Genomic DNA, 40908 nt, shown 5'->3' with positions numbered 1-40908 from the left:
AGACACAGTTGATTACTATAAATTCTCTCTGACAGGCACAAATAATATTACTTTGCTTTTGAATGGAGTCAGTCAATACTATGTGAATGCAGCCATCTATTACGATAGTAATAATAATGGATTGATTGAGAGTGGAGAACAACTTTACTCTGATTATGCTAGTAATAGTCGTAATGGTCAGATTACTACAACTTTGGGAGCCGGGAATTACTATGTTGGAATTTCTGCAAACACCAACGTCAACTCTAGCTATTCCCTACAGTTAGCCAACAATACCAACACGAGCAATCAGCGTCTCACTGGTAATGCACTCAATAACACTCTGATTGGCGGTGACGGAAATGACCAGCTGCAAGGGTTAGGAGGAAATGATACCCTCCAGGGAGGTAATGGTAATGATATTCTCACAGGTGGAACTGGTGATGACTTACTCTGGGGAGGACTCGGCGATGATATTCTCACAGGTGGAGCCGGGAAGGATAAATATCTGTTCCAAAGTAGTGGAGTTTTTAACACAAGCTTAGGTATTGATTACATCAGCGAGTTTGAAGCGGGACAAGACCAGATTGTACTGAGTAAAACCACCTTCAATGCTGTTACTAATACTGCGGGACAGGCTTTAACTGACTTTGCAGTTGTCACTGATGATAAATTCGTCAATGCTAATAATGCACATATTATCTTTAGTCAAAGTAGTGGCAGCCTATTCTATAACCAAGATGGCAATGTTTTGGGTATAGGAACAGTGTTTGAGTTTGCTAGTTTAGGGAATCCTGATATTACTCTGAATAGTAGCAATTTCGGTCTGATTGCCTAGTTTTTTAGGTATTAAGATGTAGAATAGAACATCTTAATACCTTTGTAAAAAAGAAAGATAGGTCTAACTTTTGTCGAACAATCTCTAAGACAAGAGCGTACTTAATTATTAGGCAAAACCTTTAACCACTGCCCAGACAGATAGGACAGTAATATCATCGTATCTGTTTAAAACAGCGCAGCGGGGCGGAGAGTGGGGGTAAAGAGGGGTTTTCGGTTTTTGTAGAGATGTAAGTAAGTCGGCGTAAATAATTAAAGGTTTGTAGTCAGAGCTTTAGCCCTACCTTGAGGGCTTCAGCCCTGACTAAGAAATAATTTCAATATTTTTTACATTAGTTAATATAGTTTGAGTTCTTCTCATCGGCTTACTTAGCGATCGTAACTAATTAACCGGATATGATATAAAAATTCCTTACACAAAAACCATATAGGGTTTTATTGACTCAGTTTTTTGCCTGATATAGGAATCATATTTGATTTCTGAAAAATCTAAGTATTTGTAGCGTGTGTTAGGCGTAAGCCGTAACGCACCATTCTTAAGGCTTTGGTGCCGTACCCCGCGCTCACACCCTACGTATCTTTTCAAAAATCAAATAGTAGTCCTATAGCAAAAAAAGGTAAGCATCATCTCAGTTTGCTCTGTGCTAATCCTTGTAAATTGGCAAACGTACAGTGATAACTAACAATTAACCACTAACATCGAGCAACAATTATGAAGTGTATTAACTGCGGAACTGATAATAAACTAAAAGACCGGACAGCTAATCAAGGTCGGTGTGTAAAATGCAATCATCTATTTGCCTTTGAACCGACCAGTATGAATAATGTGAAGATTACAGATCCTTTTTTTGCAAAGGCGATCGCTGACATTTCTGCAAATAACACCTTATTTTTTACGCCCAAGCAACTGCTTTATTTTTTAGATAATCGTCTTCGGGCTAAATCCTTTTCAGGATTTGTCTGGTTAGTTCCATTCCTAATAGTTAGCTTTTTTACAGCCATTCCTAGTTATTTTATAGTCCCGTTTATTTTAAGTTTTATTCTTTTTATAATATTTTTACAATCTAGTAAGTCTAGTAAGCTCAATAACAAAGCTCGTCAGGCAAATGCCAAAGCTTTACAAATTCTAGGAGGAATCATTCTGGCTGGAGGAATTTTATTTAGCATCAGTGTAAATTCATTTACTCTATTTGTTATTTTCGTTAGTATTGGGATGCTATCTATATATTTAGGAACTCGACAGTTAGGTAGAATCGGATTGGTAACGCAAGAATTTTTATTTACTGAATCTCAAGTTAAAGATTGGTTAGATCGCTGGCAGCAAATAAATGGTTCAATTCTCAAAATTCTTCCTTCGCCAAAGCATGAAAATACACGAGCCACGGTTAATCCTGACGTAACAGCTTACAGTTTTGATAGATTAGTCGTTTGTGATAATGCTGCCATTGCTCAATTATTAATTGCTAATAATTTTCACTTTGAAAATAACTGTGCAATTCTCAGCATTACTGGATATCCCCAAAGCATTTTTGACACCACAATGCAAATGCTACGCCGTAATCCAGATTTGAAAGTCTATGCAGTACATGATTGCAATCCACGAGGAATTGGTTTAGTTCATAATTTGAGAACTAGTGCTAGTTGGTTTCTCAATAGCGAGATTGCAATTATTGATATTGGATTAACGCCAAGTCAAATTATCGCTAATAAACGCGGAATGTTCATTCAATCCTCTCCAGAGTCGGCGCAAGACGCTAAACAATTACCTCAAGAAGTTCGTCAAAGTTTATCTGCTGAAGAAATAGTATGGTTAGAATCTGGAAATTTTGTAGAATTAGAATCTTTCACTCCCCAAAGAATAATTAAAGTTCTGCAAAAGGGTATTGCTGCTAGTGGAAATCTAGAAAGTGATGACAGTAGCTTGCTTTTAGTTGGCGATACAGGAAATGATATGTATGTTGTTCAAAGTTTTGGTTGATATAAGCCCAAAACCCTCATTGTAGAGACGCGATTTATCGCGTCTTCAAAGACCAATAGAGACGCGATTTATCGCGTCTTCAAAGACCAATTATTTACACCAATTTCGATTTACCGAAATTATGTATAAATTGCAATTCAGATGTGGTGAGGTCGCGCCATTGACCTAATTGTAGGCCATCTAAAATTAGATGGCCTATGCTGACTCTGACCAGCCGCAAAGTCGGAAACCCCACAGCCGCAGTCATGCGCCGAACTTGGCGATTTTTTCCCTCTGTCAAAGTCATTTCTAGCCAAGCTGTCGGTACATTTTTGCGAAATCTAATTGGTGGGGTGCGTTCAGGTAGCTGTGGTTCTTGTGGTAAAAGCCTAACTTCTGCTGGTTGAGTGCGGTAATTTTGAATTTCCACACCTGTTTGCAACCTTTGTATGGCATCTGCATCTGGAATTCGCTCTACCTGTACCCAGTAAGTACGTTTATGACCAAAACGCGGATGAGCGAGACGATGTTGCAATTGCCCATCGTTCGTTAACAACAGCAATCCTTCACTATCCCAGTCTAAGCGTCCCACAGGATACACATCAGGTACATTAATATAATCTTTTAAGGTGATATGTGTGGGAGCATCTTTTGTAAATTGGCACAGAACGCCATAGGGTTTGTAAAAAATAATATATCTCATTGGGAATTGGGAATTGGGAATTGGGAATTGGCTATGAGATATTAGTTATTTCTCTATGCCCCCTGCTTTTATTTTCTAACGTGATGTAACAAGGCAAAAGAAAGAAAAAGCATTAAAAAATTTGTTACAAAACCAGATTTTTTGATGGAAACGACAAAAAACGATATCGTCAGAAATTGTGGGTTGAAATTTGCTTAAGATACACACCAATGCTCTATGAATAAATACTTTCGCTCCAACGTTGATGCAATGGCTAGCTATGTCCCAGGTGAGCAGCCTCAACGCGGTACACAGATTATCAAACTCAACAGTAATGAGAACCCCTATCCCCCTTCTCCTGCGGCATTAGCTGTCCTACAAAATATTGATGGCGAGTGGTTGCGGCGATATCCAGAACCTTTCGGTGGGGAGTTCCGGCAAGCTGCAAGTCAAGTTTTAAGAGTTCCTAGTGATTGGATAATTGTCGGAAATGGCAGTGACGAATTACTGAGTGTGATCATTCGAGCCTGTGTAGAACCTGGGAAGAAGGTAGTTTATCCAATACCAACTTATGTGCTATATCGCACATTAACAGAAATGCAAGCTGCGGAAATTATTGAGATTCCCTACAGCGAGAATTACAGTTTACCTGTAGAAGAACTGGTTGCTGTTGATGGTTCTGTGACATTGATTGCATCACCTAATAGTCCATCAGGGCATGTGGTAGCAACAAATGAATTACGAAAACTAGCCGGTAAGTTATCTGGAGTTTTAGTGATTGACGAAGCATACATAGATTTTACCGAAGAAAATGCGTTGGATTTGGTAAAGGAATACGAAAATGTCATCGTAATTCGTACTCTATCTAAAGGGTACTCCTTGGCTGGATTGCGGCTGGGATTTGGGGTGGCGAATCCCAAACTGTTGCAGGGATTGTTTAAGGTTAAGGATAGCTATAACATTGATGCGATCGCTTGTGCAATTGGCACGGCTGCTATTAGCGACCAAGCTTATAAAAATGCTTGTGTAGCAAAGATTAAGGCATCACGGACTCAGTTAGCAACAGATTTAAAACAATTAGGTTTTTATGTTTGGGATTCCCAAGCTAACTTTCTGCTGGTACAGCCTCCACAAAAGAATGCGGAATATCTCTATCAAAAACTAAAAGAACGGGGAATTTTAATCCGTTACTTCAAGCAGCCTGGACTAGATGATAAATTACGGATCACTGTTGGTACTGATGAACAAAATCAGGCTTTAGTAGAGGCGCTTATTTATTTGTTGAAGAATGAGGATTAGGAAGAGATGAAAAACTCCACCCACAAGGGCATGGGGCATGGGGCATGGGGAAGAGCCTCTAATATCATGTTCAATGCTCAGTAACGCACTATCATCACGGATTTGATGCGTTACGCTGTCGCTAACACATCCTACCTATATTTTCTCCAAATCAAACCGGATTCCTATATTAGGGTGCGCCTATACTTATTTTTCCTGAAATGTCCAGACTCCTTCATCCCAATCTGACTCTGTTGGAGGTGATTGTAACCAATGTTGACAACGTAGAAGATGCAACATAGCAGCTTTGTCCTGGTTGTCTGCTGCTAAAACTAGGGCAAATTCGGCTCTAGCACGGTTAAAATCGCGTTTGAGGTAATACTCGCGTCCTTTGTGATAATGCTCAATCACTTGCAATTTTTCGCTTTCAATCGGGTTGGAACGCAAACCTAGTAATTCATAGATGGCTACTGGTTCATTTCTGCCTTTGACACGAATGTAATCTAGTTCCCTAGCCCAAATATTATCTTGGCATGGTTTAAAAGTGTTATGGCTAATAATAATATCGCAACCATACTGTTTACTAACACTTTCTAATCGAGAGCCAAGATTAACACCATCGCCAATAGCAGTAAATTCCATCCGCTTACTAGAGCCAATATTCCCACTAATCACGGTATCAGAATTAATCCCAATGCCGATCTTGATTCCAAGCTTATTCTCTGCATAGCGCCGTTGATTAAATTCGTGCAGGCGATGGCGCATTTCTAAGGATGTTTGCACTGCCATCCAAGCGTGTTCTTCTAATGGTAGAGGAGAACCAAACACAGCCATAATCGCATCGCCGATGTATTTGTCCAGAGTGCCTTTATGTTTAAAGACTGCCTCTACCATTGATTCAAAATATTCATTGAGCATACTCACCACTTCTTCTGCTTCCAAGTTTTCTGTCAAAGTGGTGTAGCCGCGAATATCGGAAAATAAAATCGAAACTTCTTTGCGATCGCCTCCTAGTTTAGCATCATCTAATTTCAGCAATTCTTCGGCTAATTCTTGAGTCATGTAGCGGTACATGGTACTTTTGAGCCGCTTTTCATCGCTGATGTCTTCCATCACCACCAGCGCCCCCCGGACTTGCTCGTTGTCGCTGGCATCGGCAATTGTGTTGATGGATAAATTAATACTATGCTGCTCTGTACCAGTTGTTATGAGTGTGCGATCGGGGTAATACTGCTGGCGGCCTTTTAAATCAACTGCATGTAAAGCATCCTGATACCACTTGCTAAAGTCGCCTTCTTTGATGCCGATCGCATCAGTAACTAATTTCCCTTCTAAACGTTCATCTATTCCCAGTCCTAGCAAACGTTGGGCGCTTTCATTAGCGGCGATAATTAACCCGGTTTTATCAGTGGAAACCACGCCATTGGAAAGACTACGTAGAATATCCCGTTGCATTTGTTCTTGTTGCTTGACTGTGGCAAACAACTGAGCATTTTGCAGCGCTACTCCCGCTTGAATATTAAAAGCTTCCATGAATTCTTCATCGTTGCGGTCAAAGCTAGCTTGGAAGCAATCGGGAGCTTTGGGCCAATCAACTGGATTATAAAGTGGAAAATCACCAGTTTTCTTTTTATTTACGAGTTGAGTAACACCAATCAATTGTTGATCGGCGTTGAATACTGGCATACAAAGTAAGCTACAAGTGCGATAGCCATTTTGTTGGTCGAGTAGTTTGGCTGTATCAGAATCAGGATCGTCGTACAAATCAAAGGCAATATTCAGTTTTTTGCCAGAAGCCGCTACTATACCCGCAAAGCCTTTACCTACGGGGACTCGCAATTCTTTAGTTGAACCATCATCCTGAGTGATTTTCGTCCACAATTCATGGCGATCGCGGTCTATTAACCATAGTGTACTGCGATCGGCATTCATCAGTTCTTTTGCTTCATCCATCACCCGCTTTAGGGTGTCTTCTAAGTCGAGGCTGCTTTGAGAGAGAGATTTAATCGCCTTCATTAGCGCCGCCACTGCTCTTTGTTTTTGGGTGGCGACATAAAAAGAGCGCGATGACTCTAAAATCAAGCGAATCGAAGGGGCAAATTCTTGAAATAATTGTTCGTCACAGGAGAGAAAACCTTTGGTATCAATGCGCTCTGCAAGGGGATCGGCGTGATTACTTCCAGATTTTAATTTATTCAGTAATTGTACTACTGCAACTAATTGCCCATGTTCATTTAACAACGGCAAAGCCAACATGGTGTAGGTACGATAGCCAGTTCTTTTTTCTTGTTCTTGGGCAAAATGCGATCGCGGATCGTTATAAAAATCAAAAGGAATATTGATCACTTGTTTGAAAGTAGCGACTTCCCCAGCAATCCCTTTATCGGCGGGGATACGAATTTCTAAAGAGCGATCGCCTTCCCCCTCAGCTAAAATAGACCAAAGTTCTTGTTTTTCTTCATCCAATAAAAATATCGTTGTCCGGTCTGCCCCCAGTAATTCCCCAGTTTTCAAGGTAATCGAATGCAACATTTCTTGCAGAAGAGTTTCAAACCCCTGAGAATCCAGCATTGATAGGGTTTGATGGACAATCTGTAATTTTTGCTCGACATCTTGAACGACCTGCTTAAAAGTATCCTGAGTCAGGGGAGCAAGAAAGGTAGAAAAATTTCCTTTTCTTGTGGCAAGAGCGCCCACAGGAGCAGAATTTGTTTGTAATTCGAGGTTTTCTTGGTTGTGAACACCAATCATCAAATCGGTGGTCTCCCCATAACTTCCTTGATACACTGACATAACTGGTATTTTATATAGCAGGATGAGATTTTAAATTTAAGAATGAGATGAAATTTATGTAAGTTGTGCTAAAAGCAACAATAGTTCGATATTATCAATAGTTTAATCGCTTGTTTAGCTAGCGTCATCCTGCGAATAAGGGTGGAAATTGATTATTAACAACCATATTTTGGCTAAAACCCTTTCCCACCGACGGATACAGATGATTAATAGAGGGTCAGACCCCTCTGATTTAATCGATAAAACAATGTTATTTAAGGCTCGTAGCAAGCAGATTTAGCCCTCTCTCCGAGATCCTACGCAAATTAGACGTAATAGGGGAAACCTACGCTTTTTAAGCATGAGATTATAACAAGAACACTGAATTTAAGAGTATTGCGCGTCTAGAAAAACATCTTTTTTAAAATGTTCCCAATTCCCCATTCCCAATTCCCTACCCAAAGTGTTTTGTAAAACTAGAGTCGCTGACTACAAACTTTTAATTAACGATCCGATCGCCTTTACCAATTCTTCTGGATCTACAGGTTTGGAAATATGCTGTTGAAATCCAGCTGCGATCGCTTGCTGATAATCTATCTCACCAGCATAAGCAGTTAAAGCGATCGCAGGAATTGTCCCACCTGCTTCTGGTTTCAAACTCCTAATCTGTCGCATCAGCATATAGCCATCCATTTCTGGCATTCCAATATCGCTAATAATCAAATTTGGCTGAAATTGACTCAGTGTAGTTAAAGCTTCAATGGCTGAGGCTACAGCTGTCACAGTTGCCCCATATTGCTCTAGCATGAAAGGTAAAAATTCTCGCATATCTGCATCATCATCGACCACGAGAATATTTAAGCCAGACAAGGGTAAGGACTGATCTGGCAGAATTGAGGAGTTATTTATTCCATCTTTGATCTCTTTACTTTCATTCTGTAAACATGGAAGTCTAACAGTGAAAGTTGCTCCTTGTTCTTCGCCCAGGCTTTGGGCTTGAACAGTTCCGCCGTGAAGTTCTACAAGATGTCGAACGATCGCTAATCCTAAACCTAAACCACCGAATTGTCGGGTTGTGGCTCCATCTGCTTGACGGAAATAATCAAAGACATAAGGTAAGAACTCAGGTGCAATCCCTTTACCTGTATCAGTTACGCGGATTTGTACCTGTGAGCCAACCTGCTCTAATTTAATTTTTACCTGTCCCCTACTGGGAGTAAACTTAATGGCATTGGAAAGAATATTCCAAATAACTTGTTGCAATCGACTGGCATCACCTAAAACTTGCCCGACACCAGATTCAAAAATTGTCTGAATCTCGATGGATTTAGCCTGTGCTGATAAACGCACTGTTTCGATCGCAGCTTCAATGACTGATATCAAATTAATCGGGCCGAAATTGAGGTTAAGTTTACCCTGAAGGATACGGGAAACATCAAGCAAATCTTCAATTAATTGGGTTTGTAATTTGGCATTGCGCTCAATAGTTTCGAGGGCGCGATCGCTTGTTGCTTGGTCAAGTTTGCGACTCCGCATCAGTTTTGCCCAACCCAGAATCGGGTTAAGCGGTGTTCTCAATTCATGGGATAGCACAGCTAAAAATTCATCTTTGATGCGGTTTGCTGATTCAGCAGCATTTCGCGCTGTTAGTTCGGCTTCGTAAAGGTGGGCGCGAGCGATCGCTTGGGCGCATTGTTGAGCAACAGCCAAGAGAAACGCTTGATCTTCTCCACTAAGTAGTTGAAGTTCGGCAAATCCTAAAGTTATACCTCCCACTGCCGAACCTTCCACCACCAAGGGGATAGAAATCCAGGCATCAATGTCATATTGGGCGTAAGCTTCTGCTAGATGAGGGTAACGAGCTATTCTATTTTGTTTTGATTCAGCCCAAGCAGGTTGTCCAGTTCGCACAGCTTCGGCTAAGGGAGAAGGTGAATCAATAGGAAAATGCCGCCAAGTGTCTACCAAATCTTGTTTATAGCCTACCGTCTGCACAATTTCTAGTTCAGTCTTGTTTTCATTTAGTAAGGCGACGAGGGCAGAATTCGCTCCCAAGGCAGCCATACTCTGCTCTACAATCACTTCAGATACTTGGGCTGGTGTCAGCGATTCGGAAAGGGCAGCTGTGATCGATTGGAGACGGGCAATCCGCTCTAGGGCTATTTCTGCCGTTTTTTGGGCTTGCTGCGCTTCTTGGTAAAGGCGGGCATTATCGATAGCGATCGCTGCTCGATAAGCAACATCTTCAGCTAGTGACAAGTCAGATGTGCTGTAACGACGTTCTGATTCCGCTGTAAAAAAAGAAATTGCACCAACAATTTTTTCACGTGCCCTTAAGGGCAATATTATACAAGAATTTAAACCGATTTCACGTATAATCTTTAGATGTTCTGCATCTTGGATGCCTTTCGCTAATAGTGCATCTGAGATTTCAATTACCATTTCAGGAATTCCTGTACGTAGTACTTTAGGTACACCTCCCGGTTCATCCAACTTTCTCGGATAACGCTGATGAAGTTCCCAACCGAGTTTAACTTTCTCTGGATCTCGGTGGGCAACTGCTACGCGATTAATTAATTGGTTGTCTTGTAGAAGATCAACGCTACACCAATCCGCAAAATAGGGCACAGCTAGGTTTGCCACACTTGCTAGCGTGCTTTCGTAATCGAGAGAAGAAGCGAGTGTGGCACTGACTTGAGCCAAAAACGCCGATTGGCAACGATCGGCTTCTGCTTCTTGTCGGGCGGTTTGCTCTTGAATTAGCTGGATACGTTCGGCTTCTGCTTGTTTGCGATCGGTGATATCAAGCACAACACCACTCATGTGTGTGGCTTTACCTGCTTCGTTGAAAAAGGCTTTTCCCCGGCACGCTAGATAGCGAATACTACTATCATCTCGAATAATTCGATATTCTAAATCATGCTCTACGCCTTCGTTAATGGCTCGACTTAGTGATTGAGCAAGTAATGGGCTATCATCTGGATGCAGACAAGCTAAAATTGCTTCAACAGTGCCATCAAAAGTTTCAGGTGTTAACCCAAATAGTTGGTAAACCTGCTCATCCCAGTCAAATAGATTATTGGCGATATCCCAACTCCAAATGCCAATTTTGCCAGATTGCAATGCCAAATTGAGTTGTTCTTGACTGTTCTCTAAACCTTGATAAAGACGAGCATTTTCTAGAGAAATAGCAATTTGAACTGTCAAAATCTCTAGTACGGAAAGTTTTTCCTGTGTAAAAGCACTAGGGATGAGATTATTTTCTAAGTATAAAATACCAAGTAATTTCGATTGGCGTGCGATCGGTAAACAAAGTACAGATTTAGGTTGTTTTTTGATTACATAATCATCTCCCGAAAACAGATTTTGTTCGCTTGCATTCTGTAAAATCACTGTTTCTTGAGTTCGTTGCACATAATTCAGTATCGATTGCGGAATAAGTTGTGAAATTTCGCCTTCAAATACGGGTCGAGAAACATTGAGCTTTTCTGCTTGGGAATTAACTTTAGCTTCTACTTCAATTACCAAATTTTGTTCGTGTTCAAGCAATAAATAACCGATTTCTGCTCCTGCTTGCTCGATGACAATTTGTATTAATGTCTTCAATAACCGCGAAAATACAATTTCACTAGATATAGTTTGAGAGGCTTTAACCACCGACAGAAAATCTAGATGTTCACCTGTGCTGAAAAAAGTTCCGTTAGAGACAACATGCTGTTGTGGCAATAACTGAGGATAGGATTCTTCGAGATGTTGAACTTTAGCAGCTGCCTCCCAGCGCAGATATGCATTTTTAGCTTCTTGTAAGTAAGTTTTGGCAATTAATTCAAACTCTCGCTCAAAGTAAAACTTAGCGTTTAGCTCATTAGCCAAAGCTTCATATTGTACAAATCCCTGTTCACGGGCTGAAGCAATTGATTGATCGTACAAGCGCATTGCTTCCAAGTCTCGACCTTGGATTCGAGCTATTTCAGCACCTACTAATTGAGACTTGTGTAAGAAGTTTGCAGGGCAGTGGTTAGCCCAGTATTGCAATTGCTTTTGATGGGATTCTAGGGATTGTGAAAACTGTTCTTGCTCTTGACAAGATACTGTTGGATAAAGAGCCGTTAGAGTTAGTGAATAATATAAAATGTAATCTGTTTCAATTAGTGATGCTAGTGTTCTAACTGGAAAATTAGACAATTCTAAGGCATGATTAAATGCCTCTGTATATTTTTCATAAGTAAAAAATATAATTAATTTAATAATATGATAAAAAATAATTCCACTGACAAAATCTGCATCTACAATGATAGATAAAGCCGATGATTCATTAAATTTATCATTACTGAGAGTCAGATTGTGGTGAGTCAATCCGCGCAGATTCATCAGTAGCATTTGCTGTAGTTTGATTGTCTGATAGACAGTCTCATGTTTAGACTGACGGGCAAATGCCGCATATTTTTCTAAAGATTTGTATGTTTCTGCAAGTGGAAAACCTAACTGGATAATTTGCCATGAGCCTTGATAACCATTGTAGTTTGCCATCGTTACATCACCAGCTTCCACACAACCGATAAATCCCTGCTCTAAAAATGGAATATCGGTAGCAATATGGTTACGCCAAACGTTAATATGACTTCCATGAATGTGCAGAACAACTCCTCTAAGCTTCAAGTCATGCAACTTTTCATTTAATTGAATTGTCATCTTAGAAAATGCGTAACCTGTAAGAATATCATGGAAGATGGAAACCAACAACATGGCATACATGCTGTAGGCAAAACAGGAATCTTCTATGTTACCAAACTTGAGTGAGTAGTTAACTGCCTTAAGTACGACTAAGGGAAAGAGATCAGGTCTACTGAGATAAGTAGGTGCCCCCAAAGTTGTCAACAGACTAATCACTGTTTTAATATTTGGCTCTTGGATTAAGATAGCATTAATTAAATCAGAGACTTGTCTATTACCTAGATTAATTAATACTTGGTTTTTTTCAATTGCGATCGCAGCTTGCACTTCTTCATTTGTCTCAGGGAATGTCACCCCAAAAAGTTTTAGAGCTTCTAACCCCAATATCAGCGCCTCTTCATACCTCCCTACAACTTGGTATAGTCGAATTTGCAACATGTAAATATTAGATTTATCTACATGAGATTCTGCTTTAAAAAATAGTAATTCAAATAAATCTTCTGCTTGTTCTAAATTTCCTGTTAAAAATTCACACTCAGCTAGTTCTTTAAATAAATTAAATGTTTGTTCATATTGTTCAATCCAGGCATTCTCAGCTAACAGATTCGTAGCAACCCTAAAAAACCTTTTAGCAGGAGTGTAAGCTGTAGATGCTTTTGCCTTCTTACCAGCGATTAAATTCAATTGCACTAATTGATCTTTTTCTCTTTGCTCAATAATTAGATTCACCGCCAGATTGAGTTGATTGACTAAATCAAAAATTTGCTCGTTTACGTGTTCAGGACTAGTATTTTTCAATAAAAGCCTCCCAATTGTCAGGTGAACAGCAGACTTTAATTCATCGGCAATTAAGGCATAAGCAGCTTGCTGAACTCGATCATGATAAAAGCGATAATTTTTCTGAGTACTTTCATCTGACTCTATGGGGATAATTAATCCTCTTAAAATTGCTTCGACAAGGGCATTTGCTGTTTCTTCAATAGATTGTTCAGCAACTACTGCTAAAACTGTTAAATCAAACCGATTACCAATACATGAAGCTAATTTAAGCACCTCTTGAGTTGCAAATGGCAGTTTTTGTATCCGTCCAACTATCAAACTAACAATATTATCTGTAATACCTTGAGCTTCAATCTCAGCTATATCCCATTGCCAAATTCGATGTTGGAGGTTAAAAACTACCAGATTTTCTTGATGCAGTGTTTTCAAAAACTCATTGACAAAAAAAGGATTACCATCAGTTTTTTGGATAATCAATTTAGCCAGAGGCTCTACTCGCCCTTGTGAACTATGCAATGTATCAGCAACTAACTGATTGATATAAATAAGGTTTAAGGGAGTAAGAATGATTTCAGTTATTATTGTTCCATAATTACGAACCTTTTCTATCATCAAACTAAAGGACTGCACAACATTTACTTCATTATCTCGATAGGCTAAAATGAAGCAGAGGTACTGAATATTAGACCCGATAATTACAGTTTGAATTAAATTTAAAGTAGCACTGTCTGCCCACTGCATATCATCCAAAAAAACAGTGAGTGGATGCTCTTTTCGAGCAAACACGCTGATAAAATTTTGAAATACTAAATTAAATCTGTTTTGAGATTCAACAGGGCCCAATTCTGGTATAGGTGGCTGTTCTCCAATAATTAATTCAACTTCTGGAATTACATCTGTGATTAATTTACCATTGTTTCCTAATGCTGTTTGTATTCGCTTTTTCCAATTGGCAAGTTGTTCTTCAGGCTGCGTTAAAATTTGTCTAACAAGTGTTTTAAAAGCTTGAACAATAGTGGAGTAAGGAATATCTCGTTTGTTTTGGTCAAACTTACCACATATAAAAACGCCGCGTTCTTTGACAATCGGCTTGTGAATCTCTTTTACAAGGGTGGATTTACCAACTCCAGCATAGCCAGAGACGAGAATAATTTCGGGTTTTCCTTGGCTAACAACTCGCTCAAATGCTTGGAGAAGTTTGGTAATTTCTTGTTCCCGCCCATACAATTTTTGAGGAATTTGGAAGCGTTCTGAGATATCTTGCTTACCCAAAATAAAGGATTGAATTTCTCTGGTTGTCTCCAATTGTTTTAAACATTCTTCCAGATCAAATTGCAAACCTAAAGCGCTTTGATATCTCTGTTCTGCAACTTTAGACAGCAATTTTATGATGATGTCACAGAGCATTTGGGGAATTTCAGAGTTGAGCTTTTTTGGGGATGGTGGAGATTGGGCGATATGACAATGCACCCACTCTAAGGGGTCTTGGCCTTGAAATGGTAGCTGACCTGTGAGCATTTCATAAAAGGTGATTCCTAATGAATACAAATCGCTGCGATGGTCAATTCCTCGATTCATTCGCCCGGTTTGCTCAGGTGACAGATAAGGTAAACTACCTTCAATACGGCTAGAACTGCTAACCATTTGCTGTTGATAGGGAATAAAGGTAGCAATTCCAAAATCGGCAATTTTAACCTGACTGGTTTCGAGGTTAACTAAGATATTTTGTGGCTTAATATCTTTGTGGACAATTTGATGAGTGTGAATTTGTGCAAGTTTGCTGGTGATTTCAATGGCAATCTTGAGAAACGAAATAGGCTGTTGAAATTGGTCTAGCAACTGGTCGAGCGATCGCGCCTCAAAATCCTCCATAATTAAATAGGGGATTCCCTGGTGCATCTCTAAGGCGTAAACTTTGACTGCGGCGGTGGTGTTTAACCTTTGTGCGATCGCATACTCATGTTTGAGTTGTTCAATATTATTGGGTGTACACTGTTCTGGACGCAACCCTTTAATAATTACCGAACACTGTTCCTTAACCTTAATTCCACGGTATATGACTGCTTTTACCCCTGCTTTTAACAAAGTAACAATTTGAAATCCGGGTAATGCAATCATCATGCTAAATGCTCCAGCCGTGCTTCTTCCGAAATAATTCGAGCTTACTTGTATTTTAGATACATTTCATTGGACAGATGAAAAACTCCACCCACAAGGAGATGGAGTTTTTGATCATAGAGAATGGGCAATGGGGCATTGGTAACTTTTCCTAATGCCCCATACCCAATGCCCCATGCCCCATGCCCAATACCCAAAGTCGGCGGGCGCTATCCCTACCCAAAAGGGAATGGAGTTCCCCGCCGACTTCCAATGAAATTTAGATGATATCAGCTTTGGATAATCGCTTCTGCTAACTCTACAGACAAAAATAAGCTACAATTCAAGCAGAGTAAGCATTTCCTCCTCAAAAACTCCCCATGCTTGATAATCTGCAAACCCAACTTTACCAGTTAGAACAATTTGCCAACAGCCTCGTTTCTAACCAACTGACACATCTTAGTGTGGTCAGCGTTGGTATCATTTTTGCAGCTGGCTTGCTTACCAGTCTTACACCCTGTATGCTTTCTATGCTGCCAATTACTATTGGTTACATCGGCGGTTATGAAGCCAAAAACCGCTTGCAAGCAGCTGCCCAATCAACTTGGTTTGCTTTAGGATTAGCAACTACATTAGCCGGGATGGGAATTATAGCAGCTTTTGTGGGGAAAGTCTACGGTCAAGTGGGAATTGGTTTACCGATTATCGTCAGCATTATCGCCATTCTCATGGGGCTGAACTTACTAGAAGCATTACCTCTACAATTTCCATCCTTGGGCGAAACGAATTGGATTTCGCAAGATTTACCCGCAGGATTGCGTTCTTATTTGCTGGGGCTGACTTTTGGCTTAGTCGCATCCCCTTGTAGCACGCCTGTTTTAGCCAGCTTACTCGGTTGGATTGCCAATACACAAGACTTAATTTTAGGCGCTGTTTTGCTACTTTCTTATACAGCCGGTTATGTAGCACCATTAATTTTGGCAGGTACTTTTACAGCTTCAATTAAAAAGTTACTAGAATTGCGTCGCTGGTCTGGTTGGATTAACCCAGTTAGCGGGGCGCTGTTGGTAGGATTCGGTGTGTTTTCCTTAATTTCTCGAATTCCCCTCGGTAGTTTTTAATATCAATACCTTTGTTCGATTTTACACCTAATGACTATAGAAGATTCCGCTTCCAAAGAATTAAAGTGGTGGGCAATACCTGGGCAGTTCTTACGACAAGAGCTTTTGCCTGTATTGACAGACTTACGATTAGCGATCGCACTATTACTATTGATTGCAATCTTTAGCTCCACCGGGACTGTAATTGAGCAAGGTCAGTCACCCGCATTTTATCAAAGTAACTACCCAGAACATCCCGCTTTATTTGGCTTCCTAACTTGGAAGGTAATTCAGGTAGTTGGGTTAGACCATGTATATCGTACTTGGTGGTTTCTAGCATTACTGATTTTATTTGGTACTAGCTTAACTGCTTGTTCTTTTACCCGACAGTTACCAGCCTTAAAAGCAGCCCAGCGCTGGAAATACTACGAAGAACCACGGCAATTTCAAAAACTAGCTTTAAGTGCAGAACTAGATAATGGTTCCCTGAATTCTCTAAGCGAAATATTACAGAAACGCCGCTATAAAATTTTTCCAGATTCAGAGAAAGAAAATATCCTTTACGCCCGTAAGGGAATAGCCGGACGCATCGGCCCAATTATCGTCCATATTGGCATCGTCGCTATTTTGCTAGGAGGAATTTGGGGGGCGATGACTGGGTTTATGGCACAGGAAATGGTTGCTAGTGGCGATACATTTCAAGTGACAAATATTGTCGATGCTGGGCCTTTAGCTGCCCAAGTCTCGAAAGATTGGTCTGTGCGCGTCAATCGTTTTTGGATAGATTACACTCCATCTGGCGGCATCGATCAATTTTATTCCGATATGTCTGTCCTGAATCAGCAGGGAGAGGAAGTTGACCACAAGAAGATTTTTGTCAACGAGCCTCTGCGCTATCGCGGTATAACCTTCTACCAAACCGACTGGGGAATTGCAGGTGTTCGCGTCCAATTTAACAACAGCCCGATTTTTCAGCTACCAATGGCGCTATTGAACACCAACGGAAAAGGGCGCATTTGGGGAACCTGGGTTCCTACTAAGCCAGATTTGAGTGAGGGTGTCTCTTTGTTAGCCAAAGACTTGCAAGGGATGGTATTAATTTACGATCCTAAAGGTAAACTCGTTGATACTGTCCGCGCTGGGATGTCTACCCAAGTCAATGGCGTGAATCTAAAAATTTTGGATGTCATTGGCAGCACTGGCTTACAAATTAAAGCCGATCCAGGTATACCAATTGTTTACTCAGGGTTTGGCTTACTAATGCTGGGTGTCGTGATGAGTTATTTTTCTCATTCGCAAATCTGGGCATTGCAAAAAGGCGATCGCTTATATGTTGGTGGCAAAACTAACCGCGCCCAAGTTGCTTTTGAACAAGAGGTTTTAGATATTTTAGATCGGCTGAGTTCACAGCCAAAAGGTGAGGAAAAAGAGACGGCGATTGAAGTTTAAATCCATAGGCGCTTCCCCTTACTTACTACCACAGGGTAGGGCGCATGATAACTTTGAAATGCAAAGTTATTTTCCTCGTTTTACAAATGATTATACCCACACGGCTACTGATTGGAAAATTATTGACCATTGGAACTAAAGATTTATATCTCTGCTCAACTTCAATCTAAGCCACGGGTTTGCCTTCTACCTGCGATCGCTATCTTGTTGAGTATCGCTTCTTGCACTACCAGTAATAAAAACATCAAGCATGTTTCCCTCGTTGGTGCAGGAGCAAGTTTTCCCGCGCCTTTATACGAACGCTGGCTTTCAGATTACAATCAGCAAAATCCTGATGTAGAAATTAACTATCAAGCTATAGGAAGCAGCGCTGGGGTACAACAACTTATTGAAGGCACTGTGGACTTTGCAGCTAGTGATGTGGGAATTACAAATGAACAAGCAGCTAAGATAAAAAGGGGAGCGATCGCTTTACCCATGACTGCTGGTTCCATAGTACTAGCTTACAACCTTGCGCCTAACCACCAATCAACTCAAGTCAATCTACCAACAGGTTTAAAGCTTTCACGCCAAGTCTACGTAGATATCTTTCTCGGAAAAATTACTAATTGGAATCATCCTAGAATAGCTGTAGCTAATCCTGGAGTAAATTTACCCGATTTACCGATTCAAGTTGTATATCGTACTGATGGTAGTGGAACTACAAGTGTGTTGACGCAACATCTAAGTGCTATCAGCCCAGAATGGAAAAGCAAAGTCGCAGCCGGGAAATCCATAGCATGGCCAGTCGGAATTGGTGGAAAGGGTAATGAAGGTGTTACCGCCTTAATTCAACAGATTCCAGGAGCTATTGGTTATGTAGAATACGTCTACGCCAAACAAAATAAACTTCCTGTGGCTGCTTTAGAAAATAAATCTGGTAATTATATTACGCCGACACCACAATCTGTAGCTCAAACCTTGGAGTCAGTGAAATTACCCGCCGATAACTTGATTGCTTTTATCAGCGATCCTACAGGTTCCCAGTCTTATCCCATCGTTACTTATAGCTGGCTTTTAACTTATCAGCAATATCCAAACCGACCCAAAGGTGAAGCGCTGAAAAAATTTGTTAATTGGGCTTTGATTGAGGGGCAAAAATCCAGTTTGGAACTCGGCTATATTCCTTTGTCTAAAAAAGTTGTGCTTCAAGTGCAATCTGCTACAAATAAAATTGCAAATTAAAGGGTAAAGGGTAAAGGGTAAAGGGTAAAGGGTAAAGGGTAAAGGGTAAAGGTTAAAGGTTTTTTCTTTCCCTTTTCCCCTTCCCCCTTCCCCTTTAACCGACAAGTATTGGGGTGGGAGGTGTCGTTGTACAAAGCGCTCAATGTTTTGCCCACACTCCCTACCCTCTATTTTCCTTAAACAGTCGATAATGTAAATAAATGTAAAAAATTCTCAGGCAGGATAAAAGCATCTATGCGTGTAATTTTAATGACTGGTAAAGGTGGCGTAGGGAAAACTTCCGTTGCTGCTGCAACTGGACTGCGTTGTGCGGAACTAGGCTATCAAACATTGGTTTTAAGTACAGATCCGGCTCATTCCCTAGCAGATAGTTTTGACATCGAACTGGGACACGCACCCCAAAAAATTCGCCCAAATCTGTGGGGTGCAGAATTGGATGCGTTGCAAGAACTAGAGGGAAACTGGGGTGCTGTAAAACGTTACATTACCCAAGTTTTACAGGCCAGGGGTTTAGACGGCGTACAGGCGGAAGAATTGGCGATTTTACCAGGCATGGATGAGATTTTTGGCTTGGTAAGGATGAAACGCCATTACGATGAAGGCGAGTTTGATGTTTTAATTATCGACTCAGCCCCCACTGGTACTGCATTGCGCTTACTGAGTCTACCTGAAGTCGGTGGCTGGTATATGCGCCGTTTTTACAAACCATTTCAAAACATCTCAGTGGCACTTCGCCCTCTAGTTGAACCTTTGTTTAGACCAATTGCTGGTTTTTCGTTACCAGATAAAGAGGTGATGGATGCACCTTATGAATTTTATGAACAAATTGAGGCTCTGGAAAAAGTATTAACAGACAATACTCAAACCTCAGTCCGTCTAGTCACTAATCCTGAAAAGATGGTGATTAAAGAGTCTCTGCGGGCCCATGCTTATCTGAGTTTGTATAATGTTGCAACAGATTTAATTGTGGCTAATCGAATTATTCCCCGCGAAGTCGAAGACCCATTTTTCCAACGTTGGAAAGAAAGTCAGGAGCAATATCGCCAGGAAATTCACGAGAATTTCCACCCTTTACCTGTTAAGGAAGTTCCACTTTTTTCTGAAGAAATGTGTGGATTGGCTGCATTAGAACGTCTGAAAGAAACTCTCTACAAAGATGAAGATCCGACTCAGGTTTATTACAAAGAAACCACCATGAGAGTCGTTCAAGAGCAAAACCAATACAGCTTAGAACTTTATTTACCTGGTATTCCGAAAAGCCAAGTTCAACTAAGTAAGAATGGAGACGAATTAAACATTACAATCGGCAACCATCGTCGTAATTTAGTTTTACCACAAGCCTTAGCAGCACTACAACCAGGAGGGGCAAAGATGGAAGATGATTATCTAAAAATCCGCTTTACTGACAATATAAGAGTTTAAGTTTGTTGCTCCGGCAATGCTCGATGAAACTCAAAAGCTAAAAGCAAGAATCTTTTCTTTTGCTAGAACAGACGCAATTTTTTAGCGTCTGTTTTTGTGATGTATTGATAAACTTTTATAAAAGGGAAATAAAGATTTTTATTAATGCTTTACCCGTAGTTTTACTGAAGACAAATTGATTAAAATGAATTCAAGATGGCATTAGATTTAATTATGTCAGTTTGCAATTCATTTATTAATGAATTTTACTATAAGCAATGACCTCCAATCCCGAACAAGATTTATCTGTGTATCGCCATGAAGAAACTTTACTACGGCGGATTACAAACCATATCCGACGAAGCTTAGAGTTAGAAGAAATTATCACAGTGACAACGGCAGAAGTGCGATCGCTACTACAAACTGACCGAGTGATGATTTACAAATTTCATGGCGATGGCAGTGGTCAGGTCATTGCTGAGTCAATTTCCAACAATATGCCATCATTATTGGGGCTGAATTTCCCGGCTGACGATATTCCACTCAGCGCCCGTGAGCTATTTATTAAATCACGGGTACGTTCTATTGTGAATGTTGATACTCAAGAAATTGGTCAAATTCACCTGCGTGACTTGGATAATGGAGAAACTATATCAGAAGAGATCCGTTATCGCTCTGTAGACTCCTGCCATATTGAATATTTGACGGCAATGGGGGTAAAGTCTTCTGCGATCGCGCCGATTCTCTATCAAGACCAACTCTGGGGGCTGCTGGTATCTCATAATTCCCAAGGGCGTTTGATTTCAGAATATGAGCTAGAAGCATTACAAATGGTGGTAGATCAACTCTCAGTAGCGATCGCTCAAAGTACCCTACTCACTCAAGTCCGCAAAACAGCCGAACGGGAAACTATTATAAATCGCATTGCTAGCCTGCTACATTCACTACCGACAATTGTATTACAACCAGCCCTAGAAGCGGCTGTTGCTGCCTTTAATGGTGTTGGTGGCAGGCTTTGCATTAGAAATGAAGCTTTGGATTTCCACAGTGGCAACGTCACCAGCTTAACAGAATGCTTAATACCAGGAAATACTTGTATCAAGCTTTATATCTGTGGACAGCAACCTGTAATGCCAGAACAAACTATATATCCCCTAATAGAGCAGTATAGTATCTGGCAAGAACACTATAAGTCTAGTAATTACGATGTTTGGGCGATTTCAGATATATACAATACCCCTGACTTGCGAAGTTTACAAATTGCTTTTCAACCAACTAAAATTCGCAGCCTATTGATCATTCCACTCTTGTATCGTCAGCAGTTGCTAGGCTACTTAAGTATTTTTCGCAATGAAGTAGATACAGAGACTTTATGGGCGGGACAGTATGACAGCGATCGCAGACAACTATACCCCCGGCGCTCCTTTGAGGCTTGGCGCGAATCTAAAAAAGCACAAGCTCAAAAATGGACGGTTGAAGAGATTGAACTGGCTAGAAATCTCGGTAAACACTTTGCTTCAGCAGTTCAGCAATATGAACTACAGCAACAAGTGCAAGTCTTCAATGAAAATTTAGAAAAACAAGTTAAAAAACGCACAGTTGAGTTACAACGGACATCTGAACAAGAACAGGCTGTGTTTAAAGTTATTGCCGAGATTCGAGAATCTTTAGACACAGATACTATTTTTCAAACCACAACTAAAGAAGTTTGTCAATTAATTAAAGCCGATCGCGTTTCGGTTTATCGTTTCGATTCTAATTGGGGTGGTCAATTTGTTGGAGATTTTGAGGCTGCTAGTCCATACTGGTCGAATGAGTCTGAACTAGGCATTAATACGGTTTGGAATGACACTTACTTACAAGATACAGAAGGAGGACGTTATCGCAACAATGAAACATTTGCAGTCGATGACATCCACAAGATGGGATTTGCTAAGTGTCATATCGACAATTTAGAGCAGTTTCAAATTCATGCTTTTGTGCTTGCTCCGATCTTTGTTGGGCAAAAACTTTGGGGTTTGCTGGCAACTTATCAACACACTGGCCCTCGGCAATGGAAAGCCTCGGAAGTTAACTTTCTCAGTCAGATTGCAGGTCAAATGGGGGTAGCACTCCAGCAAGCAGAATTACTTACTCAAACACGACAACAGACGTTAAATTTGCAACAAGCAGCAGAACAACAACGGGTATTGTTTGAAGTTGTGGCGAAAGTTAGAGAATCTCTCGATCTAGATGCGATTTTTCAGACAACCACCCAAGAAATCTGTAAATCACTACAAGCCGATCGAGTTGCAGTCTTCCAATTCCAGGCTGATTGGAGTGGTGAATATATCGCCGAGTTTGTGGGTAATGGTTGGGTAAAGCTAGTAGGTTCCAATACTAACACCGTTTGGCAAGACAGCTATTTGCAGGAAACCCAAGGTGGGCGATATCGTCACAATGAAACCTTTGCAGTGGATGATATTTATGAAGTTGGCCATTCTCAATGCCACGTTGCAGTTTTAGAGCAAATTCAAGCAAGAGCCTATGCGATCGCACCTATATTTATCGGTCAACAGCTATGGGGCTTACTAGCAGCTTATCAGAACTCTGCACCTCGTCATTGGGAAGCCTCGGAAATTAAGTTTATTACTCAAATTGCTAATCAGCTTGGGGTTGCACTTCAACAAGCCCAATTACATAATCAAACTAAAGAACAAACCCAAAAGCTAGCTCAAGCTTTGCATGATTTAAAGCAAACTCAAACCCAACTGATCCAAACTGAGAAAATGTCCTCATTAGGTCAATTGGTAGCTGGTGTTGCTCACGAAATTAATAATCCCGTCAACTTTATTTATGGCAACATCAATCATGTCAATGATTACGCCCAAGATTTACTCGGTATACTAGACCTCTACTTGCAAAATTGTCCTAACCCCAACCCTGAGATTCGCGATCGCGCTTTTGAGATAGACTTAGATTTTCTCATCGAGGATTTGCCCAAAACTTTATCTTCCATGAAAATTGGCATCGATCGCATCCGGCAGATAGTCTTGGGTTTACGAAATTTTTCTCGCCTTGATGAGGCTGAAATGAAACCAGTTGATATTCATGAAGGCATTGATAGCACTTTGCTAATTTTGCAGCATCGCTTGAAAGCAAAACCGGAAAGTCCGGCGATTAAATTAGTTAAAGAATACAGTCAGCTTCCCTTAGTAGAGTGCTATGCCGGGCCACTGAATCAGGTATTTATGAATGTTTTAAGCAATGCGATCGATGCTCTAGAAGATTATAGAGTGTCTACATCAAAACCTCATAGCAGCCAAATTACCATTAGTACTGCGATCGCACAGATAGAAGGGAATGTTAAAAGCGTAGTTATTCGCATTGCAGATAATGGCCCAGGAATACCCGAAATCCTAAAGGCAAGAATTTGTGACCCCTTTTTCACTACTAAACCAGTGGGAAAAGGCACTGGCTTAGGGTTATCAATTAGTTATCAAATTGTCGTGGATAAACACGGTGGTGTGTTTAAATGTGATTCTCAGCCGGGGTTAGGTACAGAATTTTGGATTGAAATTCCGATTAGACAAATTCGGAAATAGCAGCATCGACTCCTGTAATTTAGGTTTGTTCAACCCAAATTCAACAAACTCAGGCTTTTGCAAGTCCCTTATTGGGGATTTGTATATGTTAAGCTAGCCCAATTCGAGGTTGCTTCAGAATTGTTTGAGCTATTAGCAGAACAGTCATCAGCAAACAAACAACAGAGTTCAGGTTGAGGGGAATACATTTCGGTAACTTGCTCCCAAGTCTCTGAAGCTTTAGGCTGTTCCACACGAAAATTGGTATCACAAAGTCTGAAACACTTGGGTCAGGGTTATCTTTCAGAGCGATCGCTACAGCTTGTTTTAGTTTCTCTGGTTCCTTGACTAGCCGCAGCTGTGAACGAGCCTGACGCTCATTTTTGATGTGTCCGCCCAACTCGCCAACTGTGTCTATGACCTTTTTGGCTTTTGGAAGTCCTTAACGACCGCCATCAATTCTAGAAACATTATCTTGGCAAAGATATATGTTATCTATCAAGTCTGCAAGCCGTAAACTACTAGATTATTGGAAAAAGTACTTAGATAGACTTTCCCATTAGCAATCGTGGGTGGGCTAAATTTGGCAAAGTTGCCCACATCATCTCTGGCGGCATCTTCCTTACTATCCCACAAAACCGTCATTGTTGTAGGATCTAAGGCTCGTAAAATACCAGATACAACTTGTTGATTCGCATCTTTATCGAACGGAGTATAAGCCCAGAGAATTCCTGTTCCATCAGTATTGCCGTCGGCAGAGAGTGAGAGCATACCACCAGGCATTCCTGGCGGAGCTGTGATACTACTAATGGCGGTTGGGGTTGTGTTTAAGGTACTGCCATTAAAACTATAAGCTCTTGCCCAATCGTTTTCACCCCACACATAGATTTCTGGGCCATTGGGGCCATCCCAATAAATAGGAGTGCCGTGAATGTTATGAGTTCCTGTACCTATAGGTGGTTCAACTCCATTAACTGCTGTTCCAACTACCTGGAAGCTTTGGGGAATCTGTATATCGCCACTAGCATTGAATTTGCCGAGATTGTTCTGGTCAAGTAGATAAATTTTCCCTTCCTTACCGCCTGCAATGAGATAGTTAGTATTGGGAACAATTAATGCTCCTGCAGAACCCAAGTCATCATCAACTGCGTTCAAAGCTTCACCATTGTAAGGAGAGAACCAGTCAATCACTTTCAAATCGGGAGAGAATTTAACAACACTGTTACCTAATTGCGAACCATTGGCGTTAAAACTGCCATTACCAGTAACTACATAAATATTGCCGCTACTGTCAGTAGATAACCCATTGCCTGCCTGCCAGATTCCTCCGAAATAGCCGTTGGGCGTGTCGTTGTAAATAGCAGTTTGGGTAAGGGTTGTGGCATCGTAAGCAAACACCCAACCGTGAAAGGGTTCCTCGTCACCAAAAGATGCAAAGGCAATGTATATTTTATTATTGGATAGTAGTAGTCCAGGACGCTGGTTCTGCCGATTTGCAGTAAAAGTCACCACACCATTTACACTGCCACCACCAGTTCCTGAAACACTGCCACTAATCACCGCTGGCTCACCATTTTCAGCACCTGTAGCCAAGTCTAATGCATGAAGTTTGTATTTATACTCGCCAGATTCCTTTGTCAAAGCTACTACGTAAATTACATTGTTGGTAGTTGAAATGACTGGTGTACTGAGAATACCGACTTCAGTAGAAATATCTTTATAGTTTTCAGGCCCAATGTTGATGTCAGGTAATTTTACTGAAGCTCCCAGTGAAGTTGACCAAAGGGGCGTGGAAGCATTTGGGTCGTCAGCATCAAAAGCATATACGGTATTGTGCATAGTAGCTACATATACCACATTATGAGTACCCTGATTAGGAATATTGATGTTGGCTAGGTATAGAGGTTGAGCATAGATTGAACCGTCAACCGGACGAGAAAACAACTTACCGAACTGATCAGCATTAACATTCGAGGTATTAAGCAGTTGTTCATTCAAATCCGCGCCAGTACGATTGTTATTATTGTGTTGAGTGGTGACGTTAGCTACCGAGGTAGCATCGTCATCCAAAAGGGTGATCGCGGAAGTGTTTTGCGTTCCTAATTCTGCATTGCCAGTAGGATCGCTTAAAGTCAAGAGAAAAGCCCGATTCGGTTCTAGTGTAGAATCATCTAAGACTGGAATGTTTATCTGGGCTTGAGTTTGACCTTCTGCAAAGTTTAAGATGCCATTGGTGAAAGTGTAATCGATGCCAGCTTTGGCAGTGCGATCGCTAGTGGTATATTTTACCGCAACGGCTTCACTACTACTACCTGTACGCTCCACCGTAACAGCGATCGCTTTATCGTTTTCATGGATGCTATAATCTGCTTGACTCAAGGCTAGGACACTGGAAATGTTCGAGGTAGAGAAACTCCAGCTCTCAATGTCTTGAGCATTGAATAACGCACCTGTACCACCACTAAATCCTACAAAGGCTTGCGAACCTAGTATCGAAGTCAAGTCAACCTGATTGGAGAAAAGTGGTGTTGTGGGCTTAACATCGCTGTTAGCTATATAAACATCTAGATTATTGTTACTGCCGTCGTAATCAATCCAAACATCATAGACATTACCATTGTTGAGCTGAAAACTGGGAGTAGCAATTGCCAGTGTTTTGGTGACATCACCATCACGTAAGAGGGCAATTTGATTGTTACTTTTATCCCAACTATTTTTGTAGGTGTCAAACTCCACAGCTAGACTTTTGGAGATTGGAGTACCAAAACTATCAGGATTGCCATAACCAACTCCACCTCCTTCTCCTGCCAGTGCCTTCCCACCTGCGGCACTATTTTGCAGGATGAAAGTGATGCCATCAGCGCCATATAAACCATTACCATCATGCAATTTAAACTCAAAGTTAGTCTTAAAAGATGTGTTGGCATCGATAGATATGGGGCTACTAATAAAAGCACTTCCTGCTTGAGCGCTAGAGCCTGTTAATTGCAAAATGCTGTCTGATTGAATAGCACTACCATTGAGCGTCAGACTAGAAACATCGGAGAAGTCACTAAAACGATAACTACCATTAGAGCCATCACCATTAGGTAATGAAGATTGATTATTCACCATAGTTGTATTTTCATCTGTAAAAATATAGAGTGTTATTGCTAGTTAAGAGAAGAGTTTTAGCTTTTACTTTAGTCAAAAATTAGTTATATGTTATGTAATAGTAATCACTTCACTTATTTGACTAGGTAAGAAAAATTCTCCTAATTTTCTCAACTTGGCTGAATTTTTTAAACTGTTCGCTATTCAGTAATTTAAATGAATAGAAATTGCAGCCGCAGGAGTTATTGAAGGCTTGGAAAATGGTAAATCTGCTATGTAACAGAATCTGAGATGTGCTGTTGTTATTACGCACCAAAAATCACATACATAACTTCTATAAATGCTTATTAGCTGTATTTTAGCTGTAACCATAGTTGACCATAAAGTTAGCTAATTTGTTTGTAAGTGATTTAGATCATATCACCAATGTGATCTAAATCACTAAAATTTTCCCTAAATCTGACTTTTCACGGTAACTGCTTTTCCCGCTAAGTGTCTTTTGCAAGCTACCACGTTCGGGGTATTCTGGGTTGATTACTGCTTTTAAGCGTCGGAAGATTCTGATTTTAATACTTTTTGGTTTCATGATGGCTGAGTGAGAAATCCTGTCGAAGCATTTTCTTGATGTCGAGTTCGAGAACTCATATCTTGTACCTGGAAATAAGAATGTCAAAACCATAACCATGTGCAATGAAAGCTAGGCGTTCAATTTCAAGTAAAAGAAGAGACACGACTATTTTGAGGAAGATAGACTCTAACTATAAAGTAGTTTGTGCCGCTTAACACCAATCAGGTGGTGATGCTGCTTGAGTATGCAGATAACTCCAATGGGCTAATGGCACGCTTGATAAGAGAAAATCGTTGAGGTAGCAAGGGAGAAAGAAGAAGTTTTGGGCATACAAACAGTTCCAAATCCGGCTCAAGCATAGACTATCGTAGATTGCTTGCCGGAATTCTTCTAATTGTGTCAGGAACATCTAAGTCAATGAGCTTTTGTTTACATTCATTGATTTTACATGAGTCAGTGTTACTACTGATTGCTTTTCTTTCAAACTTCAAGATTAGTCTTCAGTACTATTATCTATTTTTTATCTCTAATTATCTAAGTACTTTTTTCTGAGCCTAAGCTTTTAGTCCAAACTCCAGATGTTTCATTTTTTGGGAAATATCATCGATGAGAACTTCTACACCGATGGGGTAAGCAGTGTGAACTTCTCGCTAACCCCGGTTGTAACGAGAATACAGGGTCGTACTATTGCCAAAGTCTAAAATGGTTAATTTTTTCGGTAGTGGATGCCCAAACAATGCACCCAGAGCCAACCAAATGTTCGTTCTACAATTCATCGTTTTGGCAATCGCTCAATGTTTTCGAGTTCCTTTGAATCACCTCAACTCGAACTTGCTCACCACAAACTTTCTTGACCGCTTGAGCAAAGTTTTCGCCTGAATAGCCCTGATCTACCCAAACAACTTCCAATTTAGACAATTCTTCAACAGCCTCATCCAGTAGAACCACAGCCCCTAAACGCTCTGACGCATTCGCTTCGGTCACTAAAACACCAATCAGCAACCCTTGAGAATCTACAACGATATTTTCTTTCTGGTTTCCCAAGTTGGCTGTTTGTAGACGTTTTTTTAGTTCCTATTCGCTTTCTCTGATTTTAAATTGAGTTCTTGAAAGGGTGGAGACGTTTCGGTTAACTTGATTGCACTCGGTTGAATGGATTTACCATTCACCTGTAACGTATAACTACTTTGCCGCAGGTGTTCTATAAAGTAGACCCCGGCATCATTTGTAACCGACAGGAGCCGCTGCCCGGAATCTACGTCGGAGCCAACCTGAATTGCTTCGACTCGGACACCACTCAATGGGGTTCCGTGGCTATCTGTGACAATGCCTGAGAGCGAATAGGCAGGGATGAGGGGAACTAGCACAGGAGTATAGCTGCCAGCCACAACCTTAACTGCATAAGCACTGGTTGCTGCCTGCCAATCGGGGGGTAGCCCTGCTGCATCCAGATCCAGACGATAGGTGTTGGGCAGCAAACGTACTAGGATGCGATCACGGTCAACCTGTGCCCTAGCAGTTTGAACCATTTGATTATTGATCGTCACGAGATTGGGATCTGTGTAAAACTCCTCGCCTGCATCGCGTTGGCCGTTGTTATTGCGATCAAAGAACGGCTGCACCAGAATACCACCCTGAGTCCGTAAATAGTTGGCATGACGATCGCCAGGAGTGATACCACCTTGAAGATTCAGCCCCGATACTAACTCGATACCAAAAGTCGATTCGCCTGTTGTCACTGATACGCCCTGATAGCGGGCGCGGAGCATTACGCCAGGGATGATTGTAGTGCCCACAGAGGCAAGTACGCCAGAACCCCGCGAGCCGATACCATAGCCTAATTGGGCTTCCCATAACAACGTGCCATCGATGGAACGTTCTTTTGAGCGATAACGCCAAGCGAGATTAACTAGATCGTCATTCCTATTTTGGTTGTAGGTGTCGTAGCCGAGAACAAAGGAATGTCCAGTTGTAAAATCGCTGTGCTTTCCCAGGTAAAAACTTAGCGCCGATTGGGAACTGATTTCATTGCCGATAGAGTTCAGTTCAAGTTTTCCCAACCGTTGAATCAGATTCCAGCGCAGGTGACTTTTGGTGTCAAAGGTAAGGCGGGCAAAGGTAAAAGAATCTCTGCCACTGAAGTTGAGTTGAATGCCTCCAGAGGTGGCATCACTACTATTGGTGTTGCCCAGCAAAGTGATGCCTTTAGCCAGTTGCCAATAGGCATCTAATCGGCTGGAGAAGCGATCGTGGGTGAACCGGGCACTGAAGTTTTGCGATGGGTCATAACTGACATCTGCATTGATGTCCCATGCTGAATTATCGCTGCCGCTTAGGACTGAAACTGCTGCCTTGAAGGGGACGTTTTCTGGCTGCCAGAAGAGTTCGGCTAGTCCTCTTAAAGACTGATCGTAGACAGTGCCTGCGCCTAGCGTCACGCTATTTGAAACGCCCCATCGTTGAGCAATGCCACCCCGAAATGTGGAAAAATCGCCAAAGAGATTGTTATTATCCTGTTTGCTGTAATCTCGATTCACTCCACCGGAAACGATCAACGCGGAAGCACCAGCAGGAAGTTGACCAGCTAAATTGGAAAACGTCGCGTCTCGAATTTCTGGTTGGGCAGTTAATTGTCCTTTGGGATAGAGGAAGACCTGGTAGTAGCCGCCCAGCGCTGGGGTTTCCAATTTGAGATTCTCAAACCGATACACGCCAGAGGAATCCACCAGGGTTTCGGCAATGATGCGATCGCTAAACCCCTTTACCAGTCGCACTAAAGTTCCCGGTTCTGCTTGCCCAGACACCGTTCGTCCAACCTGTGCTGCTTGCAGGCGTTGGCGCGGATCGCTTTCGCCATAAAATTGCGGCGGTGGTGTGTAGCCCTGGCGCTGAATGAAGGTAAAGCCTACATAGTCGTTAGGGCTGAGGTTCTGCCAGAAGGGGGCCTGAGTACCCACAAAATAATCATTAGCATCGGTCTGGCGTTGAAATAGCGCATCTGTAATCCGCCAGCTATTGGAACTAAATAGTTTGGGCTGGTCTGCTCGCACAAACCAACTGCCGCCCAAAATGCTACCCACCGCAGTCAAATCTCCGCGGAAAGCAGTTGGGGTTGAATCTCCACCACTGACGCTGACCCCTTGTTCGATCGCAGCCAGAGAAATATCTGGCGATGCAATTCGGGGTAGCCCTTCAAGCTGCACAGGAGCCTCTTCCAGTGATGAGCTTTGTTCCGGTGCCGTCAGCCAGGGTGCGTCAAACACAATCGCGTACTCTTTGAGATCAAACTCAACCTGAACTCCAAATAGCGATCGCACCTCCCCCACTGAAAAAACCAGACCCAATTTTGGATCGGTGTGGAGTTTGGCAGGATCGATACGAACGGCAACACTCGGCGATCGTAATTCGATTTGATTGTCGGGTAAAACTTTTGTGCTTAATTTCAGCGCTTGCACCACGGCATCATAAGGCAATAACCAATGTTCTAGATCGAGTGCTTTCGAGCTATTTTCCTGCCCCCGAACAGAAATCCCCTCATTGACGTTGCGCCCACCAATGTTGATACCTACCGGAAACACTGTAAAGCCCTCCGGCACCTGAGCAATGGGAGACAGATTCGGTTCCGGTATCTGCATCTTCGCATCGCTTGTTGGCAAAGTGGCGGAATTTGCTGAAACCGTAGGCGCAACAGTCACACGTTCAACCGGACTCGCCTTTTCGGAATCCGTAGGCGCAACAGTCACACGTTCAACCGGACTCGCCTTTTCGGAACCCAAAGACTCAGGTACAACCTTTGGGGCAATCTCAGGCTGCGTTGCCGGAATATGCACAGATGGAGGTTCTGTAACTAGAAACTCTATATCTTGTAAATCAATGGATAACGGTTGTCCCAGCAGTTTTGCATCTGATTTAACGCTTGATTGTGCATCAGCACCCGATGGTTCCTGTTCTTGATCGGGTGCTGATGGACTTAAAGCAATTGATTTAACGTTTGATTGTGCATCAGCACTCGATGGTTCCTGTTCTGGATCGCGTGCTGATGGACTTAAAGCAATTGATTTAACGCTTGATTGTGCATCAGCACCCGATGGTTCCTGTTCTCGATCGCGTGCTGATGGACTTAAAGCAATCTGTTTTTCATCAATAGATTTAGGAGTAATGCTAAAGATGCCGATCTCCGAAGGAGATTTACTATTAGAAATGTTGTGGGGAATTGAGTGGACGATGGCGGGTGGGGGAATTGTTGGGAACATAGAGGTAAGCGGAGTTAAAATCAGCAGGCAAAATCAGCCTTCCTCAGGTCTTCTAGGTGGCTCTTAACTTTGTGCAAATTAGTTAGCAAGCAATCTGTTGAGACCCTACACAGTCGGCCAGTCATCGTCGTAAGTAGTTGGACAAGAATATTTACAGTCATTGTGAATGAAGCGTACCCCTGCGGGGAAGCTTCATTCACAATGGCGTTGTGTAATTAATTCTGCTCGATAAAAGTAGGACGCACGGACAAGGATTTTACGTCATTACGAGCAAAGCGTTTGCGGAGCGTCTCGTAGAGAAGTAATCGCAAAGGCTTAGTTTTTCCTCACGAGTACGTAAGTCCTAAAAATTATTGATTGTGCAGTTCCTACTTTGCAGGTACTATCAAATCCACCGAAAATGGCACTGTCTGAGCGTTGTCCTCACCCCAGAGCAACTGTCCACTTAGTTGGTAGTTACCAGGGAGTAAGGGCGATGGATCTTTTTCTGAAACGGCTAAAGCTAAATTACGATCGCCCAGAGCAATGATGGCAGTAGGTGCCAATTCTCCACTCCGAAATACTTTGTTTGCTTGCTTCAACGACCAGCGAACCATTGGGCGCACAGATGCATTGCCTATATTTTTGACGAATAGTTCGAGATGCTTTTGCTTGGCATTGAAACTGGCACGATCGACAACTAAGTTCGGCGCTGTATCTCCCTTGCGGACGTAAACAGTCGTACCGACTCGAGTGATAATGCCAACTTTCCGTCCGATTGTGTCTGTTGACTCATTCAAGGCTTCTGTAAAGATGACTGCCCGGTATTCACCATTCGGTAGGCTGGGAGCAAGCTGAGCCACCATACGAACCCGACGGCTACTTCTGGGTGGCACAATCAATTCTCTAGGAGAAAACTGTATATAAGAACCCAGATAGGTTGAATCAGAGGGTATTGTTTGGAACCCGCGATCGCGGCTGTAAGTGAATGGCTCCGTATAAACCCTCGCCCGCAACGGCGTATCCCCAGAGTTGATCACGTTAAGCACTGCTTTTGCTTGTCCCCGGTTTGCCTGGGCTTCAATCACCAGAGGGGATGCTCCCAGATTTGCCCAAGCAGCACCATTGACCAAACAAGCTGCTGATAGTAACCAGCCACTCAGTTGAATGGCTTTTAAAGTTGTGGATGAAGCGGGCTTGTGAACACGGGAGAACATGATGACCGATCCTAGCTTTGCGAATAAATCTAAGGATTAGAAAGAATGAAAGAATGATTGATGGGGGAAGTAAGTTAGCTAGAATTCCCCCATCTGATCTTTGTACGTCGCTTTATTAAGGGGTGACTGTCAACGTCACAAACATATCGTAGGCACCGCTGGGGATTAGACCAAGGGTTGTGGTTGTCATATTCACACTCAAATTAGTGACACCTGGCAGGGGCACAGGAAAAGGAACAGAGGGTGCGACAATAGCAACAAGGTTTGCGCCTGTGCCTGTAACTGCAACCGTCTTTACGGCTGTAGTATGGTCATAGCCAGCAGGTGCAGTGGCTTGTTGGGGTGCAGATGCCGAGAGGGTTGCCAGAATGTTATTACAGGTGAGTTTTGCTTGACCAGAAGTGCCGCCACTGGTTGGCAGACTGCTAAGAGTTGTGCCAGCAACGTCTAATCCTAATGTGCCATTCTGGACATTGCTAAATGTGCAGGAAGAAGCGACAGTTCCATTAAAATGAACATCCTGCGTGCCAGCTTGAGCAACAGAACTGAATGCAAATGTGCTACCAAGAATCATTGCGGAGAGTAATACAATACGACGCATAATAAATTCCTCAAGTTAACTGAATGGATGTTTAATGGTGTTCCAGAGATGGCTGATGTATGAGATGAATTGAGTGCGGTACTCTCAACCTTTTTGTTTTTCAGTCACGCTCGTTTCTCTAATTTAATGACCCCAAGTAACTTTGTAATTCGTAGCTCTACGCGTTTAATGAACTCGCTCATCTTAAATTCAGTAATCCTTTTAGCAATCAATGATCTCAAAGAAGGGTGTCATCTGTAGCTCTACGCTTTTACTGAACGTACCCATCTCGAACTCAGTAATTTTTCTAGGGTGATGTTAGTAGTCTCAGTAGAAATTGCAAAAGTGGGTAGAAAGATGAGCAGTTATACCATTTCACGAAAAGCTTGATACAAATAAAGCCGATAAAATAAAATCCCACCCAGCAATAGATGGGAGCAATGCGATGAGAGTGACATGGGTAAGCAGGGGAGGCAGGGGAAGAGAAAGAAATGAGTGTATAAGCAATCTGTAACGCTCGTAAAAAGTACTAAAAATGCCTCTTTACCCCCCCTCTAACAATGATTATAATTCTGACAACTGGTGATTTTATTCTTTGGAAGTCCCTAACCTGAGTGAATAGCTCAAGAAGAGATGAAAGCATTTTTACAAGCATTTTTTTCATCCAACTATATACCGCATGGACATTGCTACCTTTGGCAGTCAGGGTTAGTTTGGCTACATGGAATGTCAGATGCGTTAATTGCCTTGGCTTACTATTCCATTCCCATTTTTCTGATTTACTTGTCTTATAAACGCTCAGATATCCCTTTTCGTAGAGCTTTTTGGCTTTTCGGAGCCTTCATTGTTTGTTGTGGAACCACTCATGTGTTAGAAATCTGGACGCTGTGGCATCCAACATACTGGCTCACAGGAGGAATGAAAGCAGTGACAGCGATCATCTCTCTCTATACAGCGCTGACACTAATTCAGTTAACTCCTAAGGCTTTGGCATTACCTAGTCAGGCTCAATTAGAGACTGCAAATCAGACCCTTGAACAACTCAATCAAGCACTAGAAACAAGAGTGGCTCAACGTACTGAAGAGCTAACGAAAACGATTCGACAACTGCAAAACGAAGTGGAGCAGCGCCAGCAAACCGAAACCGACCTGCAACGATCTAATCAAGAGTTAGAGCAGTTTGCCTATGTCGCTTCCCATGACCTACAGGAACCCTTGCGGGTGATTGTCAGCTATACCGAACTATTGGCACAGAAATATCAAAAGCAGTTAGATGAGAAAGCCGAGAAATACATCACCTATATTGTGAATGCTGCATCTCGAATGCAGGCACTAATTGAAGACTTGCTATCATATTCCAGAGTTGGTCGTTGCGATTTTCGATTAGTTTCGACCGATTGCAATCAGGTAGTTGACCAAGTGATCCACACATTCCATATTGCGATCGCCGAAAGCAACGCCACCATTACGCGCGATCGCCTCCCGACGATCAAAGCCGACAAAGAACAATTCACCCGCTTGTTACAAAATTTAATTAGCAACGCGATTAAATATCGTCAAGAAGAGCCTCCTCAAATTCACATCACTGCCACCCAACAAGATAACCAATGGCGATTTGCAGTACGCGATAATGGGATTGGGATTGAAGCCCAATATGCAGAGCGCATCTTTATCATCTTTCAGCGCTTACATACCCGCCGCCAATATTCTGGCACAGGACTGGGTTTAGCCATTTGCAAGAAAATTGTTCAGCGTCACAACGGAAACATCTGGGTGGAATCAGAGCTAGGGAAAGGATCTGTTTTCTGGTTTACAATGCCAGTAGATTCAGAAACCTCCTAATGAGCAAAGACTCTCACCCGATTGAACCCATTGAAATCCTTTTAGTCGAGGATTCACCAGAGGATGCCGATTTAACGGTTGAAATCCTGGGCGATGCCAAAGTTCTCAACCGAATTCATGTGGTGGAGGATGGGGTTGAAGCCTTAAAATTTTTACGGCAGCAGGGCGATTATGCTAATGCACCTTGTCCAGATTTGATTTTACTGGATTTAAATCTACCTAGAAAAGATGGTCGAGAAGTCTTAGCCGAAATCAAAGCCGATCCCGATCTGAAGTTGATTCCGGTTGTGGTTTTAACAACCTCTGCGGCTGATGAAGATATTTTGCGAACTTACACACTGAATGCCAATTGCTATGTTACCAAACCTGTGAGCTTAGAAGAATTTGCTAAGGTGATTCGTTCGATTGAATTTTTTTGGCTGGTGGCTGTGAAGCTTCCCAAACTTCCATCGTAGGCTATAGTTAACATCTGGTGTTGATTTAAGGATTGGTTTTGGCATCACTTTTAAGTAGAACTCATGATCAAGAATGATTCTCTACAAATTCTGTTAATTGAAGATAGCCTAGAAGATGCGGATCTCTTACAAGAATTTCTAGAAAACGCAGATCAATCTAGCTGGAAAGTTACAGTTGTAGAAAAACTGACACTAGCCCTCGAACAACTGCATCGCCACAGCTTTCATGTGATTCTATCCGATCTCTCCCTGCCCGATTCTCATGGCTTGGAGACAATTACCCAACTCCATGCGGTGGCTCCAACCTTGCCCATTGTCGTACTCACCAGCCTCAAAGACGAAGCGAGCGCTTTAGAGGCAGTGCGGCAAGGCGCACAAGATTATCTCGTCAAAGGGCAAATTAACACCTATGCCTTGATTAGAGCCATTCGGCATGCGATTGAGCGATCGCGAATGCAACAGATAATGCATCAACAGTCAGTGGCGATCGCCGCATCAACTGAAGGAATTGCCATTTTAGACACCCAATGGAACTATGTGTATGTCAACGAAGCCTATGCCAAAATCTACGGTTACAAAGATTCGAGTCTACTGCTACAGACCAATTGGAAAATTCATTATGACCCTATTCAACAAGCCCGCTTGAACCACGAAATTGAGCAAAGCCTACAGCAACGAAGATTTTGGCGAGGAGAGGCTGTTGGTCATAAATGTAATAGTCAATCTTTTGACCAAGAACTCTCAATCACATTGTTACCGGATGGGGGAACAGTCTGTATTCTGCGAGATATTAGCGATCGCAAACGAACAGAAGCTGCCATGAAAGAAGCTTTGCAGCAAGCCAGAGAATTACACCAACTCAAGTCTCAATTCATCACGATGGTTTCCCATGAATTTCGGACACCGCTGAGTGTGATTTTGGTAGCAACAGAGTCGTTAAAACGCTATGCTCACCAATGGACTCCAGAAAAAAACCAGATTCGCTACAATCACATCATCGGTGGAGTGCAGCGGATGACTGAGTTGCTCAACGATATGCTGGTTATGAACAGATCGGGGGAACATCAGACCAAATTCAACCCTCTACCACTGAACTTAGAAAAGTTCTGTCAAGAATTAATTGCGACATTAACGACCAGCGAACACCCAATTATCTTTGAGAGTCAGGGCAACAATCGGCAAATTTGCCTCGATCCAACCCTCTTGCAACTCATACTCACCCACTTGCTCTGCAATGCAATTAAATATTCTATAGACGGTGGAAGGGTGATGTTTGACCTGATTTTTGCTCCTGAACAGGTAACTTTCTCAATTCGAGATGAGGGCATTGGCATTCCCCTAGAAGACCAGGACAAATTATTCATCCCGTTTTATCGCGGTAGCAATGTTGGCAATCTGGCTGGGACGGGCATCGGGCTAGCAATTGTTAAGCAATGTGTGGAACGGTGTCAAGGTGTAATCAATGTTACTAGTCAGGTGAATCAGGGTACTCTAATCATAGTAACCTTGCCCATTGCTTTAGTAGAGCAGATTCATGACCAAGATCCTGGTAATTGAAGATGAACCATCCCTACGCGAAGAAATCCTAGATATCTTAGAGTCTGAGGGTTTTGATGTGGTGGGAGCAGAAGACGGGGTACAGGGTCTTCATTTGGCTCAAACAACCTCCCCTGACCTGATCCTCTGCGATGTGATGCTACCCGAAGCTGATGGGTATGCAGTGTTATCTAGCTTACGACAACACCCAGACACAGCACTGATTCCTTTCATTTTCCTCACCGCTAAAGCAACCCGCGAAAATGTTCGGCAGGGGATGGACTTAGGCGCAGATGATTATTTAACAAAACCCTTTAGGACGGATGAGTTGCTTAACACTATTACAAGTCGATTGACTAAGCAAGCAGCGATCGTCCAGATCCATCAGAAAGTTACCCACCTTCAGCACTCTAATTTACTCAAAGACGAATTTATCGAGACTGCATCACAGGAATTACGAAGACCTGCGACTAATATTATGATGGCGTTAAAACTCCTGCGACAAGCTTCCAACCCAGAGCAAACGCAACGCTATATCGATCGGTTGCAGCAGGAGTGTTCCCGCGAAATTAATCTGATTAATGACTTGCTCGATTTGCATTATTTGGGTGCAAACGAACGTCCCTTACAACCGGAAACGGTGAATTTACAAACCTGGATTCCAGCGATCGTCGAACCATTTAAAATCCAGGCTCGACAACGCCAACAAACCCTCTGGAGCAACATTCCACCCTATTTGCCAATGCCCATAATCGATGCCGCAGATTTCAAGCGCATCTTGAGCGAACTGCTCAACAATGCTTGTAAGTTCACGGCTCCCGGCGGCAAGATTGTTTTGGAAGCCCGTTGTGATTTGATTGCATCCGATGGTCAGATGATTATGTTCATTATTAGCAACGAAGCAGAGATTCCAGATGAGTTCATTCCCAATCTGTTCCAACCGTTTTATCGGGCACCAGAGGTCGATCAATGGCAGCAAGGCGGCAATGGTCTAGGCTTAACACTGGTTGAGAAATTGGCTGAACGACTAAACGGTAAAGTTCAAATTAGTAGCAAAGCGGGTTGGACTCAGTTTACGCTTCAAATGCCTATTGAGACTAAGGAGCCTGTTGCCTTGGCTCCTAACTAAATGAGAGGAATTCATAGCAGAGATAAGTAGGTCGGCTTGAAGAAGGTAGGGTAGCAGGGGGCAGGGGGCAGGGGGCAGAAGGGAAGAGACGAGGCGTTGCATAAATCCGGGATGAATCGGCGCTTGAAAACATTGATAATTCATTCCAGATTGGGAGAAATTATCCCATGATTCAGCAACGTCTTAGTCGAGTTGATCTTTCTTAACATAGTTTTGTTTTATTGTGTCAACTTAACTTATATGTGCAAAATATTAGTCATTGAAGATGAAGTTTCACTGCGCGAAGAAATTCTTGACATTTTAGGAGCTGAAGGCTTTGAGGTCGTGGAAGCCGAAGACGGTCAAACTGGAATCTGTTTGGCTCAGTCCCAGCATCCCCAACTGATTCTCTGCGATGTGATGATGTCAGGTGCAGATGGCTACGAGGTGCTATCGACATTAAAGCAGAATCTAGATACTGCATTAGTTCCCTTTATTTTTTTGAGTGCTAAAAGCACCCATGAAAATATTCGTCAGGGTATGAACCTGGGTGCGGACGATTATTTGACGAAACCCTTTAGTGTCGATGAATTATTAGCGGCGATCGCCGCCCGACTCGCCAAGCAGGAAAGAGCATCCCAGGCGCAGCATAACTCTGCGCTCTGGGATTCGTTGACTCACTTACCCAACAAACCGTACTTAATCGAGCAACTCAATCGGTTAATTCAACAGACACCCACAAATACAACCTCTCAGTATGCCGTGCTATTTGTGGGCTTAGATAGCTTTAAGGAAATCAACGATGCATTTGGGCAACTGATGAGCGATCGCTTGCTGCAAACTGTAGCCACTCAACTACGGCAAATCCTTGCGCCTGAGCAGTTCCTCGCCTATTTTGGCGGTGACGAATTTATTATTATTCTGGAAAACATCTCGGATCTATCGACAGCAACCCAGCTAGCCGAGCAACTTCATCAACGGAGTCTGAAACAAGCATTCGATTTAGGCGGCTGTGAAGTATTCAGCAGCATAAGTATCGGAATTACGCACAGCCAGTTTTGCTATAGCAACGCCATCGATCTGCTCGCCGATGCTTCCCTAACAATGCATCATGCCAGAACAACAAGTAAGAATGGATATACTGTGTTCGATCCCGCAATGCGAGTTAATCTTTCTGAGCAGTTCCAGTTAGAAACGGACTTGAGACGAGCGATTCTTGAAATCACATATTCGGATAAACAGCAAGAATTTTGTTTACATTATCAACCCATTGTTCATTTGTTTACAAATCAATTAATCGGTTTTGAAGCATTGATTCGCTGGAATCATCCCGAACGAGGAATGATACCACCGATTCAGTTTATTTTGATCGCCGAAGCAAAGGGGCTAATTGACGAGTTAGGCTGGTGGATTCTCAAAGAAGCTTGTAATCAACTGCGAAGCTGGCAACAGCAGTTTCCTCAATACTCTGGCTTGATCGTGAACGTTAATATTAGCGCGCTGCAATTGAATCAAACCGACTTTAATCAGCAGCTAGCAGAAATATTGCATCACTATGATTTGTCTGGTGAGTACTTAAAACTAGAAGTAACTGAAAGTTATCTCTTAGAAATGACAGAGGAAAAAAATAACATCCTCCAATCGCTGAAATCGTTGCAAATTAAGTTATGTATTGATGACTTCGGCACAGGTTACTCCTGCTTGAGTTGTTTGCATCAGTTTCCAATTGATACGCTGAAAGTCGATCGCTCTTTTATTAGCCAGATTGATGCAGATGGGCAAAATGCCGTGATTAAAGCTATTATTGCTCTGGCTGACAGCCTAGATATTAACATCGTGGCAGAAGGGATAGAAACCTCAGTTCAACTGGAAAAATTAAAAGAATTGAACTGTAAGTTGGGACAGGGTTACTTATTCTCTAAACCGTTGCCCAGCCAAGCAGCCACTCAACTGCTCGCCGATGGGATCTTTGAAAACTAAATAAAGAGAAAGGATCTTATCGATGGGTTGAAGCTTTTCAGAAAGTAAACAAATTATCTACAACGGCTTCTTTTAACGTTTCACTATCAGTTAAAATTGGGAAATTTGCCGTACTCACGCTTACTCAATTCTCCTGCGTCAATATCCTTTAAGACTTACGCAAGTGTCACAAAAAATTAAAACTTTTAGTTTGTAGTAAGGGCTACCCTGCGGGAACGCTTCTCTTCGAGAGGCTCCGCCAACGCAAACAGCCCTAATTTTGAGGACTAAAGTCCTCTCTGCGAGACGCTGCGCGTAGCAAGATCCGCGAAGGGGTACACTACAAACTAAAAATAATATGCCAGTTGCGTAAGTCCTATCCTTTTTACTTACTTTACAAAAATTTATGCACTTTTATTTTGATTTCTTACTAGTAGTCTACCAACCCAAAAATGCTAAGTGAGGGCTGGGGAAAGGGAAAAGGGTAAGGGATTTAAACCCTTTCCCCCTTCGCCCTTACCCTTT

The 40908-nt window shown here is 42.2% G+C and carries 22 protein-coding genes and 2 pseudogenes; 13 read left to right on the top strand and 11 right to left on the bottom strand.

Annotated elements, in window-relative coordinates; genetic code table 11:
* Both RMZ41_RS29340 and RMZ41_RS29335 read left to right on the top strand, forming a co-directional pair.
* Nucleotides 1-817, top strand: an 817-nt coding sequence (locus tag RMZ41_RS29340; RefSeq protein ID WP_409876173.1) for a calcium-binding protein, incomplete at its 5' end; no start/stop codon positions are given.
* 711 nt (nucleotides 818-1528) lie between these two features.
* Complete coding sequence (locus RMZ41_RS29335) at nucleotides 1529-2794, top strand: hypothetical protein (RefSeq protein ID WP_322641230.1); 1266 nt, start codon at nucleotides 1529-1531, stop codon at nucleotides 2792-2794.
* 94 nt (nucleotides 2795-2888) lie between these two features.
* Here the strand turns inward: RMZ41_RS29335 and RMZ41_RS29330 are convergent, their stop codons facing one another.
* Nucleotides 2889-3476, bottom strand: a complete 588-nt coding sequence (locus RMZ41_RS29330; protein WP_322641231.1) for an rRNA large subunit pseudouridine synthase E — start codon at nucleotides 3474-3476, stop codon at nucleotides 2889-2891.
* Between the two features lie 216 nt (nucleotides 3477-3692).
* Between RMZ41_RS29330 and hisC the strand changes: the two genes are divergently transcribed.
* Nucleotides 3693-4754, top strand: a complete 1062-nt coding sequence (gene hisC / locus RMZ41_RS29325; RefSeq protein ID WP_322641232.1) for a histidinol-phosphate transaminase — start codon at nucleotides 3693-3695, stop codon at nucleotides 4752-4754.
* A gap of 186 nt (nucleotides 4755-4940) precedes the next feature.
* On the opposite strand, the gene RMZ41_RS29320 is transcribed toward hisC, so the two are convergent.
* Both RMZ41_RS29320 and RMZ41_RS29315 read right to left on the bottom strand, forming a co-directional pair.
* Nucleotides 4941-7526 carry a GAF domain-containing protein gene (locus RMZ41_RS29320; protein WP_322641233.1) on the bottom strand — a complete coding sequence of 862 codons (2586 nt, stop codon included), beginning with the start codon at nucleotides 7524-7526 and terminating at the stop codon, nucleotides 4941-4943.
* Nucleotides 7527-7994: 468 nt separating this feature from the next.
* The gene (locus RMZ41_RS29315) at nucleotides 7995-15080 is read right to left on the bottom strand and encodes an AAA family ATPase (protein WP_322641234.1); all 7086 of its coding nucleotides are present in this window, start codon (nucleotides 15078-15080) and stop codon (nucleotides 7995-7997) included.
* A 356-nt stretch (nucleotides 15081-15436) separates the two neighbouring features.
* On the opposite strand from RMZ41_RS29315, the gene RMZ41_RS29310 reads away from it, so the two are divergent.
* The 5 genes from RMZ41_RS29310 to RMZ41_RS29290 all read left to right on the top strand — a co-directional run bounded on the left by RMZ41_RS29310 (nucleotide 15437) and on the right by RMZ41_RS29290 (nucleotide 23814).
* Entirely contained in the window at nucleotides 15437-16177 is a 741-nt protein-coding gene (locus tag RMZ41_RS29310) for a cytochrome c biogenesis protein CcdA (RefSeq protein WP_322641235.1), read from the top strand.
* A 30-nt stretch (nucleotides 16178-16207) separates the two neighbouring features.
* Nucleotides 16208-17605, top strand: a complete 1398-nt coding sequence (locus RMZ41_RS29305; RefSeq protein ID WP_322641236.1) for a cytochrome c biogenesis protein — start codon at nucleotides 16208-16210, stop codon at nucleotides 17603-17605.
* 129 nt (nucleotides 17606-17734) lie between these two features.
* Entirely contained in the window at nucleotides 17735-18829 is a 1095-nt protein-coding gene (gene pstS, locus RMZ41_RS29300; RefSeq protein ID WP_322641237.1) for a phosphate ABC transporter substrate-binding protein PstS, read from the top strand.
* A 234-nt stretch (nucleotides 18830-19063) separates the two neighbouring features.
* The gene (locus RMZ41_RS29295; protein ID WP_322641238.1) at nucleotides 19064-20251 is read left to right on the top strand and encodes a TRC40/GET3/ArsA family transport-energizing ATPase; all 1188 of its coding nucleotides are present in this window, start codon (nucleotides 19064-19066) and stop codon (nucleotides 20249-20251) included.
* 257 nt (nucleotides 20252-20508) lie between these two features.
* A complete protein-coding gene (locus tag RMZ41_RS29290; protein WP_322641239.1) occupies nucleotides 20509-23814 on the top strand; it encodes a GAF domain-containing protein in 3306 nt (1101 codons plus the stop codon).
* Nucleotides 23815-23902: 88 nt separating this feature from the next.
* Here the strand turns inward: RMZ41_RS29290 and RMZ41_RS29285 are convergent, their stop codons facing one another.
* From RMZ41_RS29285 to RMZ41_RS29250, 8 genes and pseudogenes are all read right to left on the bottom strand, one after another.
* The gene (locus RMZ41_RS29285; RefSeq protein WP_322641240.1) at nucleotides 23903-24193 is read right to left on the bottom strand and encodes a hypothetical protein; all 291 of its coding nucleotides are present in this window, start codon (nucleotides 24191-24193) and stop codon (nucleotides 23903-23905) included.
* Between the two features lie 98 nt (nucleotides 24194-24291).
* Nucleotides 24292-26907 (bottom strand): Calx-beta domain-containing protein, encoded by a 2616-nt coding sequence (locus tag RMZ41_RS29280; protein ID WP_322641241.1) that lies wholly within the window; start codon nucleotides 26905-26907, stop codon nucleotides 24292-24294.
* A 758-nt stretch (nucleotides 26908-27665) separates the two neighbouring features.
* Nucleotides 27666-27863 carry a hypothetical protein gene (locus RMZ41_RS29275; RefSeq protein ID WP_322641242.1) on the bottom strand — a complete coding sequence of 66 codons (198 nt, stop codon included), beginning with the start codon at nucleotides 27861-27863 and terminating at the stop codon, nucleotides 27666-27668.
* 157 nt (nucleotides 27864-28020) lie between these two features.
* Nucleotides 28021-28200: pseudogene (locus RMZ41_RS29270) on the bottom strand (hypothetical protein); the annotation flags it as partial.
* A gap of 29 nt (nucleotides 28201-28229) precedes the next feature.
* Nucleotides 28230-28489: pseudogene (locus RMZ41_RS29265) on the bottom strand (transposase); the annotation flags it as partial.
* Between the two features lie 32 nt (nucleotides 28490-28521).
* Nucleotides 28522-31707 (bottom strand): carboxypeptidase regulatory-like domain-containing protein, encoded by a 3186-nt coding sequence (locus RMZ41_RS29260; protein WP_322641243.1) that lies wholly within the window; start codon nucleotides 31705-31707, stop codon nucleotides 28522-28524.
* Nucleotides 31708-32075: 368 nt separating this feature from the next.
* Nucleotides 32076-32903: a P pilus assembly protein, chaperone PapD gene (locus RMZ41_RS29255; RefSeq protein WP_322641244.1), complete on the bottom strand. Its 828-nt coding sequence runs from the start codon at nucleotides 32901-32903 to the stop codon at nucleotides 32076-32078.
* A gap of 115 nt (nucleotides 32904-33018) precedes the next feature.
* Nucleotides 33019-33504 carry a hypothetical protein gene (locus RMZ41_RS29250; protein WP_322641245.1) on the bottom strand — a complete coding sequence of 162 codons (486 nt, stop codon included), beginning with the start codon at nucleotides 33502-33504 and terminating at the stop codon, nucleotides 33019-33021.
* Between the two features lie 612 nt (nucleotides 33505-34116).
* Here RMZ41_RS29250 and RMZ41_RS29245 point away from each other — a divergent pair.
* The 5 genes from RMZ41_RS29245 to RMZ41_RS29225 all read left to right on the top strand — a co-directional run bounded on the left by RMZ41_RS29245 (nucleotide 34117) and on the right by RMZ41_RS29225 (nucleotide 40404).
* Entirely contained in the window at nucleotides 34117-35325 is a 1209-nt protein-coding gene (locus RMZ41_RS29245; RefSeq protein WP_322641246.1) for a sensor histidine kinase, read from the top strand.
* Nucleotides 35325-35780 (top strand): response regulator, encoded by a 456-nt coding sequence (locus RMZ41_RS29240; RefSeq protein ID WP_322641247.1) that lies wholly within the window; start codon nucleotides 35325-35327, stop codon nucleotides 35778-35780. Before RMZ41_RS29245 ends, RMZ41_RS29240 begins: the two co-directional genes overlap by 1 nt.
* Before the next feature lie 63 nt (nucleotides 35781-35843).
* Nucleotides 35844-37337, top strand: coding sequence for a sensor histidine kinase (locus RMZ41_RS29235; protein ID WP_322641248.1), 1494 nt, complete (start codon nucleotides 35844-35846; stop codon nucleotides 37335-37337).
* The gene (locus tag RMZ41_RS29230; RefSeq protein ID WP_322641249.1) at nucleotides 37315-38445 is read left to right on the top strand and encodes a response regulator; all 1131 of its coding nucleotides are present in this window, start codon (nucleotides 37315-37317) and stop codon (nucleotides 38443-38445) included. Before RMZ41_RS29235 ends, RMZ41_RS29230 begins: the two co-directional genes overlap by 23 nt.
* Nucleotides 38446-38685: 240 nt before the next feature.
* Nucleotides 38686-40404: an EAL domain-containing protein gene (locus RMZ41_RS29225; protein ID WP_322641250.1), complete on the top strand. Its 1719-nt coding sequence runs from the start codon at nucleotides 38686-38688 to the stop codon at nucleotides 40402-40404.
* Nucleotides 40405-40908: the final 504 nt, after the last annotated feature.

The sequence above is a fragment of the Nostoc sp. DedVER02 genome, from assembly GCF_034530675.2.
Lineage (GTDB): Bacteria > Cyanobacteriota > Cyanobacteriia > Cyanobacteriales > Nostocaceae > Nostoc.
Note: the sequence above shows the minus strand (reverse complement) of the source record. Positions and strands in the feature narration are given on the sequence as shown.

What these genes read in the sequence shown, in the direction of transcription:
- RMZ41_RS29335 (WP_322641230.1), top strand. Translation starts at nt 1,529, where the DNA reads ATGAAGTGTATTAACTGCGGAACTGATAATAAACTAAAAGACCGGACA.
- RMZ41_RS29330 (WP_322641231.1), bottom strand. Translation starts at nt 3,476, where the DNA reads ATGAGATATATTATTTTTTACAAACCCTATGGCGTTCTGTGCCAATTT.
- hisC (WP_322641232.1), top strand. Translation starts at nt 3,693, where the DNA reads ATGAATAAATACTTTCGCTCCAACGTTGATGCAATGGCTAGCTATGTC.
- RMZ41_RS29320 (WP_322641233.1), bottom strand. Translation starts at nt 7,526, where the DNA reads ATGTCAGTGTATCAAGGAAGTTATGGGGAGACCACCGATTTGATGATT.
- RMZ41_RS29315 (WP_322641234.1), bottom strand. Translation starts at nt 15,080, where the DNA reads ATGATGATTGCATTACCCGGATTTCAAATTGTTACTTTGTTAAAAGCA.
- RMZ41_RS29310 (WP_322641235.1), top strand. Translation starts at nt 15,437, where the DNA reads ATGCTTGATAATCTGCAAACCCAACTTTACCAGTTAGAACAATTTGCC.
- RMZ41_RS29305 (WP_322641236.1), top strand. Translation starts at nt 16,208, where the DNA reads ATGACTATAGAAGATTCCGCTTCCAAAGAATTAAAGTGGTGGGCAATA.
- RMZ41_RS29295 (WP_322641238.1), top strand. Translation starts at nt 19,064, where the DNA reads ATGCGTGTAATTTTAATGACTGGTAAAGGTGGCGTAGGGAAAACTTCC.
- RMZ41_RS29290 (WP_322641239.1), top strand. Translation starts at nt 20,509, where the DNA reads ATGACCTCCAATCCCGAACAAGATTTATCTGTGTATCGCCATGAAGAA.
- RMZ41_RS29280 (WP_322641241.1), bottom strand. Translation starts at nt 26,907, where the DNA reads ATGGTGAATAATCAATCTTCATTACCTAATGGTGATGGCTCTAATGGT.
- RMZ41_RS29275 (WP_322641242.1), bottom strand. Translation starts at nt 27,863, where the DNA reads ATGTTCCTGACACAATTAGAAGAATTCCGGCAAGCAATCTACGATAGT.
- RMZ41_RS29260 (WP_322641243.1), bottom strand. Translation starts at nt 31,707, where the DNA reads ATGTTCCCAACAATTCCCCCACCCGCCATCGTCCACTCAATTCCCCAC.
- RMZ41_RS29255 (WP_322641244.1), bottom strand. Translation starts at nt 32,903, where the DNA reads ATGTTCTCCCGTGTTCACAAGCCCGCTTCATCCACAACTTTAAAAGCC.
- RMZ41_RS29250 (WP_322641245.1), bottom strand. Translation starts at nt 33,504, where the DNA reads ATGCGTCGTATTGTATTACTCTCCGCAATGATTCTTGGTAGCACATTT.
- RMZ41_RS29245 (WP_322641246.1), top strand. Translation starts at nt 34,117, where the DNA reads ATGAAAGCATTTTTACAAGCATTTTTTTCATCCAACTATATACCGCAT.
- RMZ41_RS29240 (WP_322641247.1), top strand. Translation starts at nt 35,325, where the DNA reads ATGAGCAAAGACTCTCACCCGATTGAACCCATTGAAATCCTTTTAGTC.
- RMZ41_RS29235 (WP_322641248.1), top strand. Translation starts at nt 35,844, where the DNA reads ATGATCAAGAATGATTCTCTACAAATTCTGTTAATTGAAGATAGCCTA.
- RMZ41_RS29230 (WP_322641249.1), top strand. Translation starts at nt 37,315, where the DNA reads ATGACCAAGATCCTGGTAATTGAAGATGAACCATCCCTACGCGAAGAA.
- RMZ41_RS29225 (WP_322641250.1), top strand. Translation starts at nt 38,686, where the DNA reads ATGTGCAAAATATTAGTCATTGAAGATGAAGTTTCACTGCGCGAAGAA.